Origin of the sequence: Burkholderia sp. PR2 (assembly GCF_052372875.1) — a bacterium.
GTDB classification, from domain to species: domain Bacteria; phylum Pseudomonadota; class Gammaproteobacteria; order Burkholderiales; family Burkholderiaceae; genus Burkholderia; species Burkholderia diffusa.
The window spans coordinates 1,368,557-1,426,227 of the sequence record NZ_JBQRWH010000001.1 but is presented as its reverse complement, the minus strand read 5'-3'; the positions used below and the strand labels follow the sequence as shown (position 1 = coordinate 1,426,227).

General features: G+C 66.0%; 49 protein-coding genes (2 of these 49 running past the window's edge). 33 read left to right on the top strand and 16 right to left on the bottom strand.

Annotated elements, in window-relative coordinates:
- From ACT2FV_RS06175 to ACT2FV_RS06150, 6 genes are all read left to right on the top strand, one after another.
- On the top strand, positions 1-143 hold the end of the coding sequence (locus ACT2FV_RS06175) for an MCP four helix bundle domain-containing protein (RefSeq protein WP_444503460.1). 2,251 nt of this gene lie to the left of the window's left edge; the window shows 143 of its 2,394 coding nt (coding positions 2,252-2,394); its start codon lies off the left edge, out of view; its stop codon occupies positions 141-143.
- Positions 144-145: 2 nt separating this feature from the next.
- Positions 146-886: a methyl-accepting chemotaxis protein gene (locus tag ACT2FV_RS06170; protein WP_444503459.1), complete on the top strand. Its 741-nt coding sequence runs from the start codon at positions 146-148 to the stop codon at positions 884-886.
- Entirely contained in the window at positions 883-1,467 is a 585-nt protein-coding gene (locus ACT2FV_RS06165) for a hypothetical protein (RefSeq protein WP_444503458.1), read from the top strand. Before ACT2FV_RS06170 ends, ACT2FV_RS06165 begins: the two co-directional genes overlap by 4 nt.
- 22 nt (positions 1,468-1,489) lie before the next feature.
- Complete coding sequence (locus ACT2FV_RS06160) at positions 1,490-2,458, top strand: chemotaxis protein CheX (protein ID WP_444503457.1); 969 nt, start codon at positions 1,490-1,492, stop codon at positions 2,456-2,458.
- Between the two features lie 41 nt (positions 2,459-2,499).
- Positions 2,500-2,865, top strand: coding sequence for a response regulator (locus tag ACT2FV_RS06155; protein ID WP_059607780.1), 366 nt, complete (start codon positions 2,500-2,502; stop codon positions 2,863-2,865).
- Positions 2,866-3,097: 232 nt separating this feature from the next.
- Positions 3,098-3,892: an enoyl-CoA hydratase gene (locus ACT2FV_RS06150; RefSeq protein ID WP_444503456.1), complete on the top strand. Its 795-nt coding sequence runs from the start codon at positions 3,098-3,100 to the stop codon at positions 3,890-3,892.
- Positions 3,893-4,060: 168 nt separating this feature from the next.
- Here ACT2FV_RS06150 and alr read toward each other — a convergent pair whose 3' ends face one another.
- Positions 4,061-5,182, bottom strand: a complete 1,122-nt coding sequence (gene alr, locus ACT2FV_RS06145) for an alanine racemase (RefSeq protein ID WP_444503455.1) — start codon at positions 5,180-5,182, stop codon at positions 4,061-4,063.
- Between the two features lie 303 nt (positions 5,183-5,485).
- On the opposite strand from alr, the gene ACT2FV_RS06140 reads away from it, so the two are divergent.
- The 8 genes from ACT2FV_RS06140 (at position 5,486) to ACT2FV_RS06105 (ending at position 12,967) form a co-directional block, all read left to right on the top strand.
- A complete protein-coding gene (locus ACT2FV_RS06140; RefSeq protein ID WP_059607783.1) occupies positions 5,486-5,857 on the top strand; it encodes an MAPEG family protein in 372 nt (123 codons plus the stop codon).
- 673 nt (positions 5,858-6,530) lie between these two features.
- Positions 6,531-7,283: a glutamine ABC transporter substrate-binding protein GlnH gene (gene glnH, locus ACT2FV_RS06135; protein WP_444503454.1), complete on the top strand. Its 753-nt coding sequence runs from the start codon at positions 6,531-6,533 to the stop codon at positions 7,281-7,283.
- A gap of 67 nt (positions 7,284-7,350) precedes the next feature.
- Positions 7,351-8,007, top strand: a complete 657-nt coding sequence (glnP, locus tag ACT2FV_RS06130; RefSeq protein WP_059607785.1) for a glutamine ABC transporter permease GlnP — start codon at positions 7,351-7,353, stop codon at positions 8,005-8,007.
- A complete protein-coding gene (glnQ, locus tag ACT2FV_RS06125; protein WP_059237091.1) occupies positions 8,004-8,732 on the top strand; it encodes a glutamine ABC transporter ATP-binding protein GlnQ in 729 nt (242 codons plus the stop codon). Before glnP ends, glnQ begins: the two co-directional genes overlap by 4 nt.
- A gap of 20 nt (positions 8,733-8,752) precedes the next feature.
- Positions 8,753-9,802 (top strand): C45 family autoproteolytic acyltransferase/hydolase, encoded by a 1,050-nt coding sequence (locus tag ACT2FV_RS06120; protein WP_444503453.1) that lies wholly within the window; start codon positions 8,753-8,755, stop codon positions 9,800-9,802.
- A 15-nt stretch (positions 9,803-9,817) separates the two neighbouring features.
- The gene (locus ACT2FV_RS06115) at positions 9,818-11,152 is read left to right on the top strand and encodes an aspartate aminotransferase family protein (RefSeq protein ID WP_124900548.1); all 1,335 of its coding nucleotides are present in this window, start codon (positions 9,818-9,820) and stop codon (positions 11,150-11,152) included.
- Between the two features lie 25 nt (positions 11,153-11,177).
- A complete protein-coding gene (locus ACT2FV_RS06110) occupies positions 11,178-11,732 on the top strand; it encodes a carboxymuconolactone decarboxylase family protein (RefSeq protein WP_059679148.1) in 555 nt (184 codons plus the stop codon).
- Between the two features lie 422 nt (positions 11,733-12,154).
- On the top strand, positions 12,155-12,967 hold the full coding sequence (locus ACT2FV_RS06105; protein WP_444503452.1) for an extensin: 813 nt from the start codon (positions 12,155-12,157) through the stop codon (positions 12,965-12,967).
- Positions 12,968-13,081: 114 nt separating this feature from the next.
- Here ACT2FV_RS06105 and ahpF read toward each other — a convergent pair whose 3' ends face one another.
- On the bottom strand, positions 13,082-14,680 hold the full coding sequence (gene ahpF / locus ACT2FV_RS06100; RefSeq protein WP_444503451.1) for an alkyl hydroperoxide reductase subunit F: 1,599 nt from the start codon (positions 14,678-14,680) through the stop codon (positions 13,082-13,084).
- A 125-nt stretch (positions 14,681-14,805) separates the two neighbouring features.
- On the bottom strand, positions 14,806-15,369 hold the full coding sequence (gene ahpC, locus ACT2FV_RS06095) for an alkyl hydroperoxide reductase subunit C (RefSeq protein WP_059607791.1): 564 nt from the start codon (positions 15,367-15,369) through the stop codon (positions 14,806-14,808).
- A gap of 320 nt (positions 15,370-15,689) precedes the next feature.
- Here ahpC and ACT2FV_RS06090 point away from each other — a divergent pair, with 320 nt between their 5' ends.
- The 3 genes from ACT2FV_RS06090 to ACT2FV_RS06080 are packed head-to-tail and all read left to right on the top strand — an operon-like array spanning position 15,690 to position 18,664.
- The gene (locus tag ACT2FV_RS06090) at positions 15,690-16,646 is read left to right on the top strand and encodes an ABC transporter substrate-binding protein (protein ID WP_444503450.1); all 957 of its coding nucleotides are present in this window, start codon (positions 15,690-15,692) and stop codon (positions 16,644-16,646) included.
- A 1-nt stretch (position 16,647) separates the two neighbouring features.
- The gene (locus tag ACT2FV_RS06085; protein ID WP_151050343.1) at positions 16,648-17,952 is read left to right on the top strand and encodes a dicarboxylate/amino acid:cation symporter; all 1,305 of its coding nucleotides are present in this window, start codon (positions 16,648-16,650) and stop codon (positions 17,950-17,952) included.
- A 10-nt stretch (positions 17,953-17,962) separates the two neighbouring features.
- Positions 17,963-18,664 (top strand): aspartate/glutamate racemase family protein, encoded by a 702-nt coding sequence (locus ACT2FV_RS06080; RefSeq protein ID WP_444503449.1) that lies wholly within the window; start codon positions 17,963-17,965, stop codon positions 18,662-18,664.
- Between the two features lie 215 nt (positions 18,665-18,879).
- Here the strand turns inward: ACT2FV_RS06080 and ACT2FV_RS06075 are convergent, their stop codons facing one another.
- Positions 18,880-19,773: a LysR substrate-binding domain-containing protein gene (locus ACT2FV_RS06075; protein ID WP_124628292.1), complete on the bottom strand. Its 894-nt coding sequence runs from the start codon at positions 19,771-19,773 to the stop codon at positions 18,880-18,882.
- Between the two features lie 177 nt (positions 19,774-19,950).
- On the opposite strand from ACT2FV_RS06075, the gene ACT2FV_RS06070 reads away from it, so the two are divergent.
- Genes ACT2FV_RS06070 through ACT2FV_RS06060 form a run of 3 tightly spaced genes read left to right on the top strand, consistent with a single transcriptional unit; the run spans position 19,951 to position 22,917 of the window.
- The gene (locus tag ACT2FV_RS06070; protein WP_444503448.1) at positions 19,951-21,117 is read left to right on the top strand and encodes a branched-chain amino acid ABC transporter substrate-binding protein; all 1,167 of its coding nucleotides are present in this window, start codon (positions 19,951-19,953) and stop codon (positions 21,115-21,117) included.
- Between the two features lie 17 nt (positions 21,118-21,134).
- On the top strand, positions 21,135-21,674 hold the full coding sequence (locus ACT2FV_RS06065; protein WP_444503447.1) for an L-2-amino-thiazoline-4-carboxylic acid hydrolase: 540 nt from the start codon (positions 21,135-21,137) through the stop codon (positions 21,672-21,674).
- The gene (locus ACT2FV_RS06060) at positions 21,667-22,917 is read left to right on the top strand and encodes a Zn-dependent hydrolase (protein ID WP_444503446.1); all 1,251 of its coding nucleotides are present in this window, start codon (positions 21,667-21,669) and stop codon (positions 22,915-22,917) included. Before ACT2FV_RS06065 ends, ACT2FV_RS06060 begins: the two co-directional genes overlap by 8 nt.
- A gap of 27 nt (positions 22,918-22,944) precedes the next feature.
- On the opposite strand, the gene ACT2FV_RS06055 is transcribed toward ACT2FV_RS06060, so the two are convergent.
- Positions 22,945-23,424: a GNAT family N-acetyltransferase gene (locus ACT2FV_RS06055; protein ID WP_444503445.1), complete on the bottom strand. Its 480-nt coding sequence runs from the start codon at positions 23,422-23,424 to the stop codon at positions 22,945-22,947.
- An 867-nt stretch (positions 23,425-24,291) separates the two neighbouring features.
- Between ACT2FV_RS06055 and ACT2FV_RS06050 the strand changes: the two genes are divergently transcribed.
- The 5 genes from ACT2FV_RS06050 (at position 24,292) to ACT2FV_RS06030 (ending at position 31,512) form a co-directional block, all read left to right on the top strand.
- A complete protein-coding gene (locus ACT2FV_RS06050; RefSeq protein ID WP_444503444.1) occupies positions 24,292-27,462 on the top strand; it encodes a T6SS effector BTH_I2691 family protein in 3,171 nt (1,056 codons plus the stop codon).
- Entirely contained in the window at positions 27,462-28,286 is an 825-nt protein-coding gene (locus tag ACT2FV_RS06045) for a DUF6708 domain-containing protein (RefSeq protein ID WP_444503443.1), read from the top strand. The genes ACT2FV_RS06050 and ACT2FV_RS06045 overlap by 1 nt, the downstream gene beginning before the upstream one ends.
- 251 nt (positions 28,287-28,537) lie before the next feature.
- Positions 28,538-29,365 carry a DUF6708 domain-containing protein gene (locus ACT2FV_RS06040; RefSeq protein ID WP_444503442.1) on the top strand — a complete coding sequence of 276 codons (828 nt, stop codon included), beginning with the start codon at positions 28,538-28,540 and terminating at the stop codon, positions 29,363-29,365.
- Between the two features lie 249 nt (positions 29,366-29,614).
- Positions 29,615-30,442 (top strand): DUF6708 domain-containing protein, encoded by an 828-nt coding sequence (locus ACT2FV_RS06035; protein ID WP_444503441.1) that lies wholly within the window; start codon positions 29,615-29,617, stop codon positions 30,440-30,442.
- A gap of 251 nt (positions 30,443-30,693) precedes the next feature.
- Positions 30,694-31,512: a DUF6708 domain-containing protein gene (locus ACT2FV_RS06030; RefSeq protein ID WP_444503440.1), complete on the top strand. Its 819-nt coding sequence runs from the start codon at positions 30,694-30,696 to the stop codon at positions 31,510-31,512.
- A 117-nt stretch (positions 31,513-31,629) separates the two neighbouring features.
- Here ACT2FV_RS06030 and ACT2FV_RS06025 read toward each other — a convergent pair whose 3' ends face one another.
- From ACT2FV_RS06025 to ACT2FV_RS05985, 9 genes are all read right to left on the bottom strand, one after another.
- Positions 31,630-32,466 (bottom strand): c-type cytochrome, encoded by an 837-nt coding sequence (locus ACT2FV_RS06025; protein ID WP_151050337.1) that lies wholly within the window; start codon positions 32,464-32,466, stop codon positions 31,630-31,632.
- A 261-nt stretch (positions 32,467-32,727) separates the two neighbouring features.
- Positions 32,728-34,026: a hypothetical protein gene (locus ACT2FV_RS06020; protein WP_444503902.1), complete on the bottom strand. Its 1,299-nt coding sequence runs from the start codon at positions 34,024-34,026 to the stop codon at positions 32,728-32,730.
- The gene (gene glmS, locus ACT2FV_RS06015) at positions 34,026-35,849 is read right to left on the bottom strand and encodes a glutamine--fructose-6-phosphate transaminase (isomerizing) (RefSeq protein WP_059607800.1); all 1,824 of its coding nucleotides are present in this window, start codon (positions 35,847-35,849) and stop codon (positions 34,026-34,028) included. Before glmS ends, ACT2FV_RS06020 begins: the two co-directional genes overlap by 1 nt.
- Before the next feature lie 118 nt (positions 35,850-35,967).
- Positions 35,968-36,456 carry a Biofilm PGA synthesis auxiliary protein PgaD gene (locus ACT2FV_RS06010; protein WP_124900568.1) on the bottom strand — a complete coding sequence of 163 codons (489 nt, stop codon included), beginning with the start codon at positions 36,454-36,456 and terminating at the stop codon, positions 35,968-35,970.
- The gene (gene pgaC / locus ACT2FV_RS06005) at positions 36,434-37,705 is read right to left on the bottom strand and encodes a poly-beta-1,6-N-acetyl-D-glucosamine synthase (RefSeq protein WP_124900570.1); all 1,272 of its coding nucleotides are present in this window, start codon (positions 37,703-37,705) and stop codon (positions 36,434-36,436) included. The genes ACT2FV_RS06010 and pgaC overlap by 23 nt, the downstream gene beginning before the upstream one ends.
- Positions 37,702-39,795 (bottom strand): poly-beta-1,6-N-acetyl-D-glucosamine N-deacetylase PgaB, encoded by a 2,094-nt coding sequence (gene pgaB, locus ACT2FV_RS06000; RefSeq protein WP_226114975.1) that lies wholly within the window; start codon positions 39,793-39,795, stop codon positions 37,702-37,704. Before pgaB ends, pgaC begins: the two co-directional genes overlap by 4 nt.
- Before the next feature lie 14 nt (positions 39,796-39,809).
- The gene (pgaA, locus tag ACT2FV_RS05995; protein ID WP_444503439.1) at positions 39,810-42,617 is read right to left on the bottom strand and encodes a poly-beta-1,6 N-acetyl-D-glucosamine export porin PgaA; all 2,808 of its coding nucleotides are present in this window, start codon (positions 42,615-42,617) and stop codon (positions 39,810-39,812) included.
- A 54-nt stretch (positions 42,618-42,671) separates the two neighbouring features.
- Positions 42,672-43,409 carry a hypothetical protein gene (locus ACT2FV_RS05990; protein ID WP_444503438.1) on the bottom strand — a complete coding sequence of 246 codons (738 nt, stop codon included), beginning with the start codon at positions 43,407-43,409 and terminating at the stop codon, positions 42,672-42,674.
- Positions 43,410-43,484: 75 nt separating this feature from the next.
- Positions 43,485-43,907, bottom strand: coding sequence for a hypothetical protein (locus ACT2FV_RS05985; RefSeq protein WP_124628277.1), 423 nt, complete (start codon positions 43,905-43,907; stop codon positions 43,485-43,487).
- Positions 43,908-44,313: 406 nt separating this feature from the next.
- On the opposite strand from ACT2FV_RS05985, the gene ACT2FV_RS05980 reads away from it, so the two are divergent.
- Complete coding sequence (locus ACT2FV_RS05980; RefSeq protein ID WP_444503437.1) at positions 44,314-44,541, top strand: hypothetical protein; 228 nt, start codon at positions 44,314-44,316, stop codon at positions 44,539-44,541.
- Between the two features lie 17 nt (positions 44,542-44,558).
- Here the strand turns inward: ACT2FV_RS05980 and ACT2FV_RS05975 are convergent, their stop codons facing one another.
- On the bottom strand, positions 44,559-45,536 hold the full coding sequence (locus tag ACT2FV_RS05975; protein ID WP_124628774.1) for a LysR substrate-binding domain-containing protein: 978 nt from the start codon (positions 45,534-45,536) through the stop codon (positions 44,559-44,561).
- Positions 45,537-46,328: 792 nt separating this feature from the next.
- On the opposite strand from ACT2FV_RS05975, the gene ACT2FV_RS05970 reads away from it, so the two are divergent.
- The 7 genes from ACT2FV_RS05970 (at position 46,329) to ACT2FV_RS05940 (ending at position 57,575) form a co-directional block, all read left to right on the top strand.
- Positions 46,329-47,744, top strand: a complete 1,416-nt coding sequence (locus tag ACT2FV_RS05970; RefSeq protein ID WP_059679130.1) for a circularly permuted type 2 ATP-grasp protein — start codon at positions 46,329-46,331, stop codon at positions 47,742-47,744.
- A 64-nt stretch (positions 47,745-47,808) separates the two neighbouring features.
- On the top strand, positions 47,809-48,750 hold the full coding sequence (locus ACT2FV_RS05965; RefSeq protein ID WP_151052104.1) for an alpha-E domain-containing protein: 942 nt from the start codon (positions 47,809-47,811) through the stop codon (positions 48,748-48,750).
- 8 nt (positions 48,751-48,758) lie between these two features.
- Positions 48,759-49,733, top strand: coding sequence for a transglutaminase family protein (locus tag ACT2FV_RS05960; protein ID WP_444503436.1), 975 nt, complete (start codon positions 48,759-48,761; stop codon positions 49,731-49,733).
- A gap of 93 nt (positions 49,734-49,826) precedes the next feature.
- A complete protein-coding gene (locus ACT2FV_RS05955) occupies positions 49,827-53,261 on the top strand; it encodes a transglutaminase family protein (protein WP_444503435.1) in 3,435 nt (1,144 codons plus the stop codon).
- A 203-nt stretch (positions 53,262-53,464) separates the two neighbouring features.
- Positions 53,465-56,071 (top strand): circularly permuted type 2 ATP-grasp protein, encoded by a 2,607-nt coding sequence (locus tag ACT2FV_RS05950; RefSeq protein WP_174906768.1) that lies wholly within the window; start codon positions 53,465-53,467, stop codon positions 56,069-56,071.
- Positions 56,065-57,105, top strand: a complete 1,041-nt coding sequence (locus tag ACT2FV_RS05945; RefSeq protein ID WP_444503434.1) for a transglutaminase family protein — start codon at positions 56,065-56,067, stop codon at positions 57,103-57,105. Before ACT2FV_RS05950 ends, ACT2FV_RS05945 begins: the two co-directional genes overlap by 7 nt.
- Before the next feature lie 197 nt (positions 57,106-57,302).
- The gene (locus tag ACT2FV_RS05940; RefSeq protein ID WP_059607812.1) at positions 57,303-57,575 is read left to right on the top strand and encodes a hypothetical protein; all 273 of its coding nucleotides are present in this window, start codon (positions 57,303-57,305) and stop codon (positions 57,573-57,575) included.
- Positions 57,576-57,634: 59 nt separating this feature from the next.
- Here the strand turns inward: ACT2FV_RS05940 and pip are convergent, their stop codons facing one another.
- Positions 57,635-57,671, bottom strand: partial view of a prolyl aminopeptidase gene (gene pip / locus ACT2FV_RS05935; protein ID WP_226114979.1) — the 3' portion only. Its footprint extends 896 nt past the window's final position; only the last 37 of its 933 coding nucleotides appear in the window; the start codon falls outside the window, past its right edge; the stop codon is at positions 57,635-57,637.

Genomic DNA, 57,671 nt, shown 5'->3' with positions numbered 1-57,671 from the left:
CCGACGATCGCACAGGCTCGCCGTATCGCGCGTTCGAGACGATCGTGTCGCTGCCGGCGCGTTTCGCGGCGGACGGTGGTGCGGTGCAGGACGTGGGGCAGCCGGCCCGCGCCGGCATCGCGAAACTCGACGCAACGGAGTGATCGTGCAAGCGTGGATGATTCCGGTCGGCGCCGCGCTGGCGGGCGGCGTGGCCGCCGCTGTGATCGCCGCGATCGTGGGCCGCATTGCGCGCGCGCGGCTCGTTGCCGCGATGACGCGCGAAGCGGACGCATTGCGCGATGCGCTCGGCGCAGCCGACGCGCGTGCCGTTGAAGCACTTGCGGCGCATGCCGAGGCGGCCGACGCATGGGCACGCCGCGAGGCGGAGCTCGAGCAAACGCTGGCGCGCGAGGCGGCCGGCGCCGGCGAGCAGCGCGACGCGCTGCAGGCGCTCGCGGCCGAGCGCGCCGCGCTGTCGCAGCATGCGACGAAGCTCGCCGACGAAGCCGCGCGACTGCGCGGGCTGGCCGGCACGTTCGAGCGCTGGCACGAGCAGATGATCTCGCTGACCACGCAGAACCAGGACATGCGGGCGAAGAACCAGGAGCTGTCGTCGATCGTCGCGCACGTGTCGATCGTGTCGCTGAACGCGTCGATCGAGGCCGCGCGCGCTGGCGCGGCAGGGCGCGGCTTCTCGATCGTGGCGAGCGAGGTGCGCGGGCTCGCCGCGCGTTCGCAGCAACTGTCGAACAGCTATCGCGACAGCCTGAATCGCAACGATCTCGTGACGGCCGCGACGTTCCAGGACATCCAGGCCGGCGGCAAGATGATCACGGCCGCGCTCGCGACGCTCGAGACGCTGGCTGGGCAGTTGCACGCGCGGCTGGAAGGAGCGATGGCGTGATCAGTGCGCAGGCCCGGGCCGGCTTCGAGCGGATCTTCTTCGACGCGGCGCGCACGCGGCTCGCGTCCGGCGGTGCGTGCGAGATCCGGCCGGCCGCCGGCGATGCGCACGACGCGTCGCACGATTCGTCACGCGCGAGGTCGCGGGCGATGCCGAAGCTCGCCGAGCACGTCGCCGTACTGACGATCTCGGCGCTGCACTTCCGGCTGCTGCTCGCGCTGCGCTTTCGCGACGACGATCCGACGCGCCGCCATTTCGCCGCGGCAGCGTCGGGCGCGAGCACGCAGCGGCCGCTGACCGAAGCGTTCATGGAAGTCGCGAACCTGTGCTGCGGCGCGATCAACCAGGCGCTGACCGCACCGTTCCCCGATCTCGGGATGTCGACGCCTTACCTGCTGAGCGGCGCGAGCGTCGATTACCTGCCGGCGCTGAACCCCGATCACGTGGCTGCGTACGACGTGACGCTCGACGGCGACGTGCGGATCGGCGCGACGCTGTGCGTGTGCGCGAACGCGCCGGTCGATTTCGACGTGCCCGAAGCGGCGAGCGTGGACACGGGCGGCGAGCTCGAACTGTTTTGACCGATTCAGAGGATTTCGCGAGATGACCGTAGACCAACCCGTCAGCAAGGTGCTCGTGCTCGACGACAGCCGCGCGCATGCGGCGACGATCAAGCGCTTCTGCGACGAGCACAACCTGGTCGGCCTGACCGTGCGGCGCAACCGGCTGCTCAAGGTGCTGCGCTCGAACATCGATCTCGGCGCGATCCTGCTCGCCGAGGACTACGGCGGCTCGCCGGCCGAGAGCGCGATCATCGCGACGCAGATCGATGCGCTGCGGCCCGAGCTGCCGATCATCCTGCGCCGCATGTCGGATGCACCGGACGCGTCGCGCGACGGGCTGCCCGATGCGCTCGCGCGCGTCGCGTGCGCGGCCTACGCCGCCGACGACCTGACACCGCTCAAGCGCGCGATCGACGAATACCTGTTCGGACGCGACTACCCGAATGCGCTCGTGCGCGGCATCGCGGAGATCACGGAGGCGCGGCTCGACAGCCTGTTCCCGGGCATGACGATCGAGTGCGACAGGCCGTGCATCGTGCGCGACCAGATCATCTTCGGCGAGGTGTTCAGCCTGATCGCGCTGGAAAGCGCGTGGTGCCGCGGCTACATGCTGCTGCAGACGAGCGAGCAGCCGCTGCTCGACATGATCGGCGGCACCCGCGACGACGGCCGGGCACCCGATTTCCGCGACGTGAACAGCGTGCTCGGCGAGTTGACCAATCTCGTGTGGGGCGCGTTCAAGAACCGCTATCTCGGCGACGCGGAGGCGCTCGCGCGCCATCCGGTGCAGGTGCCGCTCGTCGTCAATCACAAGCAGAAGTTCATCTCGTTCGGCGGCGACTGTCCGCAACTCTGCTTCAAGTACCGGATGACCGATCCCGCCTCGGGGCGGTCGGTGCGGCTCGACCAGCGCTTCGTGTTCAGCCTGAGCTGGTCGCCGGAGGATTTCCGCGAATTGGTGCAGGACGTCGGGCCGATGGTCGAATCGGGCGAACTCGAACTGTTTTGAATATCGACTGTTGAAGTCGGCAACAACGAAAGGGAAAGATAATGGCAAAGATTCTGGTGGTCGACGATTCGGGCACGGTGCGCGACGAAGTCGCGGGTTTCCTGCGCAATCACGGGCTCGACGTCGCGACGGCGGTGGACGGCAAGGACGGGCTCGCGAAGCTCAAGGCGACGCCCGGCGTGCGCCTCGTGATCAGCGACGTGAACATGCCGAACATGGACGGCCTGACGATGGTCGAGAAGATCCGCGGCGAACTGGCGAACACGTCGGTCAACATCGTGATGCTGACGACCGAAAGCAGTCCGGCGATGAAGGAGCGGGGCAAGGCGGCCGGCGTGAAGGGCTGGATCGTGAAGCCGTTCAAGGGCGACGCGGTGCTCGACGCGCTGAAGAAGCTCGCGGGCTGAGCGCGCACGCGGGCGATGCGTCGCCGTCGAACGGCAATCAACGCGCAGCCGGCGCGGCCTTCGCTTCGCGGTGAGGCGGCGTGCAAGCCGGCTTCGCCGGCCGGCCGGTCGGCTCCGCTGGACGCCGCGCGCAATGTGGAGGACGATTCGTGATCATGTCGATCGCGAATCCGGGTGTGTGCCGCCCGTGCTACCGGTTCGCGCTCGATCGAACCCCGTCGAGCGGAGCATCATGGAATCCCGTCACGAAACACCCGAGCCGATCCTGTTGCGCGACGTGCGCGACGGCGTCGTCACGCTGCGGCTGAACCGGCCGCAACAGTTCAACGCGTTGTCGGAGGCGATGCTGGCAAGCCTGCAGGACGCGTTCGATTCGCTGGCTGCCGATCCGCACGTGCGTTGCGTCGTGCTCGCCGCGGCGGGCAAGGCGTTCTGCGCGGGCCACGACCTGCGGCAGATGCGCGCCAGGCCCGAACTCGATTACTACCGCGCGCTGTTCGCGCAATGCAGCCGCGTGATGCTCGCGATGCGCGCACTGCCGGTGCCGGTGATCGCACGCGTACAGGGCATCGCGACGGCCGCCGGCTGCCAGCTCGTCGCCGCGTGCGATCTCGCCGTCGCAGCCGACACCGCGCGCTTCGCGGTATCCGGAATCAACGTGGGGCTGTTCTGTTCGACGCCTGCCGTCGCATTGAGCCGCAACGTGTCGGCGAAGCGCGCGTTCGACATGCTCGTCACCGGGCGTTTCGTCGATGCGGCGACGGCTGCTGCCTGGGGGCTCGTCAACGAGGCCGTGCCCGAGGACGCGCTCGACGCGGCCGTCGCGCGCAAGGTCGCTGAGATCGTCAAGAAGAGTCCGGCGGCCGTGCGTTACGGCAAGCAGATGTTCTACCGGCAGCGCGAACTGCCGCTCGACGACGCGTACGCGTTTGCGGGCGACGTGATGGCGCGCAACATGATGGAAGAGGACGCCGGCGAGGGGATCGATGCGTTCCTGGAGAAGCGCGAGCCGGTGTGGCGTTCGTAGGCGCACGCCCCGGATGTGCATGTCGAGCGGCGCGCAAGAGCCGTAGCCAACGCGTTTTTTCCGGCTTGGGTTTCCGGTCCGCCGGAACGCAAACGGGCCGCCCGAGGCGGCCCGCAAGTGAAGCGGCATGCGCGGCGGCGCGCTAGTGCGCCGCGGCATCGGCGTCGATCAACGCCCGTGGCTGCCCGTGCGCAGCGCCGGCTGCACCGCCGACGCGCCGGGCGGCACGGTCACGACCGGCACACGCAGCGCGAGTGCGCACATCAGCTCGTAGCCGATCGTGCCGCTGGCTTCCGCGACGTCGTCGACCTTCACCTGATCGCCCCACAGCTCGACGCTCGAGCCGATGCCCGCGTTCGGGCACGGCGTCAGGTCGACGGTCAGCATGTCCATCGACACGCGACCGACGACGCGCGTCATTACGCCGTCCACCGCGATCGGCGTGCCGGTCGGCGCGTGGCGCGGATAGCCGTCCGCGTAGCCGCATGCGACGACGCCGATCCGCATCGGCTGGTCTGCCTTGAAGCGACGGCCGTAACCGACCGTTTCCTCCGGCGCGATCGTCTGCACACCGATGATCTTGCTCGTCAGCGTCATCGCGGCCATCAGCGGCGTGTCGGCGATGTGCCGCGCCGCGCCTGTCGGCGACGCGCCGTACAGGATCGTGCCCGGCCGCACCCAGTCGCGATGCGCGCGCGGATGCCAGAGCACGGCCGCCGAATTCGATGTCGAGCGCTCGCCCGGAATCCCTGCCGTGGCCGCATCGAACTGCTCGAGCTGCCAGTCGACTTCGCCTTCGTCGGCGTTCGCGAAATGCATCATCAGCGTGATCTTGCCGATCGACGGCGCGGCCGCCGCGCGTTCCCACGCGGCGCGGAATGCGTCGGGCCGGTAGCCGAGCCGGTTCATCCCGGAGTTCATCTTCAGCTGGATGTCGATTGGCTGCCGCGGCTTCGCGGCAATCAGCAGGTCGAGCTGCGCGTCGCAGTGCACGGCCACCGTCAGCCGGTGGCGATCGGCCAGTTCGACGTCGGCCGGCTCGAAGATCCCTTCGAGCAGCAGCACCGGCTTGTCCCAGCCGAGCTCCCGCACGCGCACGGCTTCGTCGAGATCGAGCAGCGCGATGCCGTCGGCGGCCGCGAGGCCCGGATAGATCCGCTCGATCCCGTGACCGTATGCGTTGGCCTTGACCACGGCCCACACGCGCGATTGCGCGGCGGTGCGGCGGATGAAGTCGAGGTTGTGGCGGATGGCGTCGGGACGGATATGGGCGACGATGGGACGGGGCATGGGCTGGCTCGGGTCGAAAGTCGTTCGGCGCGCGCGGCGGCGCGGCGCGGGTAAGCAGGCTGGCGCGGCAACACGCCGAGCCAGTGTTGAGCGCTATCTTATTGGTGTTCGACCAGTTTTAATTAACGTTTTTATCGGCGATTTGGTGGAAATTGTTGCGTCGGATCCTTGCCGCCACAGCGTTCGGCAGGCTGCCTTGCCGAGACTCCCGTCTAGAAAACCGGTGCGCGAACGGCCCGACGCAATGCTAAGCTCTGCGCGACCCTGTCATTGATCAATGTAATCATAAAGGAGGAGACTTTGATGACGACGTCCCAGATTTGCCTGTTCATCGTGGCGCTGTTGCCGTTCCCGATGACGTTCCTGGCCAAGGCCCGCAAAGGCTACGACAACCACGCGCCGCGCGAGTACCTGGCGAGGCTCGAAGGCTGGCGCGCGCGGGCGCAGGCCGCGCACCAGAATGCCTGGGAAGCGCTGGCGCTGTTTACGGCCGCATTGGTCGTCGCATGGCACAACGGCGCGAATGCGCATCACGTCGACCAGCTCGCGATGGGGTTCGTCGCGATTCGCGTCGTCTATGCGCTGATGTACCTGCTGAACTGGGCGTCGCTGCGCTCGCTCGTGTGGTTCGCGGGGATGGCCTGCGTCGTCGCGCTGTTCTTTGCCGCGCCGTGACGCGAGGATGAACGGGGGCGCCCGCGCGGGCCTGGCGCGCGGGCTCGCTTTGCACCGCCCGCGCCGCGCGCGTGACTGTCGTTGGATGCGGGCGCAACGATCTTCGCGAGCGGGAACGGCGGGTTAGCCGTCGCGGCGCCTGCGCGCGCTCGAGAAGGAGCCGGTGTCGCTCGCGGTGCACGCCGTTCGTTGAGCCTCGCCGGCGGTGGCCGGCATCACGATCGCCGCGGTGCCGGGGCGCATGGGGCCTTCCGGTCGCGCCGAATGACCGGGCGTGCGCCCGTCCGATCATGCGGCGGCGCACACCATCGTTGTCGTCGCGCGCGAGCCGGCACGGCGACACGTCCACCCGCCGCGGTGACCGCCGCGCCACACGTTCCCCGCTTCCACGCCATTGCACCCTCGCCGCGCGGCGCAATCCCGCAGCACATTCCCGCCGCAGCTGCCGCACGCCCGTCCGCGCACGCCTTTCCTCCGATCGATCCCGTCCGTCCGGCTCGGGTTTCTCTGAATGCATTTTTCTGTTGAGTATTTTTTTGTTGTCGTAGTATCCGTGTTGACAACACTTGTTGCACTACGGTTTAATTCAACATCGCATGTTGCGGTGCGGCTTGATGTCGTCGTTCCCCGGCCAGCCGGCCGGTCACATCGCTCAACCATGCGGAGAAAAGTCATGAGTCGCCGTTCCTTCCTGAAAGCCGTCGCGGTGGTTGCCGCGCTCGGCGCCAGCATCGCGCACGCGGATACCAAGACGCTCGTCGTCGGGACCGATACGTCGTTCATGCCGTTCGAGTTCAAGCAGGGCGACAAGTACGTCGGCTTCGATCTCGACTTGTGGGCGGAGATCGCAAAGGACCAAGGCTGGAAATACATGATCCAGCCGATGGATTTCGCCGGCCTGATCCCGGCGCTGCAGACCCAGAACATCGACGTCGCGCTGTCGGGGATGACCATCAAGGAAGAGCGGAAGAAGGCGATCGACTTCTCCGCGCCGTACTACGACAGCGGCCTGGCAGCGATGGTGCAGACCGACAACACGACGATCAAGTCGATCGACGACCTGAACGGCAAGGTGATCGCCGCGAAGACGGGCACCGCGACGATCGACTGGATCAAGGCGCACCTGAAGCCGAAGGAGATCCGCCAGTTCCCGAACATCGACCAGGCGTACCTCGCGCTCGAGGCCGGCCGCGTCGACGCGGCGATGCACGACACGCCGAACGTGCTGTTCTTCGTGAACAACGAGGGCAAGGGCAAGGTGAAGGTCGCGGGCCAGCCGGTCAGCGGCGACAAGTACGGGATCGGTTTCCCGAAGGGCAGCACGCTCGTGCCGAAGGTCAACGCGTCGCTCGTGAAGATCCGGGCCGACGGCCGCTACGCGCAGATCTACAAGAAGTGGTTCGGCGCCGAGCCGCCGAAGATGTGAGCGTGACGGCACAGCATGGCGCGGCGCGGGTGGCCGCGCCGGTCTTGAATCGGACGGGGAGCGACACGTGAATTTCGATTGGTCTGCGATCTGGGCGGCGTTGCCGGACCTGATGGACGGGGTCCGGTTGACGGTGTTCATCGCATTTTTCGGGCTGGTGGGCGGATTCGTCGTCGGGATGATCGCGGGCATGTTCCGCGCATACGGACCGAAGGCGATGAACGTGCTCGCACAGGTTTATATTGAACTGATCCGCGGCACGCCGATCGTCGTGCAGGTGATGTTCCTGTACTTCGCGTTGCCGCTGCTCGCGCATATCCGGATCGACGGCCTGACGGCCGCGATCATCGCGATCACGGTGAATTCGGGCGCGTATCTCGCGGAAGTGGTGCGCGGCGCGCTGCTGTCGATCCCGAAGGGGCTGACGGAAGCGGGGCTCGCGATGGGCCTGTCGATGCCGCGCGTGCTGCTGAAGGTGGTCGGGCCGCTCGCGTTCCGGCGCCTGATTCCGCCGCTCGGCAACCAGTGCATCGTGAGCCTCAAGGACACGTCGCTGTTCATCGTCATCGGCGTCGGCGAATTGACGCGCAAGGGGCAGGAAATCATTGCCGGCAATTTCCAGGCGGTCGAGATATGGACCGCGGTGGCTGTCATCTACCTGCTGCTGACCGGCGCGATGACGCTGACGCTTCGGCTCGTCGAAAAGAGGATGCGGATCTTATGAGCATGATCGAATTCCAGAACGTGTCGAAGAGCTTCGGCCATGTGCCGGTGCTGAAGCATATCGACCTGAAGATCGATGCGGGCGAGGTGGTCGTCGTGATCGGTCCGTCGGGCTCGGGCAAGTCGACGATGCTGCGCTGTATCAACGCGCTCGAGAAAATCACCGGCGGCGAGCTCCTGGTCGACGGCCAGAGCGTGCGCGGCAACGCGACGACGATCCGCAACATCCGGCTCGAAGCGGGCATGGTGTTCCAGCAGTTCAACCTGTTTCCGCAGATGACCGCGCTCGAGAACGTGATGTTCGGGCCGATCCAGGTGCGCGGCGCGTCGCGTGCCGATGCGCGCGACCAGGCGATGGCGCTGCTCGACAAGGTCGGCCTCGAATCGCGCGCGAATCATTACCCGTCGGAGCTGTCGGGTGGCCAGCAGCAGCGCGTCGCGATCGCACGCGCGCTCGCGATCCGGCCGCGGCTGATGCTGTTCGACGAGCCGACGTCGGCGCTCGATCCGGAATTGCGCCACGAAGTGCTGAAAGTGATGCAGGATCTCGCGACCGAAGGGATGACGATGATCGTCGTCACGCACGAGATCGGCTTCGCGAAGCGGGTCGGCACGCGGTTGCTGTTCATGGATCAGGGCGGCATCGCCGAGGACGGCCATCCGGTCGACCTGATCGACCGGCCGCCGACCCCGCGCCTGAAGGAATTCCTGAAACACGTATCCTGAACGAAACCGAACCATCCGACATGCCGCTTTCCCTGTCTCCCGTCATCGCCGGCGCGCCGTTCGACATCGGCGTGCGCCTCGGCGAGCTTGCCCGCCCCGTGTTCGATGCGTACATGCAGCAGAGCAGCGCATGGCAGGCCGTGCGCCGCTGGCGCAGCCATCCGTTCGTGGCCGCGCTGCGGCAGGCCGCGCTGGCCGCGTACCCGGAACTCGTCGCGGAGCTGGACGGGATCGCGGCAGGCGTCGGCTGGCCGGCCGAGGACATCTTTCTGTGGAACTGCCGCGGCGAACTGATCCATCACGCGCCGGACGGCTGCACGACGCTCGCCGGACGCGACGCGCACGGCACGCGCTGGATCGCGCACAACGAGGACGGCGATCCGTACCTGCGCGAGCGCTGTCTGCTGGTCGACGTGCAGCCGCAGGGCAAGCCGGGCTTCATCAGTTTCTATTACCCGGGCTCGCTGCCCGGGCATACGTTCGCCGCGAACCGCGCCGGCATCGCGCAGGCGATCAACAACCTGCGGATCCGCACGCCGGCGGCCGGCGTGCCGCGGATGATCCTCGCGCGCGCGGTGCTCGACGCGACGTCGCTCGATGCGGCCGCCGACGTGCTGCGCACGCATGCGCGCGCAAGCGGCTTTCACCACACGCTCGGCGCAACCGGCGATACGCGGCTCCTGAGCATCGAGGCGAGCGTCGCGCGCTGTTCGGTCGTCGAAGTCGCGCGTCTTGCCGGTCACGCGAATCATCTCGTGCATCCGGGGTGCGAGGACGAAGCGCAGATCGTCACGCAATCGTCCGGTGATCGTCAGCGGCGTGTCGATGCGCTGACGCCGGGCATCGACGCGATCGACGAAGCCGCGCTGCTGCGCGTGCTCGGCGACCGCGCACCGCAAGGGCTGCCGATCTATCGCGACGATCCGGCCGACCCCGACGATGAAAACACGCTGGCGACCGCCGTGTTCGCGATTCGCGACACCGCGATCGACTTCGCCATTCACCAGCACGGCACGCAGCGCTTCGCGACGTGCATCGTGCCGCCCGCGCACGCGCGCAGCGCGTCCTGATCCATGAGGCAACGCATGACGACCGTTTTTCATCGCGCTCCACGCGCCACCTTGCCCGTCGCCGTCGCAGGCGACGGCATCGAGATCATCGATTCGACCGGCAAACGCTACATCGACGCGTGCGGCGGCGCGGCCGTATCGTGTCTCGGCCACAGCAACCAGCGCGTGATCGATGCGATCAAGCGGCAGGTGCAGCAACTGCCGTACGCGCATACGTCGTTCTTCACGACCGACGTGGCGGAAGAGCTGGCCGACAGGCTCGTCGAGGCCGCGCCGGCCGGTCTCGAACACGTGTATTTCGTGTCGGGCGGATCCGAGGCGATCGAAGCCGCACTGAAGCTGGCGCGCCAGTATTTCGTCGAGAAGGGCGAGCCGCAGCGTCGCCATTTCATCGCACGTCGCCAGAGCTATCACGGCAACACGCTCGGCGCGCTCGCGATCGGTGGCAACGCATGGCGGCGCGAGCCGTTCCTGCCGCTGCTGATCGAAGCCCATCACGTGAGCCCGTGCTACGCGTATCGCGACCAGCAGGCGGGCGAAACCGACGAAGCCTATGCGCAGCGCCTGGCTGACGAGCTGGAGCAGAAGATCGTCGAACTCGGTGCGGAAAACGTCGCGGCATTCGTCGCGGAAACGGTGGTCGGCGCGACGGCCGGCGCGGTGCCGCCGGTGCGTACCTACCTGAAGAAGATTCGCGCGGTGTGCGACAAGTACGGCGTGCTGTTGATCCTCGACGAAATCATGTCGGGGATGGGGCGCACCGGATACCTGTTCGCGTGCGACGAAGATGGCGTCGCGCCCGACCTGCTGACGATCGCGAAAGGGCTCGGCGCAGGGTATCAGCCGATCGGCGCGACGCTGGTGAGCGATCGCATCTACCGGACGATCGTCGACGGATCGGGTTTCTTCCAGCACGGCCACACGTATCTCGGTCATGCAACGGCCTGCGCGGCCGCGCTCGAGGTGCAGCGCGTGATCGCCGAAGAGAAGCTGCTCGACAACGTGAAGGCGCGCGGCGAGCAACTGCGTGCGTCGCTGCGCGAGCATTACGGTGCGCATCCGCATGTCGGCGACGTGCGCGGCCGCGGGCTGTTCGTCGGCGTCGAGCTCGTGCGCGATCGCGACAGCAAGGCGACGTTCGATCCCGCGCTGAAGCTGCATGCGGCGGTCAAGCGCGAGGCGATGCAGCGCGGCCTGATGGTGTATCCGATGGGCGGTACGATCGACGGCGTGCACGGCGATCACATCCTGATCGCACCGCCGTTCGTCTGCACCGCGCAGCAGATCGACACGATCGTCGAACGGCTGTCCGGCGCGATCGATGCCGCGCTCGCATCGGCCGGCGCGTGAACCACGACCTCACCCAATCCTCACCATGACCGACAGACTGCCTCCCTTCGATCCCGCATCGGCCACCGACGAGCAGAAGGCCGTGCTCGCCGACATTCTCAGCGGCCCGCGCGGCAACCTGAACGGGCCGTTCCTCGGCTGGATCGCGAGTCCCGAACTCGCGCAGCACGCGCAGCGGCTCGGTGCGTTTTGCCGCTATCGCACGGGTTTGCCGTTGCGCCTGTCGGAGCTCGCGATTCTCGTGACGGCCGCGCGCTGGCGCTCGCAGGCCGAGTGGCACATCCACCATCCGATCGCGCTCGATGCCGGTGTGCCGGCCGCCACGGCCGACGCGATCCGCCGTGGCGTCGAGCCGGCGTTCGAATCGGACGACGATGCGCTGATCCATGCGTTCGCGACCGAGCTGTATGACACGCGGCGCGTGAGCGACGCGACGTTCGCGCGCGCGCAGGCGCGTTTCGGCCACGAGACCGTCGTGAACCTCGTCGCGCTGCTCGGCTATTACGCGCTCGTGGCGATGACGCTCAACACCTTCGGTATGCGCGCGGATGGCCAAACTGATCTACCGTTTCCGGAATAATCGCCGCTTGCGCGTGCGTCGGCGGCCTGCCGCGCGCGCGTTCCGATTGCGTCGAAAGGCCGGTCTGTACGGGATTTTTGGCGTGTTGGCACAGGCTGAGCGGCATCCTCGCGACGTCTTGCCGACGCACGTCGCACCGCCTGCACTTCAGCGCAGGAAGTTTCCCCGTGCCGTCCGATGAAATATCGCGAGGCGCTACGCATCAACGACGCGGGCGACCGCACGGGCGGGCTCAATCGTGCATTCAAGTGCCCGTGTGTGCGATTCGCGATGTCGAACCGTCTGACGATAGGGCAGCGCGGTGTTGCGAGGCCTCACCGCTCTGGGGTCGACATCAATGAAACCAATTGTATTCGTGCGGGATCAGCCGCGATCGCACGCGTATGATGGCTTGTTCACGTCGATAAGATCGGTGAGCAAGCATGACTAGTACCCGTAAGACATTGATGATCGCCGGCGGCCTGCTGGTTGCCGCGGCTGGCACAGGCTACGTGATGCTCCTGCGTGCGGACCACCGCGCGATCGCGGAGGCCGGCATCGGCGACTCCGCGGCCCCTGCCGCCGCCGTGACGGCGGCGAACGACGGCCACACCGCGCAAGGCGCGATCGCGCCGCCTGCGGCGGTCGCCGTCCCTTCCGCGCATATGGACGAGGCCGTCCCGCAACCAGCGGCCGTACGGCCGCCATCCGCGGCCTCTGCGCGCACGAGCGCGGCGCCGGCATCCGCTGCCGTCGCGCCGGTCGTCGCCGCGCCGGCGCCACCGGCGAAGACGAATGCGCCGCCGCCGACCGTCCACGTCGTGACCGTCGAGCCGGAGGATGCGACCCCGCCGAAAGCCCAGGTCGCTCAGCCGGCGAAGGCACCGGTACAAGCGGCGCAACCCGTGCAATCGACACCGCCGGTCCAGGCGACGCAGGTGGCTCGGCCGAGTCAGCAGGCGGAGCAGCCGACCCAGCGCGCGGCGCGCAAGCGCGACGGGCTCGAGCGGCACGCGGCCGCGACACCCGCGATGAAATCCGAAACGCCTGAAACCGCCGCACTCGTGCGGGAATCGGCAAAGCTCGATCCGTCGTTGCCGCCGCCGCAATACGTGGCGACGCCGAGCGCCGATCGACAGCACGCGTCGACGGGCGCGAATCCGGTTGCCGCCGCGATGACCGATCAACTGGTCAGGCAGTCGAGCAGCTTGAAGTCGACTACACCGGCGAGTGCCGGGCCCGGCGGGGCTCAGTGAGAACGGAGCGGCCGCGCTCGCGCAGCGCCGCTCGACCCCGGATGAAAAAGGGCCCCGCACGCCGACCAGGGCATGCGGGGCCAAGAGAGACGAACCTGTGCGGTGCGTCGCGCGTTACGCGGCGATCGCCTCTTCGGCCTGCGGCGCGTCGGCGGTAGCCGGCGTCGCGTCTTGCCGGATCAGGTGATCGAACGCGCCGAGCGACGCCTTCGCGCCTTCGCCCACCGCGATCACGATCTGCTTGAACGGCACCGTCGTCACGTCGCCGGCGGCAAACACGCCCGGGACCGACGTCGCACCGCGCGCATCGACGACGATCTCGCCATGCTTCGACAGTTCGATCGTGCCTTTCAGCCATTCGGTGTTGGGCACGAGGCCGATCTGCACGAACACGCCTTCGAGATCGACGCGCTTCGTTTCGCCCGAACGCAGGTCCTTGTAGACGAGCCCGTTCAGCTTGCTGCCGTCGCCAGTCAGCTCGGTCGTCTGTGCCTGCGTGACGATCGTCACGTTCGGCAGGCTGCGCAGCTTGCGCTGCAGCACTTCGTCCGCGCGCAGTTGCGCGCCGTATTCGATCAGCGTGACTTCCTTCACGATGCCGGCCAGATCGATCGCGGCCTCGACGCCCGAGTTGCCGCCGCCGACCACCGCGACGCGCTTGCCCTTGAACAACGGGCCGTCGCAGTGGGGGCAGTATGCGACACCACGGTTGCGGTATTCGCGCTCGCCCGGCACGTTGATTTCGCGCCAGCGCGCGCCGGTCGCGAGAATGATCGTCTTCGCCTTCAGCACCGCGCCGTTCGCGAGGCGGATCTGGTGCACGTCGCCCGGAATCAGCGCGTCGGCACGTTGCACGTCCATGATGTCGACGTCGTACTGCTTTACGTGCTGTTCGAGCGCCGTGGCGAACTTCGGTCCCTCCGTTTCCTGCACCGACACGAAGTTCTCGATCGCCATCGTGTCGAGCACCTGGCCGCCGAAGCGCTCGGCGACGACGCCCGTCGCGATGCCCTTGCGTGCCGAGTAGATCGCGGCGGCCGCACCGGCCGGGCCGCCACCGACGATCAGCGTGTCGAACACCGGCTTGTTCTCGAGCGACTTCGCGGCGCGGGCGCTCGCGCCCGTGTCGAGCTTCGCGAGGATTTCCTTCACGCTGCTGCGGCCCTGGCCGAACGATTCGCCATTCAGGAACATCTTCGGCACGGCCATGATCTGGCGCGCTTCGACCTCGTTCTGGAACAATGCGCCGTCGATCGCGACGTGGCGAATGCGCGGGTTGATCAGCGACATCACATTCAGCGCCTGCACGACTTCCGGGCAGTTCTGGCACGACAGCGAGAAATACGTCTCGAACGCGTAGTCGCCGTCGAGCGCGCGGATCTGTTCGATCACGTCGTCGTCGAGCTTGAGCGGATGGCCGCCCGTCTGCAGCAGCGCGAGCACGAGCGACGTGAATTCATGGCCCATCGGGATGCCGGCGAAGCGGATGCCGGCCGGTTTGCCGGGTTCGCCGATCGAGAACGACGGCTTGCGCTCGGCATCGTCGCGGCGTTCGGTTACGGTCACGCGCGACGTCAGCGACCCAATCTCGTTCAGCAGCGCAAGCAGTTCCTGCGATTTCGCACTGTCATCGAGCGACGCGACGAGTTCGATCGGGCGCGTGATCTTTTCGAGGTACGCCTTCAGTTGGTTCTTGAGACTGGCGTCGAGCATGGCGTTTCGGATTCCGTATTGATGATTCTGTTCGGGCACGTCGTGCCGGAGGAGGGTGCGGGCCGCGCGAAACGGCCCGCATTCGCGTGACGCGCGCGCCTCGTGCGAGGCGCGCGGCGCGATCGTCAGATCTTGCCGATCAGGTCGAGCGACGGGGTCAGCGTCTCCGCACCCGGCGTCCACTTGGCCGGGCACACTTCACCCGGGTGCGCCGCGATGTATTGCGCGGCCTGCACCTTGCGCAGCAGTTCGCCTGCGTCGCGGCCGATGCCGTTGTCGTGGATTTCGCACAGCTTGATCTCGCCTTCCGGGTTGATCACGAACGTGCCGCGCAGCGCCATCCCTTCTTCCTCGATCAGCACGTCGAAGTTGCGCGACAGCGTGAGCGTCGGGTCGCCGATCATCGGGTACTTGATCTTGCCGATCGTCTCCGACGTGTCATGCCATGCCTTGTGCGTGAAGTGCGTATCGGTCGACACGCCGTAGATTTCGACACCCAGCTTCTGGAATTCCGCGTAGCGGTCGGCGAGGTCGCCCAGCTCGGTCGGGCAGACGAACGTGAAGTCGGCCGGGTAGAACACGACGACGGACCACTTGCCCTTGAAGTTCTCTTCGGACACGGGCACGAAATCGCCGTTGTGGTATGCGGTTGCCTTGAACGGTTTGATTTGGGTGTTGATGATCGGCATCTTGCGAGTTCCTTTGCTTGGGTGTTGATGAAGTGTTGCCAGTATCCGGGTTCACCCCTGGCTTGTGAAATTGCTTGTATTAATCCGCGGCATCGGGAATTTCTATCTGCTTCCGGCCCCGTCGCGGCGGGCCGTCCGGTCGGCCCGTGCCATCCGGGCCGGGCCTTCCGGCGGATTTCGGCCAGCCGGCGCTTCTGACACATTGGGCGTGCGGGAGGGCGCGGCGCCGGGCGACGGCGACGCGCCCCGCGCAAGGGCCCGGCGCCCGTTCGGCACGAACGGTTGCGCGGTCGTCAGACACTCTCCGTCCCACTGCCGCCATGAATCTCTATTCCGGACGCGCGATGCGTGCACTGCCCACATGGTTCCGCGAGATCGTTCCCGAGGGGCGATGCCTGCATCGGCTCTTGCGCGGTGCGGCCTGCGCACTCGTGACCGTGTCGTGCGCCGCGCCGGCGCTCGCCCTCGATGCCTCCGCGCCGGCCGCGACGGCGACGCCGGCCACCACGTCGACCGGGCTCGTGCAGATGCCCGACGGCCGGCTGCTCGCGCCCGAGTTCGCCCGCATCGTCACGCGCGGCACGCTCGTCGTCGCGGTGCTCGGCGTCGATCAGCCGCCGTTCTTCATGTCGCGCAACGGCGCATTGGCGGGCGTCGACATCGATCTCGCCGACGAACTCGCGAAAAAGCTCGGCGTGTCCGTGCAGTTCGACCGCGATGCGCGCACCTTCGACGACGTCGTTCAGCTGATCGCGACCGGGCAGGCCGACGTCGCGATCAGCAAGCTGTCGCGCACGTTGCCGCGTGCGCAGGTGGTCCGCTTCAGCACGCCGTACATCAACCTGCGGCGCGCGCTGTTGATCAACCGCGTCAGCTTCGCGGAACTCGCGAAAGGGCGCCCGCTGCCGGAAGTCGTGCGCGATTACCGCGGCACGATCGGCGTCGTCGCCGGGTCGGCCTACGCGGAATACGTGCGCACCGACTTCCCGGCTGCGCGGGTGCGTACCTACCCGAGCTGGCCGGCGACGCTCGACGCACTGAACGCCGGCGCGGTCACGGCCGTGTATCGCGACGAACTCGCGATCAAGCTCGTGATGCAGGACGACCCGACCGCGCCGATCCGCTTGCGCGTCGCGACCTTCGATGACCTCACCGACGCGCTTGCCGTCGGCGTGCCGGTGTCCACGCCGACGCTGCTCGCGTTCGTCAATCAGTTCCTGGCCGAGCGCAGCAGGCGGCTCGACGTGAAATCCTTGCTCGACGCGATGGGCCGCTGACATGAACATGGACGAGAACATCAGGATCATGCCCCGCATCGCGCGGCTGCATGCGCTCGCGATCCATCCGCTGACGGTGTTCGGCAGCCTCGCGCTCGGGATCATGGCGGGCGTGCTGTGGCCGGCCGCCGCGCCGAAGTTCGACTACGTGGGCCAGGTGTACGTCGGCCTGCTGAAGATGACGGCGCTGCCATTCATGACGGCCGCCGTGATCTTCAGCCTGCAGCGACTGCTGCGCGATGGCAGCGCGTCGGATCTCGTGATGCGCGTGATCGCGATCTTCGGCTGCGCGTCGGTGTTCGTCGTGGCGGTCGGCGCGGTCGTTCTGGTCGCGATGCGGCCGGGGGAGCATCTGTCGAACGCGACGCTGAAGGCGTTCGGCGCGCTGGTCGGCAGTGACGGTGCGGCGAGCGACACCGTGATGACGCTGTACGGCACCGATCCCGCGGAGAAGTCGTCGGGCCTTGCCGACATGCTGATCGCGCTGGTGCCCGGCAACTTCTTCGCGGCGCTCGCGAGCGGCGACACACTGAAGGCGCTGGTGTTCTCGCTGTTCTTCGGCTTCGCGTCGGGACGCGTGCCGGCGAGCATCTCGGCGGCGCTGAGCCAGACGCTGGAGACCGTCTATTTCACGTGCCAGAAGATCATGCACTGGCTCGCGTATCCGACGCCGATCGTGCTGTTCTGCGGCGGCGCCGCACAGATCGGCACGTCGGGATTCGGGCCGCTCGAGGCGATGGTCCGCTTCGTCGCCGCGTTCGCCGTCGTCGCGCTCGTGCTGATCGCGGCCTCGATCGTCGTGATCTGGAAGCGCTCGGGCGCGACGCTGGCCGAGACGCTCGCCGGGTTGCGCACGCCGTTCGCGATGGCGCTCGCCACGCGCAGCAGCGTGGCGTGCATGCCGAGCATGATCGAATGCCTGGCCGACGGCTTCGGCTTTGCCCGCGCGCGCGTCGAGTTGGTCGTTCCACTTGCCGTGTCGCTGCTGCGCGTCGGGCCGATGGTTTATTACGCGAGCGCGACGCTGTTCGTCGCACAACTGTACGAACGGTCGCTCGGCCCCGGCGAGCTTTGCGTCGTGCTGGTCGCGTCGGTGCTCGCCGGATTCGCGTCGACCGGCACGTCGGGCGTCGTGACGGTGTCGCTCGCCGGCATGGTGTGCGCGGCGTTGCACCTGCCGTTCGAGGCCGCGTTGGTGTTGTTCGCGGCGATCGATCCGTTCTGCGAAATATTTCGGACGCTGTTGCTGGTGATCGGCAACTCGGCCGTCGTATCCGCGATCTGCGCGCGGCCGCCGCGCGCGTGAAGGAGGCGTCATGGCACTCGTCGGCGTACTGGGCGGAATGGGGCCGCTGGCCACGGTCGACTTCATGCATCGCGTGATTTGCCTGACACGCGCGCGCTGCGACCAGGAGCACCTGCCGATGATCGTCGCGAACCTGACGCGAACGCCCGATCGCTCGCGCGCGATCATCGACGGCGGGACCGATCCGCTGCCGGCGCTGCTCGACGGCATCGCGCTGCTGAACCGCTGCGGCGTCGACGTGATCGCGATTCCGTGCAATTCGGCGCATCACTGGTATGCACCGCTGCGCGAACACAGCGCGGCGCCGATTCTGCATATCGTGGATGCGTCGGTGACCGCGTTGCCGGCAGGCGTGCGGCGCGTCGCGGTGCTCGCTACGGGCGGCACGCTGGTGTCGGGCTTCTACCAGGCGGCGCTGCGTGCACGCGGGTTCGAGCCGGTGATGCCGGGCGTGGCCGCGCAGCGCGATATCGCCGCGTGCATCGCGGCGGTCAAGGCGGGGAAGATCGCTGCGTCCGTGCGGTGCCTGTCGGGCGCGCTCGATGCACTGGCAAGACGGGACGTGGGCGTGGCGGTGATGGGCTGCACGGAAATTCCGATCGCGGCGCGCGCGTTGCCCGATGCACCGTTCGCGCTGGTCGACAGCACGCAGGAGCTGGCGCGCGCGACGGTCGCCCATGCGGTCGAGCGCGGATGGGGGCGTGCGGTGTGACGCAACGGCGGGCGGCGGTACGCGCGACGCACCGCGCCCGCCAGATCCGTCAGGGTGCGCGCACGTCGGGTTCGATGACGGGGATGGCCCACATGTCGCGCGATACGCGCAGCAGGCGGTTCACTTGCGTGGATGCCCGGACGATCGCATCGGACAAGCGGATGCGGCGCGCCTTGTGAATCGTGCGAAGGCCCGCCTGCGAGCGGCCCGCGCGCTTATGCAGCCATCCGCCTGAGCCATTCCGCCAGCCGTCTCGCGCCGTCCGGCATGTCCGCATCCTCGCGCGTGCACAGGTAGTAGTCGCGCCCGTCGTCGAGCGCGTGGTCGAACAGCTTCACGAGTTCGCCGTTCGCCAGTTCGCGCTGGACCAGCGGCGCGCGCAGCAGCGCCGCGCCGAGATCCGCGCGTGCCGCGCTCAGCGTCAGTTGGCCGTCCTCGAACATCGGTCCCACCGCGTGCGACACGTGCCGCACGCCGGCGCCCTGCAGCCAGTTGACCCAGGCGCTGCGATCCTCGTCGTGCACGAGCGGCGCCCGCGCGAGATCGGCCGGTGTGCGGAACGGCCCGTGGCGTTTCAGGAACGACGGGCTGCACATTGGCACCATCGCGCCCGGCAGCAGCCGCTCGCAGCGGTAGCCGGGCCAGTCGCCGGTGCCGAAGCGGATCGACAGGTCGGACGCGTCGCTTCGATAGTTGCGGTGATGCGCATACAGCACGGTCACGTCGACATCGGTGTTGTCGGCGAGGAACGCGTGCAGCCGCGGAATGAACCAGCCGATACCGAGCAGCGGAATCAGGCTGATCGTGATCTGCCGCAGCGACGACCGGTCGCGCACGAAGCGCGTCGCGCTGCGCAGCACCGAGAACGCGGCGCTGATCGAGCGGTAGTAGTCGCGCCCCTCATCGGTGAGCGCGAGCAGCCTGCCTTCGCGCACCGTCAGCGGCGTCTGGATGAACGCTTCGAGCAGCTGCAGCTGGTGGCTCACCGCGGACGGCGTGATGTCGAGCTCGTGCGCCGCCGCGGTGACCGAGCCGAGACGCGCGAATGCCTCGAACGCGCGGACGGCGCGTAGCGGTGGATCGTGAGGCAATTGTTCGATATTTTTCATGTGTCGAATTTTATCGAAAAATCAGGGTGAACCACAACACGAAAATATCCCGTATTTACAGGGGATTACGTTATTGTGTCGGGAATGGCATAAGCATCCAACAATTGAGTATTTGGGGTGCTGATGATGATTATTTAATATTTTTCATGTCTTGAGCCGCATCACCGATCCCCGCACATGAAAATCGCTTTTCTCCCCGCCGGCCTCGCATTCTCCGCGGCCGCGCTGATCGCCGCCGCTCCCGCCTACGCGCAGTCCGCGCCGCAGACCATCCTGATCGGTCTCGCCGCGCCGCTCACCGGCCCGTCCGCGCGGATCGGCAAGGACTTGCAGAACGGCGCGCAGCTTGCGATCGACGACGCGAACGCGAAGCATCCGAGCATCGGCGGCAAGCCGGTCGTCTACAAGCTCGTCGCGGCGGACGATCAATCCGATCCGCGCACGGCCGTCGCGGTCGCGCAGCAGCTCGTCGACCAGCACGTGATCGGCGTCGTCGGTCACTGGAACACCGGCTGCAGCGTGCCGGCGTCGCGCATCTACCGCGATGCGGGCATTCCGCAGATCGCGCCGGCGTCCACCGGCCACCCGTACACGCAGCAGGGCTACGCGACGGCCTTCCGGATCATGGGCCACGACGATGCGGGCGGCAACTTCACCGGCGCCTATGCGGTGAAGACGCTGAAGGCGAAACGCATCGCGGTGATCGACGATCGCACGTCGTTCGGCGCGGGGCTCGCCGACCAGTTCATCAAGGGCGTGCAGGCGAACGGCGGCACGATCGTCGATCGCCAGTACGTGAACGACAAGACGACCGACTTCAGCGGCGTGCTGACCGCGATCAAGAGCAAGCGCGCGGATCTCGTGTTCTTCGGCGGGCTCGACGCGCAGGCCGCGCCGATCGCGCGCCGGATGCGCCAGCTCGGCGTGAACGCGCCGCTGCTCGGCGCGGGCGGCTTCGTGAGCCAGACCTTCCTGTCGCTCGCGGGCAAGGACGGCGACGGCGTGACGGCACTCGAACCGGGCTTGCCGCTCGACCGGATGCCGGGCGGCAAGGCGTTCGACACGCAGTACCGCGCACGCTTTCACGCGCCGATCGAGCTGCACGCCCCGTTCGCGTACGACGCGGCTGCCACGCTGATCGCGGCCGCGCAGAAGGCCGGCACGACGCAGCCGGCGAAGCTGGTCGCGGCCGTGCACGCGATCGACCGGCCCGGCGTGACCGGCCGGGTCGCGTTCGACGCCGAAGGCAATCTGAAGGACCCTGCGTTCACGATCTACCAGGTGCGCGGCGGCAAGTGGACCGTCGTCGACGTGCTCGGCGGCGCGCACCCCGCAACGAAATGACGAAGGAGACGAACCCCATGACCAACACGACACATGCATCCACGGCGGCACCCGAGGACACGCGGCTCGGCATCCTCGCGCGGCGCCGTATCGAAGCGGAAATCATCAAGCCGATCTACGAGATCATGAAGCGCGAATTCGGCGCCGAGCGCGCGCAGGCCGTGATCGCGGAAGCCGTGCGCGGCGCGGCCGTCGACGCGGGCCGCACGTTCGCCGCGCAGGAGCCCGGCGGCACGAGCGTGCGATCGTTCGTCGCGCTGCAGGTGCTGTGGGAGAAGGACGATGCGCTCGAGGTCGAGGTGCATCGCGCGGACGATGCGCACTACGACTACGACGTGCATCGCTGCAGCTACGCGGAGATGTATCACGCGATGGGGCTCGGCGAGATCGGTCACCTGCTGAGCTGCGCGCGCGACAGCTATTTCATCCAGGGCTATGCGCCGGACATCGCACTCACGCGCACGAGCACGATCATGCAGGGCGGCAAGCGCTGCGATTTCCGTTATGTGCTGCAGGCGGCGCCGCGCGACGATGCCCCGGAGGCCGGCAATGCGTGACGATCTCGCGGACGCGCCGCGCGTCGACGGCGCGCGGCTGTGGGCGTCGCTCGAGCGGATGGCGCAGATCGGCGCGACGCCGAAAGGCGGCGTCTGCCGTCTCGCGTTGACCGACCTCGACCGCGAGTCGCGCGACCTGTTCGTGCAGTGGGCGCAAGACGCCGGCTGCACGGTGCGCGTGGACCAGATGGGCAACGTGTTCGCGCGCCGCGCGGGCCGCAATCCCGACGCCGCGCCGGTCATGACCGGATCGCACGCCGATTCGCAGCCGACCGGCGGCCGCTACGACGGCATCTACGGCGTGCTCGGCGGCCTCGAGGTCGTGCGCGCGCTGAACGATGCGGGCATCGAGACCGAGCGCCCGATCGACGTCGTGATCTGGACCAACGAGGAAGGTTCGCGCTTTGCGCCGGCGATGATATCGGCCGGCGTGTTCGCGGGCGTCTATCCGCTCGAATACGGGCTGTCGCGCACCGACGGCGCAGGCAGGACGATCGGCGAGGAACTCGCGCGAATCGGCTACGCGGGTGCCGAGCCCGTCGGCGGCTATCCGGTGCATGCGGCGTACGAGCTGCATATCGAACAGGGCGCGATTCTCGAACGGGCCGGCAAGACGATCGGCGTCGTGACGGCCGGGCAGGGGCAGCGCTGGTACGAGGTGACGCTGACGGGCGTCGACGCGCACGCGGGCACGACGCCGATGGAATTCCGGCGCGACACGCTGGTGGGTGCCGCGCGGATGATCGAATTCGTCGATGCGCTCGGTCGTCGCCATGCGCCGCACGCGCGCGCGACGGTCGGGATGATCGAGGCGCGGCCGAATTCGCGCAACACGGTGCCGGGCGGCTGCTTCTTCACGGTCGAGTTTCGTCATCCTGACGATATGGTGATCGACGAACTCGATACGGCGCTGCGTGCGGAACTGGCGCGCGTCGCGGCCGAAGCCGGCCTCGGTGCGCGGATCGAGCAGATCTTCACGTACCCGCCGGTGCCGTTCGCACCGCGCTGCATCGACGCGGTGCGCGATGCGGCCCAGGCGCTCGGACTGCCGCACATGGACATCGTGTCGGGTGCGGGTCACGACGCGTGCTACATCGCGCGCGTCGCGCCGACCGGCATGATCTTCGTGCCGTGCGTCGACGGCCTGAGCCATAACGAGGCCGAGGCGATCACGCCGGAATGGTCGGCGGCGGGCGCCGACGTGCTGCTGCGCGCGGTGTTGCGGAGCGCGCAGGAAGCCTGATCTCGACGGGCGAGGGGTGTGGTTATGTCAGGTCTGTGTGGGCCGATGATCGAGGCGAAGGCGCATCACATGGAATGCTGTATCGGTGCGCTCCGGCATCGTCATCTGCGACCCATCGGACACGAAGCCGAGCTTTTCATAGAACCGGTAAGCCGATTCGCGCGCGGTGCACCACACCAGTTCCGCACCGTGCGCTTGCGCGTGCCTGACGGCAATCCGCACCAGCAGGCTCCCGAAGCCCAACCCGCGAACCTCGGACCGTACGGCCATGCCCCTGAGTCGCCACGCGGCGTGAGCAGGATCGTCGTCGCGACGCTCTTCGCATAACGACGCGACGGCGATGATGCCCGCCGGATTGCGTATCGCGAGATGTAGTGTCGTCGCCGCGTGATCGCCGGGCAGTTCGCAAGCGTCCAAGTTGCCGTTCAGCAGGATCGCGGCTCTAAGCGGGTAGGTCTGTTCGGCTTGTGTCAGCGAAATGCTGAATAGCGTGTCGTGTGTCGCCATGTGTCGTCCTGTTGTTACCACGATGCCTTGACGCGCATTCCGCCCGGGATGCTCGTTGTCGGCGGGACGGGTGATCGCGCTCGCACCTTCACTTCAAATTGGCATCGGATTTTGGGTCTTTCCCGGTTCCATTCTCTCAAACATTGGCATCCGCGGAACAAGCGCAGCGACTATTCCTCGATTGGAAGAGCGTACATGCTGGCGTGTGTGGTCTGCGAACAATCCGTCGAGTAATCAGTCGCGTCACGATCCGGGGAGCCACGGAAGCCGTCACCGTGGAATGCTCGTTTCCGACCATTGCGTGGAGGCGACCGAGGTCGGCAAAACTGAATGTGCCTTTTTCCGACGATCTATCAGAGGGCTATTTTGAGATGTTTATTGCGGATAGCATCTGACAAATTGTCAGTGGATGCCGGTCAGTATGTCGAAGAACTTATTACTTGGATACTTCATGGAGAGGCGTTTTCTTGCAGTGGGGTATCAAGGCACGCCCGTGGCGTGATGTATCAGGCTTCCGCGTTGCACGGCGCTACCGCGCTCTCACGCAACGCTAGGTATTCGATCGCTACGCGAAGGCGTGTTTGTCACGAGCGCGTGACGGAACGGCTTCCTGGCGGGGTATGGCCTGGCTCGCGGCGATCGATGGTTCGCCGTGCCCGTTAGCCGACGGTTCGGTTCCGCGGGGCATGTGCTGTTTCGAACTACATCGTTCGATCGTCCACTCCAAACTCGAGCGGTCCCCGATCGTGCGCGATGCGATCGATGGGGCCGTGCACAGCCGATCTCCGATGTGGGATCAATTCGAAAGCATGGGCGACACGGCGAAGGTGCGAATCGTATCCGCCCCGGGCATAAGGAGATTTCGTAGTGGCCGTTTCCCCTCAACTGAACGAATGCGCGAAGCAGACTGCGCAATGCAATCCGGGCGCGTGCAAGGCGTGCAAGCGCACGGGTATCCCGGTTCTGCCGTTGCGCCGCGCGGTGACGCCGATTTTCGGCAAGCGTCCGATGTCGATGGACGCGTCCGTTTTCAACGAAGCGTTGCGCATGCTGCGCGCGGGTTACGTGTATGTGCTGCTCGACGGGAAGGTTTGGCAGGCATACCAGGTGACCTATCAGGGCGCGCTGCGTCAGTTCGACCCACTGCAAGCGCCTCCTTTCGATGCGGATGGCGCTATCCCGCCGCTTCCGGAAAGCTGCATCGGCAACGGCGACGAAGTGGCGGCTGCGTTCCTGAACATTGGGGGCGGCTACAAGAAAGCGCAGGTTGCATTCGCAAACGATTGCTGGCCGAAGGAAGTGCTGGACGCATATCGAACCGGCAAGTCGCCGATGTCGCGCTTTGCGACTTATGACATCGCAAAGCTGAAGGCGGATCCCTCGAGTGCCGGGAGCGACGCCGACAGCAGGGCGATGGGACTGTCTCAGATGACGGAGCTCAGTTCGAAGGTCTGGGAGTTCGTGCCGGATTCGGTGGATTTCCAGAGTGCGCACGGCTTCTATGCGCGCGCGCATCGAGCGGCGGCGATGCAGGCGTTCGTCACGTCGAGCATTGCGAAGTATCAATTCCAGAAAGGCGTGCCGGTGTTGGTCCTGCAGGATCCGGTCGGGATGGTGCAGGAATACAACAGCCTGCGCGCTTACTGGATGCGGGCGCTCCAGGAGTACGCGGCCGATCCCATGAGGCAGTACAGGCTCTTTACGTCTCAGGCGTTGCTGGAACTGAAGAAGGTAGAGGCGGGATGGGCGCAGCAGGAAGGTAAGGCAGCCGCGCAGGCGGAAGTAGAACGGGTCAAGGATTGGAATGCGAATCCGGTGCTGGCGAGCAAGGCAGCGTTACCGCCTGTCAACGTGGATCGGGTCGCCGCGCAAGTGACGAGACAGAACACGAAGAATTATCACCAGCGGCTGGAAGACGTGTACGACGAGAAGGAGCGCAAGAAGTTTCAGACCGAGTACGACAACGCGATCAAGCATTACGAAGCGCAAATCGATGCGTTCGGCAAGCGCTGGGCTGTCTGGTGCGGGTCGGAGAGCTGGATGAGACAGTGCGAGCACGATTACGACGGTGAGAACCTGAAGTCGGGATCGTGCCATGCATACGCGAACATGCTGGCCAACTGTGTCGCAGGGGGCCCGTCTGGCGCCCCTGCCAAGCTCGATCCGAAGGATCCGAAGAAGCCGCCGCAGTTGATTGACGAGACGCAAAAGCGGTGGGAAATCTGGCTGAACGATCGGAACAGTCCGGTCTACAAGGCATTGGCGGCGAAGAACAAACACTTCCTCGCCGATCTGTTGCCGGATTCCGACGGGCTGAACGACTCCGGCAAGGTATATACAGCAATTCGCCACGCGTTCGAGAGCAAGGATGTCGGCGAAGCATTTCTGCAGGCGAAGATCCAGCACGCGGCCGGAGTACTGCTGATGGCGGTGAACAGCGCTGCGATCGGCCTGTCGAGGAATCTGTCCGACGACGTGTCGTTGCGGGTTCGGAACTTGAATATCGGCTGCACGTTTTTATATGAGCGCACGTTGCCGACGCGGTTCCTGGTGGAACTGACGTTGACGGAATATATGTCGAAGCTGTCGGAGACCCTGCATCAGGGAATAGAGAGCAGCGGCAAGAAAGTGCGTTCGTTGCTGCTGGGTGGCTTGATTTCGATCCCTGATCCCAAGCTTAGAAACACGGTGATCAAGGTCACGGGGTGGGCGATGGACAGCGCCGAATCCGTACATAAGACCTTGCAAGTCCTGGCGAGCAAACCGATCGGCGAAGCGCTGGCGATCGGTAGCCTGTCGATGCGATCAGTGTCGATCGTGGAGGCGTTTGATCCTGCTGCCAGGAAATTCCTCGGGACAGTGAAGATGAAAAGCGTCGATGCGGTGAAGTTTACGAGGAACACCGCGGTAACGATGCATCGGAGATCGGGGCCACAGAGCTTGCTGATTTCGGCGGTGGCTCTGTATCTGTCTTATGACAGTTTGAAAAAGTCTCTGGACGATGTGAATACGAAGGTGGGGGCGACGTATCCGGAGGCGGCGATCGGTGCGTGGTCGGCATCGGGCGGGGTATTGGCGGCTGTAACGGAGACGGTCGGGGTATCGCTGAAGGCGTTTGCGTGTGGCGCAAGGACGGCGGCGAGAGCGGGAGGAGCGTCGCGCGCGACGGTGGCGATGTTGAAGGACGTGGCGGATGTTGGTGGGAGGCTGGTCAAGGGAGCAGGGTTCGTGTTTGCGGCACTGTCGTTTGTGGATGCGGCTCAGAGTGTGATGATGGCGAGCCGGGCAGCGAAGCAGGGGGACAGTAGAGCCGAGACTGCTTACGGATGGTCAGGAATTGCCTTGTTCATAGCGGGGCTATTTGGCATCGCTGCCGTTGCCGCAGGAAGTGCTTTTTGGGGACCACTGGGTATTGCGGTCGCATTGGGACTTCTGGCGTATGGTTCAACCAAGTTGGGACAATCGCTTGAGGCAACGCCTGTTGAGCTATGGGCGCGGCGATGCGTGTTTGGGGTAAATAAAGGACAGCTAATCTCATGGAAAGCACTGGAGCAAGCAGGCGATGCAGTGGCTGCATTGAATGCGGCGTTGTTGGGGTTCAGTGTCGATGTGGGCTTCGAGCCTGAGTGGGATACGGTAAGCAGTATGGGGGGCATCGACACGGTAACAGCAAGTCGCCAAACGCTGCACTACCGCATTGTGATGCCGAACTTCGATCCTGTGAGTTCAGCGTATGCATATACCGTAGCCGTGACCCGCCGTGGTGGCGGGGCGCAAGTATTGACCGCGGGCCAAAAAAATACGGAGCCGCTTGCGCGCGTCCAGCCGCCCCCTAACGGGAAATTTGATTACGAGCTCAGCACATTGGCGGCTAACACCCCAGAGCTTGCCAAGGCAGACGACTTGAAAATCGTGAGCGGGAAAATCCATTTGGTCGCTGACAGCAAAATCCACGACGTATCGATCGTGGCCCGATTCTATAAGGACCGTATGGATGAATATGGTTTTGCCGAAATTACGTCTCGGGACCAGCTCTGATGGCGATTCGACCGAAACTCAATCATCCCGTGTGCGGCTGGCAGGCAGACCTACCAGGGCCAACCGATATTCAAAATGAGGAGCCAAGTCTGGATGGCTGTTCTATTAATCATTTGAGTGATATTTATTTGGAGTTGCCGCGCTCTTTATTTCAAGTCAGAGGGCTAATGTTTTCATTTAATGTTGTATTTGTGCCATTTTCTGTTTCTTTATTGTGGGGTGTGCCATATGGAGGAGGGGCGGAAACTTTTATTATTTGGATTGCTTGTTGGTTGATTTTCATTTGGTCTGTATTTGTGACGCTCCGCTCTGATATATCCCCTCCACGCGATCTTCCTCTACGTTTCAACCGCTTGCGCCGGAAGATGTACGTGTACGAAATCGACATAGTGTGGTGGAACCCGTTCATCCGTTGGCCGATTCGTGCGGTTGCCTATGACTGGGACGACGTTCGAGCCGAAGCCTGGCTGCTACAAGGTGCGATCAATGGCGGTCATACGATGAAGTGGGGTGTGGTGCTGTCGATCGTGAAGTCCGGCACGAACGAGGTAATTGATCGGTTCCAGTTAGGGGCGAAAGGGGACGGCGAAGCGGCGTGGACGTATATCTGCACGTACATGCAAGAAGGGCCCGCTGCGCTGCCTCCATCGGATGATCTGCCGTTCGACCACGACAACGAGCGCACACTCAATATCGCGTACCTCCTTGCTCCGAAGGTGAAGTGGCCCGCAGAGATGGACCTTGAATCGCGGACGGCGCCAACGGAGTCGTCTTGTCGCGATCCGCTACACGGAGACTGCTCTGTGGTGGAGGGCAAGCATTGACCGCAGATTTGGAAAATATGGAGCTGCTGGCGTACACCCGGCCACCCCTAGTGGGAAAGCGGACTGCGAACTCAGCGCGTTGGCGGCCAACATTCCTGTACCTGCAAGCGGGACAATCCGAAAATCGTGAGCGGGAAAATTCATCTTGATGCTGATAGAAAAAATGGCAATTTATCGATCGCGACGTTGTTCGATAAGAACCGTATGGATGAATGTGGTTTTTATGAAGTGGTAACTCAGAAACAATTGCAATGACGACTCGACCCAAGCTGAACCCACCTACGCGCGGCTGGCAGGCCGATCTGCCTGAGCCGAATGATATTCCAAATGAGGAGCCAGGCCTGGACGGCTGCGAACCGAACCATCTAGATGACATCTACATGGAGTTGCCGCGGTCATTTATGAAAATTAGAGGAATATTTTTATGGGTTAATGTATTTTTTGTTCCATTGGTTATTAAATCGGTTGTTGATATTTTCTATTTCGATGGGGACTATTTTGAATTCGCCGTGATAATTTTTGTTGCTTTTGTGTGTGTTTGGTGCGTGATTTTAATTATTCGTTTAGATATATCCCCTCCGCGTGATCTGCCACTACGCTTCAACCGCTTGCGCCGGAAGATGTACGCGTACGAAATCGACGTAGTGTGGTGGAACCCGTTCATCTGTTGGCCGATTCGTGCGGTCGCCTATGACTGGGATGACGTTCGAGCCGAAGCCTGGCAGCAACAAGGTGCGATCAACGGCGGTCATACGATGAAGTGGGGTGTGGTGCTGTCGATCGTGAAGTCCGGCACGAACGAGGTAATTGATCGGTTCCAGTTGGGGGCGAAAGGGGACGGTGAAGCGGCGTGGGCGTATATCTGCACGTACATGCAAGAGGGGCCCGCTGCGCTGCCTCCATCGGATGATCTGCCGTTCGACCACGACAACGAGCGCACACTCAATATTGCGTACCTCCTTGCTCCGAAGGTGAAATGGCCCGCAGAGATGGACATTGAATCGCGGACGGCGCCAACGGAGTCGTCTTGTCGCGATCCGCTACACGGAGACTGCTCCGCGGTGGAGCGCAAGCATTGACCGCAGATTAGAAAAACATGGAGCTGCTGGTGTACGCCCAGCCCCCTAGTGGAAAAGCGGACTGCGAACTCAGCGCGTTGGCGGCCAACACTCCTGTACCTGCAAGCTGGACGATCCGAGAATCGTGAGCGGGAAAATTCATCTCGATGCTGATAGAAAAATCAGCAATGTCTCGATCACGGTATTGGCCTATAAGGACCGCATGGGTGAATACGGTTTTGCTGAATTCACGATTTAGGACCAGTTGCAATGACGACTCGACCCAAGCTGAACTCACCTACGCGCGGCTGGCAGGCCGACCTGCCTGAGCCAAATGATATTCCAAATGAGGAGCCAAGTCTGGATGGCTATGCGTTCAATCATCTGGGCGACATCTATCTTGAATTGCCGCGGTCATTTATGGGGATTAGGGGGTTATTTTTACTGATTAATATATTTTTTGTGCCAATGCTTATTGAATCGACTATTGATGTTTTTGATTTTGATGGCGATTGGTTGATGTTGGTCGTGATAATTGTTATCGATTTTCTTTGTATTTGGGGCGTAATTTTAACTCTTCGTTTAGATATTTCTCCTCCGCGTGATTTGCCACTACGTTTCAACCGCTTGCGCCGGAAGATGTACGCGTACGAAATCGACGTAGTGTGGTGGAACCCGTTCATCCGTTGGCCGATTCGTGCGGTCGCCTATGACTGGGATGACGTTCGAGCCGAAGCCTGGCAGCAACAAGGTGCGATCAACGGCGGTCATACGATGAAGTGGGGTGTGGTGCTGTCGATCGTGAAGTCCGGCACGAACGAGGTAATTGATCGGTTCCAGTTGGGGGCGAAAGGGGACGGTGAAGCGGCGTGGGCGTATATCTGCACGTACATGCAAGAAGGGCCCGCTGCGCTGCCTCCATCGGATGATCTGCCGTTCGACCACGACAACAAGCGCACACTCAATATTGCGTACCTCCTCGCTCCGAAGGTGAAATGGCCCGCAGAGATGGACCTTGAATCGCGGACGGCGCTAACGGAGTCGTCTTGTCGCGATCCGCTACACGGAGACTGCTCTGTGGTGGAGCGCAAGCATTGACCGCAGATTAGAAAAACATGGAGCTGCTGGTGTACGCCCGGCCACCCCTAGTGGGAAAGCTGACCGCGAACTCAGCGCGTTGGCGACCAACACTCCTGTACCTGCAAGCGGGACAATCCGAAAATCGTGAGCGGGAAAATTCATCTTGATGCTGATAGAAAAATTGGCAATTTATCGATCATGACCTTGTTCGATAAGAACCGTATGGATGAATACGGTTTTTATGAAGTAGTAACTTAGAACCAATTGCAATGGCGACTCGACCCAAGCTGAACCCACCTACGCGCGGCTGGCATGCCGATCTGCCTGAGCCGAATGATATTCCAAATGAGGAGCCAAGCCTGGATGGCTATGCGTTCAATCATCTGGGCGGCGTCTATCTTGAATTGCCGCGTTCTTTTATGGCGGTGCGAGGGGTTATGTTTTGGTTGAATGTTATTGCTGTTCCGGCTTACATATATTTGTTTTTTGAGGGTGGCGGGTTTTCTGATTGCAACGGCGATTTGGCGATTTTTTTTATCGGATTGGCTGCTGCTTTTGTCGCAATTTGGACGGTGCTTTTCACTCTTCGTTTAGATATTTCTCCTCCGCGTGATCTTCCACTACGCTTCAACCGCTTGCGCCGGAAGATGTACGTGTACGAAATCGACGTAATGTGGTGGAACCCGTTCATCCGTTGGCCGATTCGTGCGGTTGCCTATGACTGGGACGACGTTCGAGCCGAAGCCTGGCAGCTACAAGGTGCGATCAACGGCGGTCATACGATGAAGTGGGGTGTGGTGCTGTCGATCGTGAAGTCCGGCACGAACGAGGTAATTGATCGGTTCCAGTTGGGGGCGAAAGGGGACGGTGAAGCGGCGTGGGCGTATATCTGCACGTACATGCAAGAGGGGCCCGCTGCGCTGCCTCCACCGGATGACCTGCCGTTCGACCACGACAACAAGCGCACACTCAATATTGCGTACCTCCTCGCTCCGAAGGTGAAATGGCCCGCAGAGATGGACCTTGAATCGCGGACGGCGCCAACTGATCTGGTTTGCCACGAGCCAGTAATGGCTTCGAAGGAGTGACGATCTGACCCAAACTCAATCCACGCACGCGCGGTTGGCAAGCTGATATTCCGGAAACGAATGGTGCGCGGTTGATGGGCTGAGGTTGGGTACTTACGTACCCGCAAGATCTGGGTACTATTTGCCCGCCTTGCGCCGCGCCATATACGCGAGATACGCGACGATCTGGTCGAGCTCCCTGTCGCTCAGCTGATCGGGCGGGAACGCCGGCATCACGCGGCCCGGCCAGTCGCGCACCGATGCCGGGTTGCGGATGTAGCGGCGCAGCGCGGCGGGCTGGAAGTAGTCGACCGGATTCATCGGCGCATTCAGGTCGGGGCCGGCATGGCTGCTGCCCGCGCCGTCGAGGCGATGGCACGCGAGGCATTGCGTGACGAACAGGCGCTGGCCCGCACGGGCCGGATCGTTCGCCGGCAGCGCCGGATCGACGGCGAGCGACGGCCAGCGCGCGAGCGGCGACGATTCGATCGTGATGCGCACGATCTGATACGGCCACTGCTCGCCGCGCACCGACGATGCGTCCGGCCCGAGCCACACGAGATAGAAGGGCCCGGCGCCGACCTGCTTGCCGGGCAGCTTCGGCCACGGGTGCGCGGGGTCCTCGATCGCGAGCCACGCGACGGCGCCGGCCGGCGCACGGCGGCGCGCGAGATCCAGCGGCAGCTGCGCGGCGAAACCGTCGGCCGCGCGCGTTTCGAGCACGCCGCTCGCGGGAAGTGGCGTGTCGCCGAGCAGGGCGGCGAACGGCACCGCGCGGAACGTCATCGGCCGGCCGTACGCAATGTCGTGCGGCACGTGGATGTCCGTTGCGTCGACGCGTGCGAGCAGCGCCTGGCGCGTCAACACTCGAGGCGTGCCGTCGGTCTCGAGTTCGAGCGCGTCCTGCGCGGACGCGCGCGTCGCGATCAGGCACACCGTCATCAGCAACAGCGAAAACCACCGGCGCTTCAGCATTCGTTCTCCGTGGGGGCGTACCGGCGGCGGCAGGGGGCGAGCACGCGGCCGATGGATGGAATCGGGCGATAGTCTATCCGGTACGCGCGGCGCTGGCGACTTCGACGCGGGATCGGCGCAGCGGCAGGGATTGCGCCGGCCGGTGGCAGCGTGCGGGGGGCTATCCAGTTGCCCGACGCGTGCGGGATCGCGTTGCGCGATTCGGCCGGCGGCTCAGTCACACGGGGCGTTCGTGCCGGTCCGGACCCGTTCGCGTTGCCGTCAATACGTCGAACACTGCGCGTCGGCCTTCGGCAACGGCGTTTCCCGTGCCGTGTCGAAATCGGCCTCGCGCGTCCCGGACGGCGTCAGCGACACGAAATGCATCGTCCCGCCGCGTGCCGTGAACCCGGCGATGCCGGTCGAGCCCCACGGAATCGGCGAGCGCTGCGCGCCGCTCACCGACATGCCGGTTGGCGAAAGCGCCAGCGTCAGCAGCCGTCCGTCGCGGGTCGGCACGTACGCATGCGTGCCGTCGACGGCGATCCCGGATTCCCGCACCGACGCCGGCAGGCAGTCGAGCGTCGCGAGGCGGCGGCCGTCCGGGTCGATCAGCGTCGCGACGCCGCGATTGTCCGCCGTCGTCGTGACGACGACGAAGCGGTCGATCGCTGGCACGTAGGTGGACGAATACACGTAGTACTGGATTGCGTCGCTCAGCGGCCCGAGTTTGTCGAGCTTCGCCGTGACCGGATCGAACATCGCGTATTCGAGCGTCGCGTCCGTGCTGCCCTCGATGTATTTCTGCCAGACGAGCAGCGCGCGGTGCGGCGAGCCGGCGACCACGGGCCACCATTCTCGATGGTGCGGCGCGACCGGCACGTGATTCAGCACGCGTCCGTCGGCATCGTAGGTTTTCACGTAGACGCCGTTGCCGGTGCCGAGGTTGTCGACGCCGCCGCCGTCGATCCAGTCGGCGGAATAGAACACGACGAAGCGTTCGCCCACCGAGGCGACATGCCCGGAGTGACCGCCCGCCTCGACGTCGTTCGGGTAGGGCTTGATCGGCTTGAGGTCGCGCCGATAGACGCCATAGCGCTGGCTGACCACCTGCGGCGTATTCCAGCCGTCCTCGAACGTGACGAAGATGTCGCCGCGCGGATTCTGCGCGATCGACACGGGCTCCTGCGCTTCCGGACGGCTGATGAATGGATGGACGCGCAGCAGACGCGGCTTGCCCGGCAGCCATTCGCCGACGTACACGTCGTGCGGCCAGTTGCCGTTGCGCAGCGCGCCGCGCGGCACGATGCCGGAACTGCTGAAGAACACCCAGCGCCGGCCGTCGCCTGCGTCGGCCACGCCGATTCCGTGCATGAAGCGCCGCGGGTCGCCGCTGTCCTGTGGCGATGCGGGCGCCTGCACGGTGACGGTGTGCACGGCCGGCGTGCCGGCATACGCGCGTGTCGGTGCCGCGACGGCGCAACACGCGCCGTAGAGTACGGTCGCGGCACGCCACGCGGCGGCGCGCCCGCCCGCCTGCGAGCGCACGGTAGCGACCTGCGTCGTGACCGGCCGTTGCATCATTCGACGGTGACCGATTTCGCAAGGTTGCGCGGCTTGTCGACGTCGGCGCCGCGCGCGCACCCGACGTGATACGCGAGCAGCTGCAACGGGATCACGTTGACGATCGGCGACAGCGCGTCGCCCGATTCGCGCACGCGGATCAGGTGCGTGTCGCGGTCGGCGTCGATCTCGAGATGATGGCCCGCGAGCACGTACAGCCGTCCGCCGCGTGCGCGCACCTCGGCCATGTTGGACTTCAGCTTCTGGAAAAGGCGGTCGTCCGGCGCGATCGTGACGACCGGCATCGCACTCGTGACGAGTGCGAGCGGGCCATGCTTCAGTTCGCCGGCCGGATAGCCTTCCGCATGGATGTACGACACTTCCTTGAGCTTCAACGCACCTTCCAGCGCGATCGGATAGTGAATGCCGCGCCCGAGGAACAGCGCGTTCTCGGTGCGCGCGAACTTCGCGGCCCAGCCCATGATCTGCGTTTCCAAGGCGAGTGCGTGACCGATGCGCGCTGGCAGTTCGTGCAGTTTCTTCAGGTGCATCGCGACATGCGCCGCATCGAGCCGGCCGCGTTGCTGCGCGAGCGTCAGCGTCAGCACGAACAGCGCGACGAGCTGCGTCGTGAACGCCTTGGTCGATGCGACGCCGAGCTCGATGCCGGCGCGTGTCAGGAAGCTGAGTGGCGCGCCGCGCGCGATCGAGCTGGTCGCCACGTTGCAGATCGCCATCGACAGATCCTGGCCCATCGCGCGCGCACGCTCGATCGCGCCGATGGTGTCGGCGGTTTCGCCGGACTGCGAAATACCGACGACCAGCGTGCGCGGATCGGGCACGGTGTCGCGATAGCGGTATTCGCTCGCGATCTCGACCTGCGCCGGAATGCCCGCGATGCCCTCGAGCCAGTATTTCGCCGTCAGGCCCGCGTAGTAGCTGGTGCCGCAGCCGAGTAGCAGCACGCTCCGGGTCTTCGACAGCAGCGCACGCGCGCTGTCGCTGCCGCCGAACAGCGCGGGCGAGATCGCGTCGATGCCATCGATCGTGGCGGCGATCGCCTTCGGCTGTTCGAAGATCTCCTTCTGCATGAAGTGCTGATACGGGCCGAGCGCGGCGTCGTTATCGCGCGCCTTGACCAGGCACAGCGGACGCTGTACCGCGCTCCCGATCGCGTCGACCACGTCGATGCGGTCCGGCGTGATCAGCGCGACGTCGCCGTCTTCCAGGTAGACGAAGCGGTCGGTCAGGTCGCCGAGCGCCGCGCAGTCCGACGCGAGGTAGTTCTGTTCGGCGCCGATGCCGATCACGAGCGGCGAGCCGGCGCGCGCGGCGACGAGGCGCTGGGGCTCGCGCGCGCTCAGCACCGCGATCGCATACGCGCCGTGCAGCCGCTTGACGGCATGCCTGACCGAATCGAAGAGGTCGTCGCGATAGAGGCTGTGGATCAGGTGCGCGATCACCTCGGTGTCGGTCTCGCCGCGAAACGTGTAGCCGCGCTCCTTCAGTTCGGCGCGCAACGCGTCGTGGTTTTCGATGATCCCGTTATGTACGACCGCGATCGTGTCGCCCGACATGATCGGATGCGCGTTCATTTCCGACGGCGCGCCGTGCGTCGCCCAGCGCGTGTGCGCGATGCACGTCTGCGCTTCGAGGCCCAGCGTCAGCACGCGGTCCTGCAGGTCCGCCACGCGCCGCAGCGTGCGTTCGCTGCGCAGGCGGCCTTCGTCCTGCACGGCGATGCCGCACGAATCGTAGCCGCGATACTCGAGTCGGCTCAGTGCATTGACCAGTTGCGGCACCTGATTGTGCAGGCCGCTTGCTCCGACGATTCCGCACATGATTCACCTCGTCTAAAGGAAGTTGCCGGCCGACGCGCGACACGCGACGGCGCGAATTCGGGAGCGGTGTCGCGTCGCGCGGCATGCATCGCGTCCGGCGCGGCGCATCTCCGCTGACTTATTCGCGGGGCTGCGGCCCCGCGTGGGCTACCCATTCGATGCCGGAGATCGAGCCGTTCGCGTCGTGCGACGCGACGAGAATGCGCGTCGTGCGCCGCGCGCCGCGCCGGCGGGCGCCCGCGAGCGCGGTCGGCGGCACCGAGCGCATCTTCACGCTGGCCGAGCGCCGCAGCATCTTCGATGCGCGCAACCGGTACGCGAGCGGATGCACGACGCGTCCCGCGATCAGCCACGTGACGATCGTGCCGGCGATCAGCGCGATGCTCGTCACGTAGAACACGATCTGCTCGATCGGCATCTCGGCCTGGTTGAACGGCAGCAGGTAGCGGTACGTGTAGATGCAGATCGACGCCCACACACCTCCGACCAGCGCGGGCCGCACGACGCGGAACCACGCGACGAGCACGGGCCCGACGACGCCGCCGTGTTCGGCGATCAGTTCGCTCGGGGCGCGCAGGGAAAGGTCAATAATCGGTGCGTTCTTCATGTTGAATGCCTCGGTCGGGACTGACCCAAACGGCGCGCTTGCCGCGGCCCCGCAATACGACGGCGGGCAGGGCGACGACGGTGGTGACCATGCTGATCAGCCAGAACGCGACGGGGTACCAGACGGTGTCAAGGAAATACATCAGGAGTTTTTCGTCGTAACGACGATCGATCATGCTGCCGATGATCAGCTGCAGGATGCAGGTCGCGACCAGCAGCATCCCGTGCCAGTGCGGCACCACCGACACATGCCAGTCCTGCGGAAGCGGGTAGACGACGTCGACCAGCGCGAGCAGCAGGATGAACGACATCGAATAGGCCCACGCGATGCCGATCAGATACTCGACGAACAGCGGCCACATCATCATCTGCGTCGGCCGCGCGAGCGTGCCTGCGTACTTGAGCAGCACCTGGATGCCGCCCTTCGCCCAGCGCAGCCGCTGCCGGTAGAGCCCCTTCAGCGTCTCGGGCATCAGGATCCAGCTGAGCGCGTGCGGCTCGTACACGACGCGCCAGTCGCGGCACTGCAGTTTCCAGCTGATGTCGATGTCCTCGGTCAGCATGTCAGAGCTCCAGTAGCCGACATCGGCGAGCGCGGTCTTGCGGAACATCGTGATCACGCCCGACACCGTGAAGATGCGGCCGTACACCTGCTGCGTGCGCTTGATCAGCCCGACGATCGACGAGAATTCGCCGACCTGCATGCGCCCCAGCAGCGACGTGCGCGTGCGGATGCGCGGGTTGCCGGTGACCGCGCCGACGCCCGGATCCGTCAGGAAATGCTCGAGCATCCAGCCGATCGCGTCATGCGCGAGCAGCGCGTCGCCGTCGATGCAGAGCAGGTATTCCGCATTCGATACCGCCGCCGCGGTGGTGAGCCCGACCGCCTTGCCTTCGTTGCACGCGTGATGGATCACGAGCAGCCGCGGGATCTCGACGGCCAGCTCGTTGAGGATCTCGCCCGTGCGGTCCTTGCTGCCGTCGTTGACTGCGATGATGTCGTAGTTCGGGTAGTCCATCGCGTTCAGGTGGCGGATCACGCTGCGCGCGTTCGCCGCCTCGTTGAAGCACGGCACGACGATCGAGATCTTCGGGATGCCGCTCGCCGCGATCGTGCGCGTCGACAGCTCGCGGCCTTCCTCGAGCAGGAAGTAGTGAACGACGCCGCCGATCATCCACAGGTACGACATGAAGAACGGGTAGTAGAAGACGAAATCCTGCAGGCGCTGAATGATGTTGTGGGTGGTCATGGCGTTTTGGTTCCCTGCGCATGCTGCATCTGCATCAACGCGTTGATCGAGGTCGGATCGAGGCGCGACTTCAGCGACATCACGTCGCGCATCGCGTCGAGCTCCGGCTGGCCGTTCAGGAAGTTGTCCGGGTAGTAGCCGAAATTCACCGCGCCCTCGCTGCGCAGCCGCCGCATCTGTGCGAGCAGCGTGCGGGCCGGCACGTCCTTGTGCGCGTGCCAGTCGTACGACTGCAGCTCGAACACGGTGCGCTGCAGGCCGCGCTGCTTCGCACGGACGGCGCGCACGAGCTGGTCCAGCCAGCCCTCGGGATCCTTCGCCTGCTCCATGTACGGCATCGCCATCAGCGCGACGTAGTCGTAGTTGGCGAGGAAATCGTCGTAGTTCTGCGCGTACCACGCTTCCGACTCGGGCTTGAGCACCGGCATCGCGAAGATGTTGCGCGCGCTCAGCACGTCGCCCACGTTCTGGTGCGCCAGCACGATCTGTTCGAGCTGGTGTGTCAGGTCGATCAGGTAACGCGACTTCTGGCGCGTCCAGCGTTTCATCAGGTCGGGGTTCTCGCGGATCTTGCCGACGTCGGCCGGCAGCCCCCATTGCGAATAGGTCTGCAGCGCATGCCGACCCGCATCCTCGTAGTCGTCGAGCACGGCGTCGTCGCTGAACAGGATGCCGCTGAACGACGCGTGCTTGCTGAGATCCTCGTAGATCTGCTGGATCATCAGCCGTGCCTCCGGATCGAACGGGCTCAGCCGGAACACGCGCGTGCCGTTCTCGCGGGCCGGCGCGCCGCTGTATGCGCTGACGGCCTCGAGCCCCTGATGCTTGCCCGGCGGCGGCCGGAACGCGAGCACCGGCATCCACGCGTACACCTGCACGTTGGAGCGCGTGTTCAGCTGCCACGCGGCGCGCGAGAACAGGTCGGCGCGCATCGGCAGGTGCCGATTCGGGAAATACACCGCTTCGGCCACGCCCGTGCCTTTCGGGTCGGCACAGGCCTGCAGGTACACCGATTTCGGCTGCATCCGGTAGATGCGCTCGACCAGCTTGCCGAGATTCGCTTCCTGCCGCGCGGGATCGGGATCGTAGACCTGGTCGAGATCGACCTGCACGATGCGCTCGGGCACGTCGACGTCGCCGCGGTTGGACGCCGGCTCGCGCATCGAGCGCTCGAACCCGCCGATGTCGACGTCGTACATCATCAGGATCCGCCTCAGCCGGTCCAGTGGCACGTCCGGCGTATTCGGGCCGGCATCGAGGCTGAACTGGATGTCCATGCCGAGCGACGTCGATATCTTGCGCACGGGCTGGTTTTCCGCGCCGTATGGCCACACCATCGAGCGTGCAACGATGCCGGTGCGTTCGCGGATCTGCCGCACGCATGTCTGCAGGTCGTCGTGCACGCGTGCTTCGAATTCGGCGTCGGTTTCATAGCGCTTCTCGTTCTGCAGGTAGAGGTGCGACGTGGTCGCCGGCAATTCGTTGCCTTGCGGATTCGCGACCGCGCCGTGATGGAGGTTGTGGGTGTGACAGCCGAGCTCGACGAGGTGCGACTGGCCGAGCTTCTGCACCTCGTCCCACGACATGAAGTAGTCGCGCGGCACCTGGATCTTGTCGCTGATGCGGATCGGTGCATCCAGCGGCGCATCGATCCACGCCGTGACGATGCCCATCACGGCCGGATACTTGAAGCGTTCGAGCAGCGGCAGCACTTTCGTGTAGTGGCTGCGGTAGCCGTCGTCGAACGTGAGGAGCACCGCGCGCGGCGGCAGCGGCTTGCCGCCGTGCCGCGATTCCTCGATCTGCCTGACCGTGATGGTGTGGTAGTTGTTGGTCTGCAGCCATGAAAAGATCGCGGTCAGCGTGCCGGTGTCGACCGCGAACGGGTCGACCATCGCCGACGCGGAGGAAAACGACGCCATCAGGTTGTCGCGCACGTCATGCATGCAGATCACGCGAAACGTCTTGCCGTCGGCCGGGTCGGACGGTGGCAGCAGGTCGATCATCCGGGCGTTCGACACGCCCGGGAACAGCGAACAGGCGGCGAACGTGCCGAGGCATCCGCACATGAAGGTCCGTCTGGTTTGCATTCGCGATCTCCTTGCTAGAACGGCAGGTTGACCGACATGAAGCCGGTTTCGGAGCGCTCGCGCTGGCCGTCGTATGCGTGGCTGCTGACCTCGACGCCATAGCTCAGCGTGATGTCGTGCTTGAACGTCCACGCGTGCTCGAGGCGCGCGCTCCACAGCGGGCTGGTGCCGAAGCCGCGCTCGTTGTACACGCCGCCCGACACCGATACGCGCTGCTGCAGCGCCATGTCGCCCTTCTTCCACAGCATCAGCTGGTGCATGACGGTCGCCGCGGCCGCATAGTCGCGGCCCGGGCTGAAGTAGGGCGCGTCCTGGCGCGTGTTGCTGTCGGTGCCGAGGTCCAGCGATACGTTGACGAGCTGGTTGGCGGTCGTATACACGCGCTGCGTGGCGGTTGCCGAGATTTCCTGGTGCAGGTTCGAATCGCTGTAGCGGCTCACGCCGTAGCTCAGCTTGACCTCGCGACGGTCGTTCTGCCTGTACACGACCGAGACGTTCGCGGAGCGGCCCCAGATGTGCGCGGCATATGCCTTCCACGGCAGCGAGTTGTCGTTGGTGTCGAGCCCGGCGCTGACCGTCCAGTAGTCGTTCAGCGCGTACGCGATCGACCCGCGGCCGCCGGTTCGGCCGTCCGAGCCGAACGAGCGCGTGACTTCGCCCTGCACGGTGAGCGGCCCGTGCCGGTAGTCGCCGCCGACACCCGTGCGCGTGCGGCTGACGTTGCCGGAGTCGGTCTGCGCGTAGCCGAAGAACGTGTGCGAGAAGACGCGCCAGTTGTCGCCGAACGGTTGCGAGTACACATAGCTGTCCGACGTGAAGCTGTTGTCGGCCAGCGCGCCGTTGCCGTGCTCGTAACTCAGGTCGGTCGTGAACACGGGGCTGCGGTATGCCTTGTAGTCGCGCTTGAAACCGCGCACGGCGCCGCTGTCCGGAAATACGTCGTCCAGAGTCTGGTCGACGTACTTCGCGGTCGCGTAGTCGTCCGCCGTGAGCGCCGCGCGGCCGAGGCCCGCCAGCATTTCGACGCTGTCCGGGTGGTCGGTCAGCGAAGCGCGATACATCGCGATCGCCTGGCGCGGATGCGCCTGGCCCGACACCGCGTCGGCATGCGCGGCACGGACCTCCGCGTTGAACGGCACCTGCTGCTCGAGCTGCTCGAGCGCGGCGATCCCTTCGTCGACGCGGCCTGTGTAAATCAGGTATTGCGCGCGCAGCCGGTAGTAGCGCAGAAAGTCGCTTTCTTCCGGACCGTAGTTGCGCACCTCCTTGGCCGGCGGCAGCGACTTGCCGATGTCGTCGAGCACCTGCTGCGCGTCCGCCGCGCGTCCCTGGTCGACGTACGACCAGAACAGCCCTTCGCGCAGTTCGATCGGACGCGTGCGCGCGCCGTACTGGAAGCCGCGGGTCGCGCGGTCGGTCGGCGCCGCGGTCGCCTGCTGCAACGCGCGCTGGTACACGGCGTTCGCCTTGGCCGGTTCGCTCAGGTAGAGGTAGGCGTCGCCGACGGCCGCCAGCGCGTCGATCGAGATCTCCGCGTCGGGCGGAATCGTCTCGAACGTCGCGACGGCCGTCTTCATGTCGCCGCGCGCTGCAAGGGCGACGGTGCGGTCGCCCGCGAGCGCCGTCCTGACCGGCGAATAATCGGGCGTGGCCGGCATCCGCTTGTCGAGGTCGTCCGCCGCGCGCAGCGCGCTGTCGAGGCCGTCGAAGCGGTCGGAACTCGTCATCGAGCGGGATTTGTCACGTCCGCCGCGCACCTGCTGGCGAATCGCCAGTTCTTCCAGTTGTGCGACGTCGACGGCGGAGAACGCATCGGGCCGTGCCTTCGCTTCTTCGAGCGCCTTGATCGCGCCGCCGCCCGCCGCGAGGCCGAACACATCGTTGCGCACGGTCGCGACGTCGGCGGTACGCAGGTTCGGCGCCTGCGCATTCGGCGTTTCGACGTCGGGGCCTTGCGATCGTTGCGTCGGTTCGCCGGGCAGCTGGACGCCGGGCGTCTGTGAATTCGGCGCCTGGGACGACGGGGGCGGCGAGCCCGGTGTCTGGGTAACGGGCGCAGGCGAGCCCGGCATCGGGGTGCCGGAGGCCTGCGCGGTTTGCGTCGGCGCATTCGGCGGCGCGGTGGTTGCGGCCTGCGCAGGTTGCGGCGGCTCCGGCGTGTGCGCGACCGGGACGGATGAACTGGACGCAGGTGTGCCGGACGTTGTCGCCGTAGTTTGCACGGGTGTTTCAGGCGGCTGCGGGTTCGCGGCCTGAGCGATCCCGATCGGCGCGTCCGATGCATGCGCGACGGGTGCCGGCGTGTTTGACGGCGTGGTGTCGGATGCCTGGGTCGGCTGCATCGGGGCACTCGGCGTCGGTTCGGCCGGTGGCGGCCTGCTCGACGGCGCGGTATCGGTCGCCTGGGCGATCTGGATCGGCACGCTCGATGGCTGCGCGCTCGACGCCGGTTCGCTCGGCTGCGCGACGTCCGGGTCCACGACGACCGTGGTCGGCATCGTCTGCGGTTGCGCATCCGACGCCTGCGCGATCTGCATCGACGCATCCGATGCCTGCGCGATGGGCGTCGGCGCTTGCGGGGGCAGGGCGCTCCGACCCTGGGCGACCTGCAGCGACGCCGCCGTCGGTTGCATGTCGGGCGACAGCGCATCCGGCGCGCCGCGGGCGCCGGCGATTTCGCTCGCGCCGCCCGGTTCCGCGTCGCCTTCGGCGGCAAGGCAGGAGCCGGACGCAACGAGCAGCAACAGCAACGGCGCATGCAGGAGGATCCGCCGGTTGGGCGGAGCGGCGATGGTGCATTGTTGTCTACGATTGTTGGCCACGATGTCTCCTCACTCTGAAACGATCACATCGGTTGCACGCCCGGCGACGCCGGTTCACAGGCGATTGCGGATCGCTTGTCCGAGCAGCGCGCGCGATTCGCTGTTCGTCGGGTCGATGGCGAGCGCGCGGCTCGCGTTCTGCTCCACGCAATTCCATTCGTCGACCCGTGCGCACCAGCGCGCCCGGGCCAGTGCGCGTGCGCCTTCCAGTTCGTCGTGCGTGATGCTGGTGGCCTCCATGTGCGCCGAATCGGCGATATACGATTGCGGCTGCCTTCGCTGCGTGCGGTCGGTGTGTTTTTCAGTGCGCGCCAGCGTCTGCGAACGCGACGTCCGGTGCGTGTCGCCGGGGCGCGCCGCGCGGCCGCTGGCCGCGAGCGTCGTGGACGGCACGTGCGCGGGGTGCGGGTGTTTCGCGGCGGCGCGGGCGGTCGTTCCTGGCGGCACGGCCGGTGCTGCCGCGGCCGACACGGCAGGCGTTGCCGACGCATACCGCGTACCCGGCACGGCAGGTGTAACCGGCTCGGCCTGCGCGATGGTCGACGCCGTGTCGGAGGCGTTGGCCGTGGCGGTCGCGATGGCCTCGCGATACTTTCCGACGGCGGTGCCGATCATGCCGGCGATGTCGTGCGTCATGGTTGCATGGCCGACTCCCGCGTCGCGCTGGACGTACGCAAAGCCGCCGAAGATCGCGGCAAACGCAATGATGCTGAGCGCCGCATTCTTTCCGGGGCCCCAGGCAGTTTTCGGCTGACGGTTGGGCGAGCCGTCCGGTCGTTCTGCACGAGTCATTCAATCCTCCTCGATTCGACGGATTGCAATGCACGAAGCGAGCACGTGCCAGCGCCACGCGGATTCGACTGACGTTCACCACCGCAACTGCGTGGTGAGTGCGCCCGTTTCGACGACCGCGAACTGGGTGGCGCCCTGATAAGTCCCTTCGACCCGATAACTGGCATCGGGCACGCTGAACAGGCAGCGCGGCCCCGTTGCCTTGAACTCGACGAGCACGCGTCCATGCCGTCGCAGCCGCACCTGCACGTTCGACAGCGGTTGCCCGCTGGCGCCCGATACGAACGAAACACCGAGGTTGTAAGGACGGCCGTCGGGGGGAAGCGGCGCCGTACCGTCGATTCGCGCGTCGCCGCAGATATACGAAATCACGTATCGGCCGGAGCCGGGGTCGGACGCGGGTGCCGGGGCCTGGGTCTGTGCCACGGCATTGATGCAGAGTGCGGATACGGCGATGCCGAAGAGCGGGCGAGCATGCTGTTCAAACGAGGAAGACATTGCAACCTCCATCCGAAATCGCTGGGAGCGTATTTATTCAGATTTGAAATTGGCGACGTTCTTTTCGCGACATGCTATTGATACACGATGGGTTTTGAACAAACAACCGCGTGTGGCCCGAATGGGACATGCTTTAAATGTCCTATTTAAATAGGATTTGTTATAATTCGACAAAATGAATTGAAACTGAACAAAGTCGATATTGCCGGACATGAAATTTGCTCACCGGTCGCAATGACCATTTCGCAAACTTAAGACGTAAGTGGTATCGAAGTTTGTGCCGAAAAATAACGACTGATAAAAGGAAGACTTGCCTCTGCCATCGAGGCTTCACGATGAATCATGGAACGTACGGTCAGGTAAATCGAAAGGGCTGGTATGACGTTTTTGGCGATAATGTCGTTACATGAAAATCGAAACTTTTGATGTGATGTGTAACGGCGTATTTCCGTCATATGAGTCGGCAATTTACTCGGATTCGCAAACGTTTGGCAGCATTGCGGAATTGATCGAGCGTACGGAACGAATATTGAAGACGAATCGGGATAATAAAATGGTTCGCGATGGCGAAAATGGAATACGGGAGCGCCGCGCGGTTTGCATCCGCGCGGCGCTCCGGCGAGTCGGGCGATGAGGGAACGGTGAAGGGCGTTACCGGCTGCCGCCGGCGCTGCGGCGCGCGATGCGCACGGCCGGCTCGATCGACTGCTCGGCCGCGACGCGCGGGCGGTTCATGATGTAGGTCCACAACTGTTCGGCCGCGAGCCCGCGCTTGCGCGCGGACCGGTACAGGCGAATCTCGAGTTCGGTGATCCAGTCCGCCGAGCCCGCACGAACGAGCGAACCATCCGCGAGCTCTTTCGCCACGCAGCTTTCGGGCAACCAGCCGATGCCGTGCCCGGCCACGACCATCCCCTTCAACGCCTCGGACATGTGCGTCTCGAAGCACCGGTGCAGCGCATACGATTCGGACGCATTCAGCAGCAGCATCTCGACGACGTTCCCGAGGAACGCGCCCGATGAATACGCGAGGAGCGGCAGCGGCGCGTCCGGCGTGCCGGGCAGTTCGAATACGGGCTTGCCGCGTGCGTCGGGCGTCGACACCGGCAGGATCCGCTCGACGCCGAGCGTGACGAACGGGAAGTGGTTCGGATCGAGCACGATCGGCAGTTGCGGATGGTGATAGCCGAGCAGCAGGTCGCATTCACCTTCGACGAGTTGCTGCACGCCTTCGGGCACGTTCACCGCGTTCACGCGCGCGGTCACGTGGCCGACTTCGCCGTTCAACTGCTTGAGCCATTCGGGGAACAGTGTGAACACGAGCGTATGCGCGACGGCGAAGCGCACGACCTGGTCGCTTGCCGCGAACTGGTCGTAGCCGTTCACGAGGTTGCGTGCCGCATACATGCTGCGCAGGATGTCCGCGGCCAGCCCGCGGAACATCTGTCCGGCCGGCGTCAGCGTGATCGGGTTGATGCTGCGGTCGACCAGCTTCGCATCCATCCATGTTTCGAGTGCGGCGATTCGTCTGCTGAATGCCGACTGCGTGAGGTGCCGATGACGCGCGGCCCGGGAAAAGCTCTTGGTATCCGCAAGGCTCAGGAAATCTTCCAGCCACTTTGCTTCCATGTTGATCTTCGCTTTTTATAGTCGGCGCCGGAAGGCGGCGGCGCCATTTCACTGAACCGGTTTTGTAGCGTACCGCGCCTCGCGCATCGGAGCCGATGTTTTTTTTCGATCGGTGTCAGTCGAAATATGCATGGGCGTTGTCGGCGGTATTACGGCTACATACGGTTGAGGTGCCGGACCCGGCTAACTGGTTAGTTCACCGCGTCGAACTGCCCGACTTGCCGCAGACGGTACTTCCCCCAGGGCCGGCCGCGCACCTGCGCGCGCCGGCTCGCCTTTCCGCTATTCCGCCCGGGCAACCGAAGGATGTGGCGCAATCCCCGTCGCGGTGCAGGGCGGGCCGCCGCAACGGGCCGCCGACGCCGCGTCGCGCTTCGCTGCGGTGCGGCAAGACCGGGCGGGAAGGTGGCGGGGCGCGGGCGACCGCACGGCGGCGGGAAGTCCTGCCGACGCGGGCGCGGAACCGCTGCCGGTCGGCAGCGCGGTAATCGAGGAGGCGCGCCGGGCGGGGAAGGAATGGTGCAGTGCAGATTGCACAGTCGTGACACGCAGGGGAACTATGTTTGACAGGCGCGGTGCAGCAGAGGCCGTGCGCGGGCATGGCACGCCTCTGGCGCGTCCTGCGTCGCGCGCATCGCACCATCATGGTGCGGCATGCCGCGGGGGCGTGCCGGCTGCGCGACAAAGGGGGGAACCTGAGGGGATATCGCAAGGCACGTTCCTTGCAAGGCAGTCAGTACGCCGGTCCGGCATGCGCAATGCCGGGGAAAACGATCGATGGAGAAAAGATCGATGAAGCCATTCGATGAAATGCTGCAATCCGGCGACATGGTGAGGGCGCCTTACGCGCGCCTCAAGCAGTGGCTCGACACGCAGAATCCCGCGAGCCTCGCCCAGAAAGCTCACGACGCGGAAGGCGTGTTCCGCAGGACGGGCATCACGTTCGCCGTGTACGGCGACGCGCAGGCAGCCGAGCGGCTGATACCTTTCGATATCGTGCCGCGGATCATCTCGGGCGCGGAATGGAGCCGGCTGTCGCTCGGCATCGAGCAGCGCGTGATGGCGCTCAACGCGTTTCTCGACGACATCTACCACCGCCAGGAGATCGTGCGCGCCGGCATCGTGCCGAAGCACCTGATCGCGCACAACGAGGCGTTCATCCCGGAGATGATTGATTTCCGGCCGCCCGGGAACGTTTACACGCATATCATCGGCGTCGACATCGTGCGCACCGGCGAGAACGAGTTCTACGTGCTGGAGGACAACGCGCGCACGCCGTCGGGCGTGTCGTACATGCTGGAAAACCGCGAGACGATGATGCAGCTCTTCCCCGAGCTGTTCCAGCAGGTCAAGGTGCGCCCGGTCGAGACCTATCCGCAGATGCTGCGGCAGTCGCTCGCGGCCGTGTGCCCGCCGGGCGGCAACGCCGACAACCCGACCATCGCCGTGCTCACGCCCGGCATCCACAACTCCGCGTACTACGAACATTCGTTCCTCGCCGACCAGATGGGCGTGCACCTCGTCGAGGGCAGCGACCTGCAGGTGGTCGACGGCCGCGTCGCGATGCGCACCACCGAAGGCTTCCGGCCGATCGACGTGCTGTACCGCCGCGTCGACGACGCGTTCCTCGATCCGCTCACGTTCCGCCCCGATTCGGTGCTCGGCGTGGCCGGGATCATGGACGTCTATCGCGCCGGCAACATCACGATCGCGAACGCGCCCGGCACCGGCATCGCCGACGACAAGGCGATCTATTCGTACATGCCGGAGATCGTCGAGTTCTACACGGGCCGCAAGGCGCTGCTGGAGAACGTGCCGACCTGGCGCTGCGGCGAGGCCGACAGCCTGAAATACGTGCTCGAGCATCTCGATGAACTGGTCGTGAAGGAAGTGCACGGCTCCGGCGGCTACGGGATGCTGGTCGGTCCGTGTGCATCGAAGGCCGAACTCGAGGCGTTCGCCGCGAAGCTGCGCGCGCGTCCCGCGAACTACATCGCGCAACCCACGCTGGCGTTGTCCACGACGCCGATCCTGACCGAAGCCGGCCTCGCGCCGCGCCACGTCGACCTGCGGCCGTTCGTGCTGGTGTCGGACCGGATCCGCATCACGCCGGGCGGGCTCACGCGCGTGGCGCTGCAGGAGGGATCGCTCGTCGTCAACTCGAGCCAGGGCGGCGGCACCAAGGACACCTGGGTGCTGGCCGACTGAGCCGGGCACGACCGCGCGCGCCGCAGCCGGCGCGCGAACCGAACGAAGACGGAGTGGACACGAGATGCTTCTGGGACGAACTGCGAGCGGTCTCTACTGGATGTACCGCTATATCGAGCGCGCGGAGAACATCGCGCGCATCGTGGATGCCGGGCTGCGGATGGCGCTCACGCGCACGTCCGACGCGCCGGCCGAATGGTCGTCGGTGCTGGTCAGCTCGGGTGCGGACGAGGGCTATCGTCAGAAGTACGACGCATATGCCGCCGATACCGTGACCGACTACCTGCTGCGCGACCGCGACAACCCGTCGAGCGTGCTGTCGTGCATCGAGGCCGCGCGCTCGAACGCGCGCATGGTGCGCACGGCGCTCACCCGCGAGGCGTGGGAAAGCGTGAACGGCGCATGGCTCGCGCTGCGTCACGCGCTCGCGCAGCCGGTGCCGGAGAGCGGACTGCCGGCCGTGCTCGACGAAGTGAAGCGTGAAACCGCGCTGATCCTCGGCAGCTTCTACAGCACGATGCTGCGTAACGAGATCTTCGATTTCGCGCAGATCGGCGCGTTCGTCGAGCGCGCGGACAACACCGCGCGGATCATCGACGTGAAATACCACCTGCTGCTGCCGTCGGTGTCGCACGTCGGCACGATCCTCGACAACTACCAGTGGGAGACGATCCTGCGCTGCGTGGCCGCGCACCGGTCGTACCGCTGGGTGTACGACGTGCAGTACAAGCCGATGAACATCGCCGACTACCTGATCCTGAACGGCCGCATGCCGCGTTCGCTGCGCTATTGCTACGGGCGCGTGGTGTCGAGCCTGAATCTGCTCGCGAAGGATTACGGCGTGACACACCCGTGTCACGACACGGCCACGAAGATTCTGCAGATGCTGTCCGACACCTCGGTCGAGCGGATCTTCAAGAGCGGCCTGCACGAGTTCCTGACCGACTTCATCGGCCGCAACAACAGCCTCGGGATCGATATCGCCCAGGCCTACAACTTCGACTGAGACTTGCCATGCGACTCGCCATCCGACACATCTCGCGTTATCAGTTCGACGATCAAGCCACCCATGCGCTGCAACGGCTGCGGCTGCGCCCGCAATCGGGCCCCGGGCAGACGGTGCGCGCGTGGCAGGTCACGATCGAAGGCGTCGAGCCGGCGCTGTCCTACACGGACGGGCTCGGCAACCGGATCGACCTCGTGCGCCACGACCGCGGCGCGAAGAACGAGATCGTCGTGATCGCGGCCGGCGTCGTCGAGACGCAGGACCGCGCCGGCATTCTCGGCAACCCCGAGGGCTATGCGCCGCCGTGGGTCTTCGAGCGCGAGACCGCGCTCACGAAGGCCGGCGACACCGTGCGCGAACTCACGCAGGCGCTGCCGATCGAGCCGCACAGCCTCGACGCGCTGCACTGGCTGATGACGGAAGTGCACGGCCGCATCGCGTACGCGCCGAACCTGGCGGACGCGCCAGTCGATGCCGAAACAGCGCTGCAAAGCGGCGAGGGCACGAGCCGCGACCACGCGCATGCGTTCATCGCGGCCGCGCGTGCACTGAAGGTGCCGGCGCGCTACATCTCGGGCTACGTGCTCGCCGACAGCGCGATGCAGCGCATCGCCGACGCGAAGCAGAGCGCGGCGGGCGAAGAGGAAGAGGAGGTGCTCGCGCTGCAGAGCGGCGACGGCATGCAGCAGGCGCTCGGCGCATCGCACGCCGCGCAGTCGCAGGGCTTGCCGCAGGCGGCGCTCGGCGCGCAGCCGCAGGCCGCCGCGCTGATGCAGCAGCCGGCCGGTCATGCGTGGGCGGAGGCCTACGTCGAAGGGCTCGGCTGGGTCGGCTTCGATCCGTTCATGAACCGCTGCCCGGACGAGCGCTACGTGCGCATCGCGGTCGGCCTCGACGCTCGCGACGCGCAGCCGGTGACGGGGCTCGGCGCGAGCACCGTCGGTATCGAGATCAGCGTCGTGCAGTCGCCGGAACTGGTCTGACGCACCCCTTCGTCGAATCCGCCGTGCCGTGCCGCCGCAGCGACGGCGACGCGGCGCGCGCGGCCGGCCCAACCCGAACCGAGCGGCTCTCCCATGCCCATCCACGTCGCGCTGCATCACACCACCCGCTACCGCTACGACCGGCCCGTCAACCTCGGCCCGCAGATCGTGCGGCTGCGGCCCGCGCCGCACTGCCGGACGCCGATCCTCGCGTATTCGATGACGGTCGAGCCCGCGCAGCATTTCGTCAACTGGCAGCAGGACCCGTTCTCGAACTATCTCGCGCGGCTCGTGTTTCCGGAGCGCACCGAATACTTCGAGATCACGATCGATCTCGTCGCCGAGATGTCGGTGTACAACCCGTTCGACTTCTTTCTGGAAGCGAGCGCGGAGCAATATCCGTTCAACTATGACGATGCGCTGAAGACCGAACTCGCGCCGTACCTCGCATGCGATCCGCAAACGAGTGCGTCGCCGCTGTTCCGCGCGTATGTCGACGGCGTCGACCGCACGCCGGCCGGCACCGTGAACTTCCTCGTCGCGCTGAACCAGCAGCTTCAGCACGACATCGGCTACCTCGTCCGGATGGAGCCGGGCGTACAGACGCCAGAACAGACGCTGAAACTCGCATCCGGCTCGTGCCGCGACAGCGCGTGGCTGCTCGTGCAGCTTTGCCGTCATCTCGGCATCGCCGCGCGCTTCGTGTCGGGCTACCTGATCCAGCTCACGCCCGACGTGAAGGCGCTCGACGGCCCGAGCGGCACGTCGGTCGACTTCACCGACCTGCACGCGTGGTGCGAGGTCTATCTGCCGGGCGCGGGCTGGATCGGCTTCGATCCGACCTCGGGCCTGCTCGCTGGCGAAGGGCACATCCCGCTCGCGTGCACGCCGCAGCCGACCAGCGCCGCGCCGGTCGAAGGGCTGATCGACGAGTGCGAAGTCGCGTTCGAACACGAGATGGTGGTGACGCGCGTGTACGAATCGCCGCGCGTGACGAAGCCGTATACCGAGTCGCAGTGGGACGCCGTGCGCACGCTCGGCGCGCAGGTCGACGGCGCGTTGACGGCCGGCGACGTGCGGCTCACCCAGGGCGGCGAGCCGACCTTCGTGTCGATCGACGATCGCGACGGCGCCGAGTGGAACACCGATGCGCTTGGCCCGACCAAGCGCGGCTACGCGACCGAACTCGTGCAGCGGCTGCGCGCCGAATACGGCGAAGGCGGCTTCCTGCATTTCGGGCAGGGCAAGTGGTATCCGGGCGAGCAGTTGCCGCGCTGGGCGCTGTCGATCTTCTGGCGCGCCGACGGCCAGCCCGTGTGGCACGATCCGTCGCTGTTCGCCGACGAACGCGAGCCGTCCGCGTGCACGACCGACGACGCGAAGCGCTTCATCGACGCGCTGGCCGCGCGCCTCGGGCTGACCGACGAATTCGTGCGGCCCGGCTACGAGGACGTCTGGTACTACCTGTGGCGCGAGCGCAGGCTGCCCGTCAACGTCGATCCGTTCGATTCGCGCCTCGACGACGAACTCGAACGCGCGCGGCTGCGCAAGGTGTTCGAGCAGCAGCTCGACAGCGTGGTCGGCTACGTGCTGCCGATCAAGCGCACGGACGACGCGCCGGGCCGCGATCGGCCGGGCCTCGACGGCCCGCGCTGGCAGACGGGCCCGTGGTTCTTCCGCGACGAGCGGATGTACCTCGTGCCCGGCGATTCGCCGATGGGCTATCGGCTGCCGCTCGATTCGCTGCCGTGGGTCGCTGGCGCCGACTATCCGTACCTGGTCGAACGCGATCCGTTCGCGCCGCGCGACGCGCTGCCGGACGCGGCCGCGTTCCGTGCGCGTCATGCGGGCACGGCCGACGCGCCGCACTACCTGGCCGGCGCGCATCGCGAAGCACCCGTGCAAACGGTCATGCAGTGGCGCGGCGACGGCACGGCTGCGGGTGGACGGCACGCGCATGGCGCGCCGGACGCGCAGCGCCGCCCCGAGCGCTTCGAATCGGCCGCGTGGATCACGCGTACCGCGCTGTGCGCCGAAGTGCGCAATGGCATCCTGTACCTGTTCATGCCGCCGCTCGCCGCGCTCGAGGACTATCTCGACCTGCTCGCCGCAATCGAGCTGACCGCGCACGCGCTCGGCGTGAAGCTCGTGCTCGAAGGCTATCCGCCGCCGCGCGACGCACGGCTCAAGGTGCTGCAGGTCACGCCCGATCCCGGCGTGATCGAGGTGAATATCCACCCGGCGAAGAGCTTCGACGAACTCGTCGGCCAGACCGAATTCCTGTACGACGCTGCCTGGCAGTCGCGTCTTTCCAGCGAGAAGTTCATGGTCGACGGCCGGCACGTCGGCACGGGCGGCGGCAACCACTTCGTGCTCGGCGGCGCGACGCCGGCCGACAGCCCGTTCCTGCGCCGCCCGGACCTGCTCGCGAGCCTGATCGCTTACTGGCACAACCATCCGTCGCTGTCGTACCTGTTCTCGGGGCTGTTCATCGGCCCGACGAGCCAGGCGCCGCGCGTCGACGAGGCGCGCAACGACCAGGTCTACGAGCTCGACATCGCATTCGCGGAAATCCAGCGCAACAAGCTGCTGTACGGGCAGGACATGCCGCCGTGGCTGGTCGACCGCGTGCTGCGCAACCTGCTGATCGACGTGACCGGCAACACGCACCGCAGCGAATTCTGCATCGACAAGCTGTATTCGCCCGATTCGTCCACCGGCCGGCTCGGCCTGCTCGAACTGCGCGCGTTCGAGATGCCGCCGCATGCGCGGATGAGCATCGTGCAGCAACTGCTGCTGCGTGCGCTGGTCGCGCGCTTCTGGGCCGCGCCGTACACGACGCCGCTCACGCGCTGGGGCACCGCGCTGCACGATCGCTTCATGCTGCCCGCGTTCCTGAGGATGGATTTCGACGACGTGCTGGCCGAGCTGCGCGATGCCGGTTTCGCGTTCGACCTGGCCTGGTTCGCGCCGCACTTCGAATTCCGTTTCCCGCTGTTCGGGCAGATCGCGGTGAACGGGATGCAACTGTCGCTGCGCGGCGCGCTGGAACCGTGGCACGTGATGGGCGAGGAGGGCGCGCCCGGCGGCACGGTGCGCTACGTCGATTCGTCGGTCGAACGGCTTGAAGTGCGCGTGACCGGGCTGAACGACAACCGCCACGTGGTGACCGTCAACGGCCGCGCGCTGCCGCTGCAACCGACCGGCACCGTCGGCGAATATGTCGCGGGCGTGCGCTACAAGGCATGGGCGCCGCCGTCGGCGCTGCACCCGACCATCGGCGTGCATGCGCCGCTCACGTTCGACATCGTCGATACGTGGCTGCAACGCTCGCTCGGCGGCTGCCGGTATCACGTCGCGCATCCGGGCGGGCGCAACTACGCGACGTTCCCGGTCAACGCGTACGAGGCCGAGAGCCGCCGGCTCGCGCGCTTCGTCGCGATGGGGCACACGCCGGGGCGGATGGACGTGTCGGCCGCCGCACCCAGCCGCGAATTTCCGTTCACGCTCGATTTGCGACGGCCTTGATCGTCGGATGAAAGGACGGACGACGATGCGCGGTTCGCGACCTCCCGGCGCGCCGGCCGGAGTGCTAGGATGCGGGCTGAACGCGGCCGTCCGCCGTGCCCGGCCGCCGGTGCGGCGGCGCGCGGGCGCGTCCGCCCCCTGACGACGGAACGATATCGACCGTGCCGCCCATTCACCCCGACGATCTCGCCGACGCCGACGCGATGCCCACGCTCTTCGATACCGGCGCGCAGCCGGATGCCGCGGAACTGGCCGCCGCGCTCGCGGCGCCGGCCGCGGCCGGCCGCTACGACGAACTGCGCGGCAGCGCCGCCGGCCTCACCGCGCCGCTGCTCGCGCCTGCATGGCGCAGCTTCTTCACGTCGATCGGCAGCGACGGCGTGGCCGACCTCGACCGCCGCGCCGACGCGCTGCATCGGCGCATGCGCGAGAACGGCCTGTTCTACCAGTTGCACGAGCAGCGCGCCGGCGACGGCGCGGCCGGCCCGTGGTCGCTCGACCTGCTGCCGCTGATCGTCACGCCCGAAGACTGGGTCGCGATCGAGCGTGGCGTGCTGCAGCGCGTGCGGCTGCTCAACGCGACGCTGGCCGATCTGTACGGGCCGCAGACGATCCTGCAGCGCGGGCTGTTGCCGCCCGCGCTCGTCACGGGCCATCCCGGCTACCTGCGCGCGATGCGCGGCGCACGCGTGCCAGGCGATACGTGGCTGCATGTCGTCGCGTTCGATCTCGCGCGCGGCCCGGACGGGCAGTGGCGGATCGTCGCGCAGCACACGCAGGGCGCGGCCGGGCTCGGCTACCTGCTCGAAAACCGGCTGATCGTGTCGCGGCTCTTTCCGCGCGGGTTTCGCGGACTGCGCGTGCAGCGGCTTGCGTCCGCCTACCGTGCGCTGCTGCAGAGCATGCAGTCGCTCAGCCCGGCCGCGAAGAATTCGCGGATCGTGCTGCTGACGCCGGGGCCGCGCAGCGCGACCTACTTCGAGCATGCGTATCTCGCGCGCTACCTCGGCCTCACGCTCGTCGAGGGCGGCGACCTGACCGCGCGCGACAACCGTGTCTTCCTGAAGACGCTGCGCGGGCTCGAACCCGTGCACGGAATCCTGCGGCGCGTCGACGATGCATGGCTCGATCCGCTCGAACTGCGGCCCGATTCGCTGCTCGGCGTGCCGGGGCTGCTGCAGGCCGTGCGCGCGGGCAACGTGCTGCTCGCGAATGCGCCGGGCTCGGGCTTCCTCGAATCGCCGGGCGTGCTCGGTTTCATGCCGCGCCTCGCGGAAGGGCTGCTCGGAGAAACGCTGACGCTGCCCGCCGTGCATTCGTGGTGGTGCGGCGAGGCGGCAGCCTGCGACGACGCGCTGCCGCAGCTCGCGCGCAGCATCGTGAAGCCGTCGTATCCGCCCGACGTGCAGGCCGGCGGCGCGTTCGACCCGGTGATCGGCGCGCGGCTCACGCCGGCGCAGCTGGCCGAATGGCGTGCGCGAATCCTGGCCCGGCCCGAGCATTACACGGTCCAGGCCGACCTGCCGCTGTCGCAGGCGCCGACCTGGCCGGGACACGACGCACCCGACGGCGCCGGCGGCGCGCGTATCGTGCCGAAGCCGCTGCTGCTGCGCGTCTTCGCGCTCGCCGATGGCGCGCAACGCTGGCGGCTGCTGCCGGGCGGGCTGTCGCGAGTCGGCACGCGCGATACGCTGTTCAACGCGCCGATGCCGCGCGGCGGCAGCACCGTCGATACGTGGGTGATGACCGAAGGCATCGTCGATTCGACGACGCTGCTGCAGACCCGTCTCGGCCCCGACGATCTGGTCGAGCGCCCGCGCGCGATCGCGAGCCGCGCGGCCGAGAACCTGTTCTGGCTCGGCCGCTACACCGAGCGCGCGACTAACCTGATGCGTCTTGCACGCGCCGCGCTTGAGCGGCTGCGCGGCGAGGACGACGTCGACAGTCCTGCGCATCTGGAGTTGATCGACACGCTGTGCCGCGACACGGGGCTGATCGCGCCCGACGCGCCGAACGCCGTCGATGCGCCGCGCGCGTTCCAGCACGCGCTCGCGACGTCGCTGACGCGCGGCGCGGACCGTACCTCGGGCATCGCGTCGTGCCTGTTCGGGATGCGCGCGGCCGCCGCCGCGATCCGCGAGCGGCTGTCGAGCGATCAGTGGCGGCTGATCGACGACGCGACGCAACTGTTCGCCGACAGCGCCGATCATCCGGAAGCCGAGGAGCAGATCGGCAACGAGGCGCTGCAGCTGCTCGAGCGGCTGGGGCTGCTGCTCGGCGCGATCACCGGCGCGCAGACCGACAACATGACGCGCGACGACGGCTGGCGGCTGCTGTCGATCGGCCGGCAGATCGACCGGCTGGACTTCCTGTGCAGCGTGCTGAAGTTCGCGTTCGACGAAGGCGCGGTGCACCGGCAGGACGGCTTCGAACTCGTGCTGGAGCTGTTCGACAGCACGATCACGTTCCGCTCGCGTTTCCAGCGCGGTTTCGACGTCGCGCCGCTGCTGTCGCTCGTGGTGCTCGACACCGACAACCCGCGCTCGCTCGGCTGGGTCGTGCAGGCGCTGTGCGGCCGGCTGACGAAGGTCGAGCGCAGCGAGGGCTATGCGCTGTCCGAACTGGCCGAGACGATTCCGGACGTGCCCGCGTGGTCGCTGCACGAGCTGTGCGAAACCGGCGACGACGGCCGGCACGGCAAGCTGCTCGATGCGCTCGACGCGACCGTGAAGGCCGTGTGGGAGCTGTCGAACCGGATCGGCGAGCGCTATTTCAGCCACGTGCGCGAGGCGGGCCGGACGCTATGGTGACGACGAAACACGCGGCGAAAGCGCCGTCCGGTTCCGGCAACGGACGACAGGCCGCGGCACCGGCATCGGCCGCGCCGGCCGCTGGGGCGCCCGGCCGCGTACTGCGCGTCACGCACGACACCGAATACCGCTACGCCGCACGCGTCGAATCCGCCCAGCACCAGGCGCGTCTGCAACCGCTCGCGACGCGGCGCCAGCAGGTGCTGTCGTTCGCGCTCGACATCGAGCCCGCGCCGGAATCGATCTGCACGGAAATCGACGCATTCGGCAACGCGCGCGCATCGTTCGCGCTGAACCAGCCGCACGACGCGCTGCTCGTGCGCAGCCGCAGTACGGTGTGCGTGACGCCGCCCGTGTGGTCGCTCGGTGCGCGCGGCGCGCCGCCGCCCGCGATCGCGCATCCCGACGGCAAACACACGACTGCATGGGAAGCCGTGCGCGACCGCTTGCGGTTCCGCGCGGGGCAGCCTTACGACGCGGCGAGTGAATTCGTGTTTGCTTCGCCGCACGTCGCGTGCGATCCCGAACTCGCCGCGTATGCGGCCGCGAGCTTCACGCCGCAGCGGCCACTCGTGCAGGCCGCATGGGACCTGATGCGGCGCGTGCACGCCGATTTTGCGTACACGCCGAACAGCACCGACATCACGACGTCGGCACTCGATGCGCTGCGGTTGCGCAAGGGCGTCTGCCAGGATTTCGCGCACGTGATGATCGGCGCGCTGCGCTCGCTCGGGCTGGCCGCGCGTTACGTGAGCGGTTATCTGCTGACGCAGCCGCCGCCCGGGCAGCCGCGATTGATCGGCGCGGACGCATCGCATGCATGGGTCGAGGTGTACGACCCGGCGTGGCCCGAGGACAACGGCTGGCTGCAGCTCGATCCGACCAACGACCGTGCACCGGGCGACGACTACGTGATGCTGTCGATCGGCCGCGACTACGCGGACGTGACGCCGCTGCGCGGCGTGATCCGCGGCGGCGGCGCGGATCAGGAGCTGAAGGTCGGCGTGACGGTCGAGCCGCTCGATACACCGTAAGCCACGCGGCATGATCGGGCCGGCGCCGCGCTCGCCGGCCTTTCAAGCATTTAAGTCTTCGTTAATTCTGCCCGCCTAGCATGGGGATGCCGGCGAACGGACCGGATCCTGGTCCGGCGCCGGCGGCACGCACGGGTGCGTCGACGTCACGGCGGCGCGCCGTCGCGCGTGGCCATTCCCTTGCAACGGCGGCAGACATGATCAAGAACTTCGACTACACGCTCGGCAACGAGACGATCGCGCTCTGCGCGAGCTTCGGCGCGGGCCCCGCATTCCGTCGCGTGCTCGTGAGCCGCGCGGATTCGATGGAGACGCTCGTGGTGCTCGACGCGCGCGGCCTGTCGGGCCTGCTGAAGGTGGCGACCGAGCAGCCGGAAGGATTGCTCGACGATGCGATCCGCAAGGTCGGCGACGAACAGCTCGTCGAGCGCGCGATCAGCGGCCGGACGATCGTCGAAGCCGCGCTTTGAGCGGGCGGCGCGTGCAGGCCGGTGTTGCCGGCTGCAACGCGCCGCTTGGGCTTGGCAGCTTACGCGGCGAACCGGTCCGTCGCGGCGAGCAGTGCC

Excerpts from the sequence above, each read along its gene's own strand:
- ACT2FV_RS06160 (WP_444503457.1), top strand. The coding sequence starts at position 1,490 with ATGACCGTAGACCAACCCGTCAGCAAGGTGCTCGTGCTCGACGACAGC.
- ACT2FV_RS06155 (WP_059607780.1), top strand. The coding sequence starts at position 2,500 with ATGGCAAAGATTCTGGTGGTCGACGATTCGGGCACGGTGCGCGACGAA.
- ACT2FV_RS06150 (WP_444503456.1), top strand. The coding sequence starts at position 3,098 with ATGGAATCCCGTCACGAAACACCCGAGCCGATCCTGTTGCGCGACGTG.
- alr (WP_444503455.1), bottom strand. The coding sequence starts at position 5,182 with ATGCCCCGTCCCATCGTCGCCCATATCCGTCCCGACGCCATCCGCCAC.
- ACT2FV_RS06140 (WP_059607783.1), top strand. The coding sequence starts at position 5,486 with ATGACGACGTCCCAGATTTGCCTGTTCATCGTGGCGCTGTTGCCGTTC.
- glnH (WP_444503454.1), top strand. The coding sequence starts at position 6,531 with ATGAGTCGCCGTTCCTTCCTGAAAGCCGTCGCGGTGGTTGCCGCGCTC.
- glnQ (WP_059237091.1), top strand. The coding sequence starts at position 8,004 with ATGAGCATGATCGAATTCCAGAACGTGTCGAAGAGCTTCGGCCATGTG.
- ACT2FV_RS06120 (WP_444503453.1), top strand. The coding sequence starts at position 8,753 with ATGCCGCTTTCCCTGTCTCCCGTCATCGCCGGCGCGCCGTTCGACATC.
- ACT2FV_RS06115 (WP_124900548.1), top strand. The coding sequence starts at position 9,818 with ATGACGACCGTTTTTCATCGCGCTCCACGCGCCACCTTGCCCGTCGCC.
- ACT2FV_RS06110 (WP_059679148.1), top strand. The coding sequence starts at position 11,178 with ATGACCGACAGACTGCCTCCCTTCGATCCCGCATCGGCCACCGACGAG.
- ACT2FV_RS06105 (WP_444503452.1), top strand. The coding sequence starts at position 12,155 with ATGACTAGTACCCGTAAGACATTGATGATCGCCGGCGGCCTGCTGGTT.
- ahpF (WP_444503451.1), bottom strand. The coding sequence starts at position 14,680 with ATGCTCGACGCCAGTCTCAAGAACCAACTGAAGGCGTACCTCGAAAAG.
- ahpC (WP_059607791.1), bottom strand. The coding sequence starts at position 15,369 with ATGCCGATCATCAACACCCAAATCAAACCGTTCAAGGCAACCGCATAC.
- ACT2FV_RS06090 (WP_444503450.1), top strand. The coding sequence starts at position 15,690 with ATGAATCTCTATTCCGGACGCGCGATGCGTGCACTGCCCACATGGTTC.
- ACT2FV_RS06085 (WP_151050343.1), top strand. The coding sequence starts at position 16,648 with ATGAACATGGACGAGAACATCAGGATCATGCCCCGCATCGCGCGGCTG.
- ACT2FV_RS06080 (WP_444503449.1), top strand. The coding sequence starts at position 17,963 with ATGGCACTCGTCGGCGTACTGGGCGGAATGGGGCCGCTGGCCACGGTC.
- ACT2FV_RS06075 (WP_124628292.1), bottom strand. The coding sequence starts at position 19,773 with ATGAAAAATATCGAACAATTGCCTCACGATCCACCGCTACGCGCCGTC.
- ACT2FV_RS06070 (WP_444503448.1), top strand. The coding sequence starts at position 19,951 with ATGAAAATCGCTTTTCTCCCCGCCGGCCTCGCATTCTCCGCGGCCGCG.
- ACT2FV_RS06065 (WP_444503447.1), top strand. The coding sequence starts at position 21,135 with ATGACCAACACGACACATGCATCCACGGCGGCACCCGAGGACACGCGG.
- ACT2FV_RS06060 (WP_444503446.1), top strand. The coding sequence starts at position 21,667 with ATGCGTGACGATCTCGCGGACGCGCCGCGCGTCGACGGCGCGCGGCTG.
- ACT2FV_RS06055 (WP_444503445.1), bottom strand. The coding sequence starts at position 23,424 with ATGGCGACACACGACACGCTATTCAGCATTTCGCTGACACAAGCCGAA.
- ACT2FV_RS06045 (WP_444503443.1), top strand. The coding sequence starts at position 27,462 with ATGGCGATTCGACCGAAACTCAATCATCCCGTGTGCGGCTGGCAGGCA.
- ACT2FV_RS06040 (WP_444503442.1), top strand. The coding sequence starts at position 28,538 with ATGACGACTCGACCCAAGCTGAACCCACCTACGCGCGGCTGGCAGGCC.
- ACT2FV_RS06035 (WP_444503441.1), top strand. The coding sequence starts at position 29,615 with ATGACGACTCGACCCAAGCTGAACTCACCTACGCGCGGCTGGCAGGCC.
- ACT2FV_RS06030 (WP_444503440.1), top strand. The coding sequence starts at position 30,694 with ATGGCGACTCGACCCAAGCTGAACCCACCTACGCGCGGCTGGCATGCC.
- ACT2FV_RS06025 (WP_151050337.1), bottom strand. The coding sequence starts at position 32,466 with ATGCTGAAGCGCCGGTGGTTTTCGCTGTTGCTGATGACGGTGTGCCTG.
- ACT2FV_RS06020 (WP_444503902.1), bottom strand. The coding sequence starts at position 34,026 with ATGCAACGGCCGGTCACGACGCAGGTCGCTACCGTGCGCTCGCAGGCG.
- glmS (WP_059607800.1), bottom strand. The coding sequence starts at position 35,849 with ATGTGCGGAATCGTCGGAGCAAGCGGCCTGCACAATCAGGTGCCGCAA.
- ACT2FV_RS06010 (WP_124900568.1), bottom strand. The coding sequence starts at position 36,456 with ATGAAGAACGCACCGATTATTGACCTTTCCCTGCGCGCCCCGAGCGAA.
- pgaC (WP_124900570.1), bottom strand. The coding sequence starts at position 37,705 with ATGACCACCCACAACATCATTCAGCGCCTGCAGGATTTCGTCTTCTAC.
- pgaB (WP_226114975.1), bottom strand. The coding sequence starts at position 39,795 with ATGCAAACCAGACGGACCTTCATGTGCGGATGCCTCGGCACGTTCGCC.
- ACT2FV_RS05990 (WP_444503438.1), bottom strand. The coding sequence starts at position 43,409 with ATGACTCGTGCAGAACGACCGGACGGCTCGCCCAACCGTCAGCCGAAA.
- ACT2FV_RS05985 (WP_124628277.1), bottom strand. The coding sequence starts at position 43,907 with ATGTCTTCCTCGTTTGAACAGCATGCTCGCCCGCTCTTCGGCATCGCC.
- ACT2FV_RS05980 (WP_444503437.1), top strand. The coding sequence starts at position 44,314 with ATGAAAATCGAAACTTTTGATGTGATGTGTAACGGCGTATTTCCGTCA.
- ACT2FV_RS05975 (WP_124628774.1), bottom strand. The coding sequence starts at position 45,536 with ATGGAAGCAAAGTGGCTGGAAGATTTCCTGAGCCTTGCGGATACCAAG.
- ACT2FV_RS05970 (WP_059679130.1), top strand. The coding sequence starts at position 46,329 with ATGAAGCCATTCGATGAAATGCTGCAATCCGGCGACATGGTGAGGGCG.
- ACT2FV_RS05965 (WP_151052104.1), top strand. The coding sequence starts at position 47,809 with ATGCTTCTGGGACGAACTGCGAGCGGTCTCTACTGGATGTACCGCTAT.
- ACT2FV_RS05960 (WP_444503436.1), top strand. The coding sequence starts at position 48,759 with ATGCGACTCGCCATCCGACACATCTCGCGTTATCAGTTCGACGATCAA.
- ACT2FV_RS05955 (WP_444503435.1), top strand. The coding sequence starts at position 49,827 with ATGCCCATCCACGTCGCGCTGCATCACACCACCCGCTACCGCTACGAC.
- ACT2FV_RS05950 (WP_174906768.1), top strand. The coding sequence starts at position 53,465 with ATGCCCACGCTCTTCGATACCGGCGCGCAGCCGGATGCCGCGGAACTG.
- ACT2FV_RS05945 (WP_444503434.1), top strand. The coding sequence starts at position 56,065 with ATGGTGACGACGAAACACGCGGCGAAAGCGCCGTCCGGTTCCGGCAAC.
- ACT2FV_RS05940 (WP_059607812.1), top strand. The coding sequence starts at position 57,303 with ATGATCAAGAACTTCGACTACACGCTCGGCAACGAGACGATCGCGCTC.